Raw genomic sequence first — 57,671 nt, forward strand, 5'->3', positions numbered from 1 at the left:
ATGAATGGTTTAGAAGATATATGGAATAAAATATTAGAGAACATTGAAAGTAAAATTTCAAATGCTAGTTTTGGTGTATGGTTTTCAAATTCAAAATTAATTGAACTTTCGCAAGAAACTGCAGTTATTGAAGCTGGATCTGAATTTAACCGTAATTGGCTAGAAGAACATTATGTGGATCTTGTGTCTGAATCAATATTTAAAGTCGTCGGAGAACAGCCTACTATTCATTTTGTTGTTGCTGGAGAAACACCGGCTGAAAAGCCAAAAGAAAAAGAAACAACTATAGAAGATAAAGACAATCAAATGTTTCATATCAACAATGAAAATACATTTGAAACATTCGTTATCGGAAATGGAAACCGCTTCGCACATGCTGCATCTCTCGCAGTCGCTGAAGCTCCTGCTAAGGCATATAACCCTTTATTTATATACGGTGGGGTTGGATTAGGTAAGACTCATTTAATGCATGCGATTGGTAACTATATTCGAGAAACTCGTCCTGAATCTAAAGTCGCTTACCTTTCAAGTGAACGGTTTACAAACGACTTCATAAACTCAATTCGCGATAACAAACCTGAAGCATTTCGAGAAAAATATAGAAATATCGATGTCTTATTAATTGATGACATTCAGTTTTTAGCAGGAAAAGAACAAACACAAGAAGAATTTTTCCATACATTTAACGCGTTACATGATGATGATAAGCAAATTGTAATTACAAGTGACCGTACACCTAAAGAAATTCCAACTTTAGAAGATAGATTACGTTCACGTTTTGGATGGGGGCTAACGACTGATATTACACCACCAGATTTAGAAACAAGAATCGCGATTTTAAAGAAAAAATGCGAAGAAGAAAATGTTGTCATTCCAAAAGAATCGATGATGTACATTGCAAACCATATCGATACAAATATCCGTGAACTTGAAGGTGCATTAACACGCGTTGCAGCGTATGCAAATCTTACAAATCAAACGATGTCACCAGAAGTTGTTGCCGAAGCGTTAAAAGATATTGTTAAAGAACCAAAACAAAAGAAAATAACAATCGAAGATATCCAGCAAGTAGTCGCTGAATATTATGGTATAAAGATTGAAGATTTCGCGTCCAAAAAACGTACACGGTCAATTGCTTTTCCTAGACATGTTGCTATGTATTTATCAAGAGAACTTACAGATAACTCTCTGCCGAAAATTGGAGAAATATTTGGCGGTCGAGATCATACAACAGTTATTCATGCTCATGAAAAAATCTCAAAACTATACCAAGAAGACGATGAATTTAAAGATGACTTAAAAGAAATTGAAAATAAACTCTGATAATCTAATGTGAGTATTGTGGATAAATGGTACACTAATACCAACAGTTTATACACATGTGAATAACTTTGATAAATCAATCTGTTTTACACTTATCCACATATTCACAGTGCCTACTACGACTTTTACTATTTATATATATAATATATAGAATAAGGGAGCGATAATATGCATTTAGAAATTAAACGATCATATTTTACAGAACAACTTAATGACGTTTTAAAAGCTATTTCAAATAGAACTGCTTTACCTATTTTGTCAGGTATTAAATTAGAAGCAGACAATGACAAATTAGTACTTATTGGAAGTAATGGAGAAATATCAATAGAAATTACAATTCCAACTGAAGTAGATAACGAAGAAATTTTAACAATTACTGAGCCAGGTGAAGCGGTATTACCTGCACGTTTCTTTACTGATATTGTCAAAAAATTAGCTGGAGAATATGTTCAATTAAAATCGACAGATCAGTATTCAATTCAAGTAAGTGGTGGTAAATCTAATTTCGTCATTAGTGGATCTAACCCGGACGAATACCCATTACTTCCTGAAGTGAATAATGAAGAAAGTTTAAAAATTGCCTCATCAGCATTAAAAACAATTATTAACGAAACGAATTTCGCTGTATCAAGTTCAGAGACTAGACCAGTGTTAACTGGTGTTAACTGGCAGTTCTTTGAAAACGAGATTCACTTTACAGCAACAGACTCTCACAGACTTGCGCTAAGAAAGTTAAAAGATAAAAGTCATGCGATTGAAATTAAAAATGCAATCATTCCAGGAAAAGCGCTACACGAACTTAATAAAATTATTGAAGATAGCGACGAAGACGTTGAGATTAACTTCTCACAAAATCAAGTATTATTTAAATATGGGAATTTAAGATTTATATCTCGCTTACTTGAAGGAAATTATCCAGATACGTCAAGATTATTCCCAGAGAACTATGAAACGAATTTAGTGATTAATAATGACGAATTTTTAAAAGCGATTGACCGAGTATCACTACTCGCACTTGAAAGTGGGAATAGTGCAATTAAAATGACAATCGACAGTAACCGCGTTGTATTGTCATCAAATAGTCCAGAAATCGGAAATGTTGAAGAAGAGGTTACTTCAGTAGATTTAGAAGGTGAGCCACTTCAAATTTCATTCAACTCAAGATATATGATGGATGCACTCCGTGCAGTCCCTGAGGAAGAAGTATCCATTGAGTTCTTTGGAACGATGAAGCCATTTACACTTCAATCGAATACTTCAAACGATGTGATTCAATTAATTTTACCAATTAGAACATACTAATTATTGGCCATATACCCTTTAAAATTTAAAAATAAGGGTATATGGCTTTTTTTATTATTTTCTAGTAGGTATATAGTATTTTTATTTAAAAGCGCTGTATGTGGCTTTAAAAGCGAGTGTAGATGAAAAAAATCATCAAATAATGTATAATAATATAGTAAATATAAGGAGGATACGCTGATGGAAATTGTTCGAATTAATGATGGAATTATTACGATTGGCCAATTTTTAAAACTTCAATCAATTATTGATTCTGGTGGAGAAGCTAAATGGTTTCTTGCAGAAAACGAAGTTTACTTAAACGATGAATTAGAAAATAGACGTGGAAAAAAACTCCATCATAATGATGTCCTCAATATAGGTGAATTTGGAGTGTATAGAATAGAGTATGTAGATGAGACTATCTAGCATAAAGTTAGAGAATTTTCGTAACTATGAATCGTTATCGCTAGATTTTCACGATAAGCTGAATGTGTTTATCGGTCAAAATGCTCAAGGGAAAACGAATTTACTTGAATCGATTTATTGTCTCGCAACAACAAAAAGTCATCGGACAACAAGGGACAAAGAAATGATCCGAATGGGTCATGACGAATCACTCATCTCTGGACGTGTTCAAAATAGATTTAGTGAAATTCCGATTTCGTTACTACTTTCAAAGCAAGGGAAACGAGCAAAAATCAATCATGTTGAAATGGCGAAACTTTCTCAATATGTTGGCGCGCTAAACTGTGTCTTATTCGCACCAGAAGATTTAGAAATTGTAAAAGGCGCACCAGAAATTCGACGTAATTTCATCGATGTCGAATGTGGACAAATTTCTAAAGTGTATTTACAAAGCTTATCCGACTATAAGCGTGTGTTAAAACAAAAAAATCAGTATTTAAAAGAACCTACTGTCGACAAAATGATGGTAGAAATTTTTAATGAGCAGCTCGTTGAAACTGCACTTGAAATTATTAATAAACGAGAAGCTTTTGTCGATGCTTTAAATAATTATGCAAATAAAATACATCGAGATATATCGAACAATAAAGAAGAATTAAAAGTCGAATATCGTCCAAATATTAAATGTTTGGAATTAGACAAAGAAAATAGACAAGCATATTTAAAAAAAGAATATGCTTCAGTTATCGATAACGAGATTGAAAGAAGACAATGTATGATCGGCCCACATCGTGATGATTTAAAGTTTTATATTAACGATATGGACGTTCAAACATATGGTTCTCAAGGACAACAGCGCTCAACAGCACTATCTTTAAAACTTGCAGAACTAGATGTCATATCAAACGAAATCGGCGAATATCCGATTTTACTTTTAGATGATGTTTTAAGTGAACTTGACGAACATAGACAAGCACATTTACTTACATCAATTCGTAATCGTGTACAGACATTTGTAACGACAACTTCAATTAGCGATATCAACCATCAAATTATGGATGAAATGAATCTTTATACGATTGAAGACGGTACAGTTAAAAATTAGTGGAAGGTGACAAAATGGCAGAACAAAGACAAGAATATGATGCGACCCAAATACAAGTGTTAGAAGGCCTTGAAGCAGTTAGGAAACGTCCAGGTATGTATATTGGTTCGACATCTTCACGAGGGCTACATCACCTAGTATGGGAAATCGTTGATAACTCAATTGACGAAGCACTCGCAGGATACGCATCAACAGTAGATATTATTTTAGAAAAAGATGGATGGGTTAAAGTCATCGATGATGGTCGTGGAATTCCAGTAGATATTCAAGAATCAATGGGTCGTCCAGCAGTAGAAGTTATTTTAACCGTTCTTCATGCAGGTGGTAAATTTGGCGGTGGCGGTTATAAAGTATCTGGTGGACTTCACGGGGTTGGATCTTCAGTTGTTAACGCACTGTCAGAGTCGTTAGAAGTCTATGTTCATAGAGATAACAAAGTTCACTTCCAAAGTTACACAAGAGGTATTCCAGACGCTGATTTAGAAGTGATTGATGACACAGACAAAACAGGAACGATTATTCGTTTTAAAGCAGACCCTGAAATATTTACAGAAACTCAAGAGTATGAAATTGAGATTTTAGAAAAACGTGTTAAAGAGCTTGCATTCTTAAATAAAGGTCTTACACTACGCTTAAAAGATGAGCGTACAGAAGATGGAGAGACTTATGAATATCATTATGACGGTGGTTTAAAATCATACGTTGAAGAATTAAATAAAAGTAAAGAAGTACTCACTGAAGAAGTGATTTATTTAGACAGTTCACGTGAAGACGTCGAAGTAGAAATCGCGATGCAGTATCATAAAGGTTTTTCATCGAACGTATTAACATATGCAAATAACATCCATACGTACGAAGGTGGAACGCATGAAGAAGGATTTCGCCGTGCGTTAACAAGAGTAATTAATAACTATGGATTTAACCAAAATATATTAAAAGAAAACGATGAACGTCTTTCAGGTGAAGATGTAAGAGAAGGTCTTACAACAATCGTTTCTATTAAACATACAGATCCACAGTTTGAGGGACAAACGAAAACTAAACTTGGTAACTCTGAAGTGCGTTCAATTACTGATCAATTATTCTCTGAAGGATTTGAACGCTACTTAATGGAGAATCCTCAAGAAGCGAGAATGATCGTAGAAAAAGGGATTACTGCACAGCACGCACGACTTGCTGCGCGTAAAGCACGTGAAATGACGCGTCGTAAATCTGCATTAGAAGTATCGAGTTTACCAGGAAAACTTGCGGATTGTTCTTCTAAAGACCCAAGCATTTCTGAGTTATTCATCGTTGAGGGAGACTCAGCAGGTGGTTCAGCAAAATCAGGACGTAACTCGACAACGCAAGCGATTTTACCATTAAGAGGTAAAATTTTAAACGTTGAGAAAGCACGTTTAGACCGTATTTTAGAAAATAATGAAATTCGCACGATTATTACTGCTTTAGGTACAGGTATTGGTGAAGAATTTGATTTAGAAAAAGCACGTTACCATAAAGTTGTTATTATGACAGACGCAGACGTTGACGGTGCCCACATTCGTACATTATTGCTTACGTTCTTTTATCGTTTTATGCGTCCGTTGATTGAAGCGGGATATATTTACATCGCCCAGCCACCACTATATAAAGTGGAACAAGGTAGAAAAAAACATTATGTCTATGACGATGAGGCTTTAGATGAACTACGTCGTACGTTGCCAGAAACTCCAAAAGTCTCAATATCAAGATATAAAGGTCTCGGTGAAATGAACGCAGACCAATTATGGGAAACAACGATGGATCAAGAAAACCGAACACTACTTCAAGTTCAACTTACAGATGCAATTGAAGCGGATCAAATATTTGAAATGTTAATGGGTGACATCGTAGAGTCACGCCGTGAATTCATTGAAGAAAATGCAAAATACGTAGAAAACTTAGATGTTTAAGGAGGAAAATTAATTGGCTGAGCGTAATAATATTGAACAAGTTAATATTAGTAAAACGATGAAGAGTTCCTTCTTGAGCTATGCAATGAGTGTTATCGTATCACGTGCGTTACCAGATGTTCGAGATGGATTGAAACCCGTACACCGTAGAATTTTATACGGAATGTATGATAACGGAATGACTAACGATAAACCATTTAAAAAGTCAGCACGTATCGTCGGAGATGTAATGGGTAAATATCACCCACACGGTGACTCTTCAATTTATGAAGCGATGGTTCGACTCGCTCAAGAATTCTCAACGCGCTACCCACTCGTACACGGACAAGGAAACTTTGGTTCAATGGATGGTGACGGTGCAGCTGCACAGCGTTATACAGAAGCAAAAATGTCGAAAATTTCGATGGAATTATTAAGAGATATTAATAAAAATACGATTGATTTTGTTCCAAACTATGATGAAACAGAACGTGAGCCAGTCGTATTACCCGCACACTTCCCTAACTTACTCGTAAACGGAGCTTCAGGAATCGCGGTTGGTATGGCAACAAATATACCACCACATAACTTAACTGAATCCATCGATGGTGTCCTTGCTTTATCAGAAAATCCTGAAATTACGACTTTAGAGTTAATGGACATCATTAAAGGACCAGACTTCCCAACTGCTGGGCTTATTATGGGTCGCGCGGGAATTAAAAAAGCATATGAGACTGGTCGTGGATCAGTAATTATGCGTGCAAGATGTACAATAGAAGAAATGAAAAACGGTAAAGAACGTATCGTCGTTTCTGAAATACCGTATCAAGTTAATAAAGCACGTTTAGTTGAAAAAATTGCTGAACTCGTGCGCGATAAAAAAATCGAAGGTATCACAGATCTACGTGACGAAACGTCACTCCAAGAAGGCGTTAAAATAATTATTGAAATTCGTCGTGATCAAAATGCAAACGTTATATTAAACAACCTATATAAGCAAACACCATTACAATTATCGTTTGGTGTAAATATGCTTGCACTAGTGAATGGTGAACCAGAAACACTGACATTAAAAGAAATGTTACATCATTATCTTGAACACCAAAAAGAAGTTGTAACAAGACGTACAAAATTTGACCTTGAACGCGCAAAAGCACGTGCACATATTTTAGAAGGTCTTATGATTGCACTTGACCATATTGACGAAATTATCGCGTTAATTCGTGCATCAGAAACTGATGAAGAAGCAAAACAGGGCTTAATGGAGAAGTTTAGCCTGTCAGATAAACAAGCCCAAGCTATTTTAGATATGCGTTTACGTCGTTTAACAGGTCTTGAACGCGATAAAATTCAGTCTGAATACAACGACTTAATGAAGACGATTGAAGAACTTCAAGCAATTTTAAATTCTGAAGAAAAATTACTTGAACTCATTCGTAAAGAACTCATCGAAATTCGCGACAAATACGGCGACGAGCGTCGTACGGAAATTACTGCGGGCGCAATTGATATTGAAGATGAGGATTTAATTCCTGAAGAACAAATTGTAGTGACACTTTCACACGAGAACTATATTAAGCGATTACCTGCAGACACATACCGTGCACAAAAACGCGGTGGTCGTGGTATTCAAGGAATGAATACAATCGAAGATGACTTCGTTGAACAAATTGTTGCGATGTCAACACACGACTACTTATTATTCTTTACAAATAAAGGACGCGTGTATCGTCTAAAAGGATACGAAGTCGCAGAATTATCACGTCAATCTAAAGGAATACCAATTGTTAATATGATCGAAGTCGACAAAGATGAAAAAATTACGACGATGTTATCTGTAAAAGATAAAGACGGCGCTACAGATGGTTATTACCTACTCTTTGTAACGCGTAATGGTATTGTGAAGCGTACAAAACTTTCAGAGTTTAACCGTATTAATAGAAACGGTAAAATTGCGATCACGTTTAAAGAAGACGATGAACTACTCGCAGTTAGATTTACTGACGGCAACTCTGAAGTTATTATCGGTTCAAGACAAGGTCAACTCATTCGTTTTGACGAAAATGATATTCGTTCAATGGGACGTACAGCAGCTGGAGTCATCGGAATGCGTCTACGTGACGGTGATGAAGTTGTAGGATTAGACGTGTTAAAAGAAAATCAGCACGTCTTAGCAGTGACAAATAAAGGTTACGGAAAACAAACTATTGAAAGCGAGTATCGTCAAGCAAGACGCGGCGGTCTTGGTGTTAAAACAATTAATCTAAACGACAGAATCGGTGAACTTGAATCAATTGCTGCTGTTGATGGTGACGAAGATATTATGGTTGTCACAGATGGTGGCATAATCATTCGATTCTCAATTAATGACGTATCCGTCACTGGACGTAGTACACAAGGTGTACGTCTTATGCGCTTAGACGAATCACATGACGTTGCAACAGTTGCGGTTGTTAAAGACGTTGAAAAAGATATTGAAGATGAAGAACAAATCGAAGAAAATGAGTAATATAAAGTTGGAGATTTCTCCAACTTTTTTTGATTTTATAAAATGTAAGCGCTATACTAAAAATAAATATAGTATAAAGGGGGATATTTAGTGACTATTTTAAAATTAAATGGAAGCGATTTATCTATTGATTTAATTAAGCGCTTTTTAGAAGAAAAAGACTCCACTGTTGAAATTACAGAAGATGCTTATGCTCGTGTTAAATCATCAAGGCAGATTGTAGAAAACATTATTAACGATGGACAAACAATCTACGGAATCACAACTGGATTTGGATTATTCAGTGACGTTTTAATATCAAAAGAAAAAACAGCACAACTTCAAACGAATTTAATTCGTTCGCATGCAGTGGGGGTTGGAAATCATTTAAATGAAACGACTGCTCTACTTATGATGATTTTACGTCTAAATACAATGTTAAAAGGTCATTCGGGGGTTCGTGTCGAACTTGTCGAACAGTTAAAAACATTTATTAATAAACGTATTATTCCAGTAATTCCTGAACAAGGGTCATTAGGTGCTTCAGGAGACCTTGCCCCTCTTTCACATATGGCATTACCGCTCATAGGTGAAGGAGAAGTGTTTAAAGATGGTAATATTGTTAAAACAAGACAAGTTTTAAAAGAATTATCAATCGAACCGATTGAGCTTGCTGCAAAAGAAGGCCTCGCTTTAATCAATGGCACACAAGCAATGACAGCAATAGGAACTATTACATATATCGAATCAGAGAAGTTGATGGAGGACAGTTTATGGATTTCATCATTAACTCTTCAAAGCTTACGCGGTATTATTGACGCATTTGATGAAAAAATCCACCGAGCACGTGGCTATGATGAGCAAATTTACGTAGCAAAAAAGATGAAAGAGTACTTAGAAAACTCACAGCTTACGACACATCAAGGTGAATTACGTGTTCAAGATGCATATTCACTTCGTTGTATACCTCAAGTACATGGTGCGAGTTTTCAAACACTAAAGTATGTTAAAGAAAAATTAGAAATAGAAATGAACGCAGCAAATGATAATCCGTTAATTTTTAATGAGCGAGAAGTATACTCTGGTGGGAACTTTCATGGTCAGCCAATTGCGATTTCAATGGACTTATTAAAAATCGGTGTTGCTGAAATTGCAAATATCTCAGAAAGACGTATCGAACGTTTAGTTAATCCGGATTTAAATGATGGCTTACCTGCATTTTTAAGCCCTGAAGAAGGTCTTCAATCTGGTGCAATGATTTTACAATATATGGCAGCGAGCTTAGTTTCAGAAAACAAAACACTCGCCCACCCAGCGTCTGTCGACTCAATTCCATCAAGCGGAAACCAAGAGGATCACGTATCAATGGGAACAATTGGCGCAAGACATGCACGAGATATTGTGAAAAATGTACGATATGTACTTGCAACAGAGTTATTTATCGCGTTAAGTGCAGTAGAAATCCGCGGATCAGACAAACTATCACCAAAGACGAAAGAAAAATTCGACGAATATCATCAAATTGTGGACTTTATTAATCAAGATCGCAAATTTTCAGATGATATTAAACATCTAGCAGATGCCCTAGCTTTTGTGTAATTAAAATTTTAAAAATGAAAGCGCTTAAAAGGAGGGGTTTTATGCCGAAAAACTTTTCAGAAGTAAAAATCTCTAAAGAAACAATGGATCAACAAGAATCAAAAAAGATTTGGCGTTTTTTTGTCTATAGTTTAATCGGTATATTCATTTTTTTCATACCAATTACGATTGGGGAAAAGAATTCTATTATACTCGATCACTTAGTATCTTTCATTCGTATGACATTCGCGGATATTGAAATGTACTATACATGGGTAGTAATTATAGTCGGGGCGATATTGCCTTTTATATTAAAACAGACAAAAACGATTTCAGATAAGATTTTTACTGGTATCAAACTGTTTGGACTCGTTATTGGAACTATGGTGGTATTTAATTTTGGACCGAGTGTTGTACTTCAAGATAATATCGGAAAGTTTCTATATAACTCGCTCGCAATTAACTTAAGCATTTTAATACCAATTGGTGGCGCGCTACTCGCGTTAGTAGTTGATTATGGATTACTTATTTTTATGGGTGTTTTACTTGAACCAATTATGCGACCGATTTTTAGAACACCTGGTAGGTCAGCAATTGATGCTGTTGCTTCATTTGTTGGAAGCTATTCTATCGGACTATTAATCACAAGTCGTGTCTATAAAGAAGGACTCTACTCTAAACGTGAATCACTCATTATCGCGACAGGGTTTTCAACAGTTTCTGTAACTTTTATGATTGTTATCGCAAATACGTTAGATATGATGGACCACTGGCTACTCTACTTCTGGTGGACATTAATTATTACGTTTTTAGTGACGGCAATTTCTGTGAGGATTCCTCCAATTTCTACAGAAAAAGATGAATTTTATGGTGGTGTCAATAAAAACGTTGTTGAACGCTTTGATACAAATCGATTTCAATATGCTTGGTATAAAACTAAACAAGCCTCATTTGAATTTGAAACACTCGGAAAATCGATTTGGAAAAATTTTTTCGATGCATTACGTATGATGACATCAATTGTACCGTCGATACTAGCGATTGGTTTTATCGGACTTGTATTAGCAGAATATACACCAATTATTCACTGGTTATCATTTATTTTTTACCCAGTATTATTTTTCTGGCCGATTGACAATATTGCTTTAATTGCAGATGCTGCGACAATCTCACTTATTGAAATGTTCTTACCAGTACTACTTGTTACTGAAGCGGCACTTCAAACGAAATTTATTGTGGCAGTTGTATCGGTATCTGCAATTATTTTCTTATCTGGTTTAGTACCAGCGATTTTAAGTACAGATTTAAAAATTTCATTTTGGAAACTTATGGTTATTTGGTTCATTCGTGTGGCACTTACATTAATCATTACAATACCAATATCCATATTACTATTTTAAATTTAAGGAGTGTTTATAGATGTCAAGAAATATTCGAGCTAAAAAAGGTTTAGAAATTGAGTGTAAAGGATGGGAACAAGAAGCGGCTTTACGCATGTTATACAATAACTTAGATCCTGAAGTTGCGGAGCATCCAGAAGATTTAGTTGTTTACGGTGGAATTGGTAAGGCAGCACGTAACTGGGAAGCGTTTGATGCAATTGTTGATACGTTAAGAGAATTAGAAGACGATGAAACAATGCTTGTTCAGTCAGGTAAACCAGTTGCGGTATTTAAAACACACGATGAAGCACCACGTGTACTTATTTCAAACTCAGTCATCGTACCTAAATGGGCAAATTGGAATCACTTTAACGAACTTGATAAAAAAGGATTAATAATGTACGGTCAAATGACTGCAGGATCTTGGATTTATATCGGATCTCAGGGGATTGTTCAAGGTACGTATGAATCATTTGCAGAACTCGCAAATCAGCATTACGGGGGTACCTTAAAGGGTACGATTACTTTAACTGCTGGTCTCGGAGGTATGGGTGGTGCACAGCCACTAGCTGTATCGTTTTGTGAAGGTGTATCAATTAACGTAGAAGTTGATAAATCGAGAATTGAAAAACGTATCGAGACTGGTTACTGTGACGTCATGATTGAGGACTTAGACGAGGCATTAAAAGTCGCTGAAGAAGCGAGAGATGAAGGACGTAATTTATCTATTGGATTATTAGGTAATGCAGCGGAAATTTTACCTAAAATTTTAAATAGTGATACGAGAATAGATGTCGTCACAGACCAAACAAGTGCACATGATCCGTTAAACGGCTATGTACCTAAGGACTATTCACTAGAAGAAGCAAGAAAACTACGTAAAGAAAACCCTGAAAAGTATGTAGAGTTATCTACAGCATCAATCGCTACACATGTTGAAGCGATGCTTGGATTTAAGGAGAAAGGTGCGATTGTCTTTGATTACGGAAATAACATTCGTCAGGTTGCGTATGATTATGGTGTGAAAAATGCATTTGACTTTGGAGGGTTCGTGCCACTATTCATTCGACCGTTATTCTGTGAAGGTAAAGGACCATTTAGATTTGCTGCTTTATCAGGAGACCCTAAAGATATTGAAGCAGCAGATAAAAAAATGCGTGAATTATTCCCAGATAATGAAAAGTTAATTCGATGGTTAGATATGGCTGAAGAACGTATTCACTTCCAAGGGTTACCGTCACGTATCGCTTGGTTAGGGTACGGTGAACGTGCGAAAATGGGATTGGCTTTAAATGAAATGGTTCGTTCAGGTGAAATTAGTGCACCAATTGTTATTGGTCGAGATCATTTAGATTCTGGATCAGTTGCGAGTCCAAACCGTGAAACTGAGTCTATGAAAGATGGTAGTGATACAGTTGGTGACTGGGCGATATTAAATGCTTTAATTAACACAGCAGCTGGTGGATCATGGATTTCATTCCACCACGGTGGTGGTGTTGGTATGGGATACTCATTACATGCAGGAATGGTCGTCGTTGCAGACGGAACTGATAAAGCAGCAAAACGGTTAGAAAGAGTATTAACTACAGATCCGGGTATGGGAGTAGTAAGACATGTTGACGCAGGCTATGATATTGCAATTGAAACAGCGAAAAAGAATAACATGAATATTCCAATGTTAAAGGAGAATAGATAATGTCGACAACAATTATTAAAAATATTGGTGAATTAGTATTACCGAAAAAAACGTCACACGCATTAAAAGGTAAAGAGATGGACGAATTATTAATCGTAAAAGATGCAATAGTCGTCATTGAAGACGGAAAAATCGTCTACAGTGGTGAAAAAACAGATGAATATGTGGCTGATAAAGAAATCGATGCGGAAGGTAAACTCGTTACACCAGCACTCGTTGATCCGCATACCCATGTTGTTCATGGTGGATCACGTGAGCACGAACTATCTTTAAAAATTCAAGGCGTTGATTATTTAGAGATTTTAGAGCAAGGTGGCGGTATTTTAAACACTGTTGAAGCGACCCAGAAAGCTTCGTTTGATGAGTTACTAGATAAAGCATCTAAAAATATTATAAGAATGATTCAACATGGTGTACTAACAGTTGAATCTAAAAGTGGATATGGACTCGACCAAGAAAATGAGTTAAAACAGTTAAAAGTATCACATGCACTTGAAGAAAAATTCCCAATTGAAATGAAACACACTTATCTAGGGCCACATGCTGTACCTAAAGGTAGAGAAAACGAAGAATTCTTACAAGAAATGACAGATTTACTGAAAGATGAAGAAATTAAAAAGCTTTCTGATTTTGCGGATATATTTACTGAAACAGGTGTATTCAGTGTTGATGAGTCTAGACGTTATATGGAATTAGCAAAAGAAGCGGGTTATGATTTAAAAATTCACGCCGATGAAATCGATCCACTCGGTGGTTTAGGCCTTGCCATCGAACAAGGTGCAGTAACTGCGGATCACTTAGTTGCCGCTTCAGATAAAGATAAGAAAGCATTAAAAGATAGCAATACAATTGCTGTACTACTTCCTGGAACAACGTTTTACTTAGGCAAAGATGAATACGCAGACGCTCGTGGTATGATTGATAATGGAGGGGCTGTAGCACTTGCGACGGACTTTAACCCGGGAAGCTGTGTGACAGATAACCTACAAATGATTATGACAATCGGTGCAATTAAATTAAGAATGACACCAAAAGAAGTATGGAATGCAGTCACAGTAAACGCAGCACACGCGATTAAAAGTAACCGTGGAACGTTAGACGCTGGTGATGACGCAAATCTTGTGATTTGGAACGCACCAAATCATGAATATGTACCGTATCACTATGGAGTGAACCATGCATCCAAAGTATTTGCAAATGGTAAACTCGTATTCGAACAACGAGGACTCAATTTATAGTCGTTCTTGAAACTATTTTAAAAAGTTATTATAATTAAGATAATCAAATAATATTTACTTGTGAGATGCAGTAGCATCACCCCTACTTTTAGAGAGACTATGGTTGGTGAAAATAGTTAGTAGATGATGTGAATTTCTATCTCTAAATATGCAAGTAAACGAAGTTTACTTCGTTTTTAAATGAGATGCATACGTTAATCGTATGTAATTAGGGTGGCAACGCGTATATAACCACGTCCCTTTTGTATATTGGGACGTGGTTTTTTGTATCTTCAGGTAAATTAGGAGGAATAAAATGCTAGATATTAAATTTATTCGTAACAATCCAGACGTTGTAAAAGAAAAGACGAAAAAGCGTGAAATGGATCCAGTCGTTATCGACGAACTTCTTGAGTACGATGAAAAGCGTCGTGCATTATTAAAAGAAACAGAAGAATTAAAAGCTGAACGTAACAAAGTGTCTCAAAATATTGCAGAGAAAAAACGTAACAAAGAAGATGCTGACGAAGATATTAAAGCAATGCAAGAAGTTGGTAAGCGTATTTCTGATATTGACGGTGAGTTAAAAGACGTCGAGTATGAGTTAAACTATCGTTTAGATCGTCTGCCAAACTTAATTAATGATGAAGTTCCAGTGGGTAAAGATGACTCAGAAAACGTTGAAATCCGCCGCACTGGCGAGCAAACAAAATTCGATTTCGAACCAAAACCACACTGGGAATTACTGGATGAACTAAAAATGGCAGATTTTGAACGTGCGTCAAAAGTATCTGGCTCACGCTTTGTATATTTAACTGGTGACGGTGCACGTTTAGAACGCGCATTAATGAATTTCATGCTAGATGTGCATAGAGAAAACGGTTATAAAGAAATGATGACACCGCAAATTGTTCGTGGTGATGCGATGTATGGTACAGGTCAATTACCAAAATTTGAAGAAGACTTATTCAAAATTCAAGATGAGTCAATGTACACTATTCCAACTTCAGAAGTGACATTAACAAACTATTTTGCAAATGAAATTTTACCAATTGAAGACGTACCGACAAAATTTGCAGCGTCAACTGCTTGTTTCCGTAGTGAAGCGGGTTCTGCTGGACGTGACACGCGAGGACTTATTCGCCTTCACCAATTTAACAAAGTTGAAATGATGCGCTTTGAAAAACCAGAAGATTCATTTGAAGTTTTAGAAGAAATGACTGGTCATGCTGAAAATATTTTAAACTTATTAGAAATCCCGCATCGTACAGTGATTTTATGTACAGGTGATATTGGATTTGGATCAGCAAAAACATACGACGTTGAAGTTTGGTTACCTCAATATGGGGATTACAGAGAAATTAGTTCAATTTCAAATATGACAGATTTCCAAGCACGTCGTGCGAACATCCGCTTCAAACGAGATAAAGATGCAAAACCAGAGTATGTGCACACGTTAAACGGTAGTGGTTTAGCAGTTGGACGTACGATGGCAGCAATTATTGAAAACTACCAAAATGAAGATGGCTCTGTAACGATTCCAGAAGTACTTCGCCCTTACATGGGTGGTCAATCTATCATCGAAAAGGTATAATAAAAGTATTGAATGCTCCTATTCTATAGGAGCATATTTTTTATAAGTTTAGGGTGTGTAATTTTTGAAAGAAGATATACCTTATTTAAAAATTATTACAGCACTTGTAGTCAGTCTTATACATTTTATTCTTACAGACTATACAATTGTGCTAGGATTTTTAATTATTCCTTTTGTCATATACTTATTGTTAGATATTAAATTACAATCTGACCGTTTGTTTTTTATGACGGTGTTTATTATATGGGTACCTACATTATTTGTATTTTCAATACTATCGTTTATTACGTTTATCGTGATAATATGTTCGGTCATGTTAATTGAAGCGACATTAAAGCAAAAATTTACTCAAGAAGTTACACTCACGTACTTAACATTTTTAATGGGGATTTTATCGTTAGCGAGTGTATTAATACTACAAGCATTTAATGTCATTCCGTCATTTGACAAAGTGAGAATGTTAGTGACATCTTGGTATGAAGGTCAAATCGACGAGGTATCAAGTATTACTGGCCAAGAAGTCGATGTTGAAACGATCGTTTCAGCAATTCAGGATTTCTTTATATTAATACCTTCACAATTTTTTGTGATTGCATTTGTTATTGCGTTATATACGATATTAATGATTCGAGTACTCTCAAAAGATAAAGAAGAGTTATGGACATACTTACCATTTAGTAAGTGGCAATTCCCTAGAAACATTGCATATGTATACTTTGGTGTGATGATTTTAACACTATTTCAAGATTCGTTAAGTGATCCAATTTATTCAGTCGTTGTAAACTCAATGGTTATACTTGAATGGGTCATTTATATTCACGGGTTAGCGTTTATTTTATTCTTCTTAAAAAGTAAAGAATTAAAAACACCGTGGATTGTAGTTGTTATGGTATTTTCAATATTACTTAAACCAATTACGTTATTTGTTGGTTTTATCGATATGTTATTTAAATTTAGACAACGCATAGAGTCAGGAGGGAGATAGCACATGTTCAAAGTACTCGATAAGAAGTTGATATTAATACCGTTTGGTATTATCTTGTTGCATATTTTAATTTTGAGTACGTTTATATTTGTGAATCACTTTAGTTTCGGTGTCATTAGCTTTTTAGTGAGTGCGATTCTCTTAGCGCTTGTCTATATATATGCAAATAAGTGGCTGAGTTTATCTGAAGAAAATTTAAGAGTGTTAGCAGATGATATCGCGAAAGGTAAAGAATACACAGTTGATCATATGCCAATTGGTATGGTCATGTTAAACGATGACGACGAAATTATATGGATGAACGAATACATGCAAGAGCACATGCCTGAAGAATTTTATAATGAACCGATTAATACGACTTTTCCAAATCTATTAACGATGATTAAAACAAATAATCTGAATCAAACTGAAACTCAGTATGGTGATAAGTCGTATAAAGTGTACTATGAAGAAGACTTATCAATACTTCACTTTATCGATATTACAAATGAAAAAGAACTTAAAGAAAAGTTAGAAGAAGAACGACCTGTCATAGGAATTCTATTTTTAGATAACTATGATGACGTCACACAAAATATGACAGAAAACTTAAAAAGTGAACTAAATAATCTCATTACGTCGACAATTAATGAATGGGCAGAAGAGCATCATGTATATATTCGTAGATTTTCTAATGACCGCTTCATGATTGCAATGAAAAATGTGAGTTTAGAAGAAGTCGAAGATTCTCGTTTCCAACTTCTCGATAAAGTACGTGAATCGACAGAAGAGATTGGAGCACAAATTACACTTTCAATCGGACTTGGTGAGGGTTCGACAGATTATATTGAAGTCGGCCAACTTGCCCAATCTGCTTTAGACCTTGCACTTGGACGTGGTGGTGACCAAGTTGCGATTAAATCAGTGAACGGCTCTGCTCGATTTTACGGTGGTAAAACAGATCCAATGGAAAAACGTACGCGTGTTAAAGCACGTGTTATGGCACACGCACTTCGAGATTTACTCCTCGAAGGTGAAAATGTCCTAATTATGGGACATAAAAACCCTGACGTTGACTCAATTGGAGCGAGTATTGGTGTTGCGAAAATCGCAAAATCAAACGGAATCGACGCACACATTGTTTTAAATGAAACAGATTTAGATGATACACTTACACGTATGATGAATGAAGTAAGAGATCACGAACATATTTATGATACGTTTATTTCATCAGAAGATGCATTTGACTTGATGACGCCTGGTACGACAGTTGTCGTCGTTGATACGCATAGACCTTCTATGGTACTCGACACAGATATTTTAAACAAAGCGACACGTAAAGTTGTGATTGACCACCATAGACGTGCCGATGAAATGATCTCTAACCCACTTCTTGTGTATATGGAACCATATGCTTCAAGTGCGTGTGAACTTGTTGCAGAGTTACTTGAGTATCAATATCAAGAAAATAAAATGTCACGCTTAGAAGCGACAATTATGTTAACAGGTATTATTGTCGATACGAGAAACTATACGCTAAGAACAGGAAGTCGTACGTTTGACGCTGCAAGTTATTTACGTTCAAACGGTGCTGACCCAGTTCTTGCACAAACATTCTTAAAAGATGATATCGATACATTTATCGCACGTAGTGATTTAATTAAATCTGCTGAAATTGATTCAGATGGTATCGCAATCGTTAAAGCAGACCAAACGATGACATATCACCCAGTGACAGTCGCACAAGCTGCAGACTCATTACTGCAAATTGAAGGAGTGCGTGCATCATTTGTAATCGCAACGCGTGAAGATGATTCAATCGGGATTTCTGCACGTTCTTTAGGTGATATTAACGTTCAAATTATTATGGAAGAACTCGGCGGTGGTGGTCATTTAACAAACGCCGCAACAAGACGTACCGACGTCACGATGGACGAGTTATACGATGAACTTAAAGGTGTAATCGATCAACTGAAAGATATTAGGAGTGAAGATTAATGAAAGTTATTTTATTAAAAGATGTAAAAAACATTGGTAAAGCTGGAGAAGTAAAAGACGTTGCAGCAGGATATGCACAAAACTTCTTATTCAAAAAAGGATTTGCTGAAGAGGCAACTCCAAGTAACTTACAAAAGTTAGAAGAACAAAAAGAAGCAAAAAAACAAGAAGCACGTGAAGAATTAGAAGAAGCAAAAGAGTTAAAAGAAAAATTAGAAGACATCGAAGTCACAATTAAAATGAAGTCTGGAGAAGACGGACGTTTATTTGGTTCGGTCAGTACAAAACAAGTTGTTGAAGCATACAAAAAAGAGCATGACATTAAACTCGACCGCAGAAAATTAGACATGCCAGAACCATTAAAAGCATTAGGATACCACAAAGTAGATATTAAACTACATCATGAAGTTACGGCAGTACTTAAAATTCACGTTGTTGAACAGTAAGAGGTGTAGTCATGGAAAATAACAGTAATTTTCCGCGTCAAATGCCGCATAGTACCGACGCAGAGCAAGCTCTGCTCGGTGCTATTTTAATTGACCCAGAAATATTTTTAGATGTTGAAACGACTGTTGATGTTGAAGACTTTTACGAGCGCTCACACCAAATGATTTTTACGAGTATGCAAGATTTAACAAAAGAAAGTAAAAAGATTAGTCCGCTTCATTTAATGGAAGATTTTAAATCAAAAAATATCGTTAATGATATTGGAGGATTATCATACCTTACAAAATTATTTGATATGTCCCCGACTTCTTCAAATTGGGAAGAGTATGCTGAAATCATTCAGAGAAACTCACTCAGACGCACGATTATTAAAAAAGCAGAGCGTTTATCTACAGATAGTTTTAACGCTGAAACAGATATCGAAGACTTAATTGCAGAAGCGGAAACATCAATGCTTGATATCGAGCAAAATAAAAGACGTGACAGCTTTAAAACGATGAAAGATGTCGTAGTACAAATCTTTACAGAACTCGATGAACAGTCTGGTAAAGACAATACAGGTGTTACAGGAATTCCAACTGGTTACCGTCAGCTCGATAAAATGACGAGTGGCTTACAACCAAACGATTTAATTATTATCGCTGCCCGTCCATCGATGGGTAAAACTGCATTTGCATTAAATATCGCTGAAAACGTCGGAATGTCGAGTGCGAATGATTATACTGTTGCGATATTTTCTCTCGAGATGGGGGCTGAACAGCTTGCAACACGTATGATTTCTAGTGTTGGACATATTGATTCAGCTAGTTTACGTAACAGACAGTTAAATCAAGAAGAATGGGATAATTTAGCACACGTTACAGGTAAGTTATCTGATACGAATATTTTTATTGACGATACTCCAGGAATTCGAGTCAATGAAATTCGATCAAAGTGTATTAAGCTAAAAGCACAACACGGTCTAGATCTAATCATCATCGACTATTTACAACTCATCCAAGGCACAGGGCGAAATCGCGGGGAAAACCGTCAACAAGAAGTATCTGAAATTTCACGTATGTTAAAAGCACTTGCACGTGAAATGGAGTGCCCAGTTATTGCGTTATCACAACTCTCACGTAGTGTAGAATCACGTCAAGATAAGCGTCCAATGATGAGTGACTTACGTGAATCTGGTTCGATTGAGCAAGATGCGGATATCGTATCATTTTTATACCGTGATGATTATTATAACCGCGGTGAAGGTGAAGATGATGAAGGTACACAAAGTACACAAGATGAAATAGAAATCATTCTAGCTAAACATCGTAACGGACCAACAGGTACAGTAAAACTGATGTTCAATAAGCAACATAGTAACTTTATAGATCTCGCAGTTGAAAATTATGAAGAGGGTTATATCCCTCCAGAGATACCTTAGTGAAGCACTTCTCAATTCAACTGAGAAGTGCTTACTTATATTGATTTTAAGGATATTTAATGGTACAGTATAAGACGGTTAAAATAGACTTAATGGAGGCTTTTTTTATGTCTGGAACAGTAGTAGTCGGAACACAATGGGGAGACGAAGGGAAAGGTAAGATTACAGACTTTTTAGCTGAAGAAGCGAAAGTCATCGCACGTTTCTCAGGCGGTAACAACGCAGGTCATACGATTCAATTTGGTGGTGAAACTTATAAATTACACCTAGTACCATCAGGAATTTTCGCTGATGATAAAATCGCGTTAATCGGTAACGGTGTCGTCATCGACCCACTATCACTTATTAAAGAACTCGATGGTTTAGAAGCACGTGGTATTAATATTGATAACTTAAGAATTTCAAACCGTGCAAATGTTGTATTACCATATCACTTAGCACAAGATGAATTAGAAGAAGAAGCACGTGGTGACAACAAAATCGGTACGACAAAACGAGGTATTGGTCCTTGTTACGCTGATAAAATTCAACGTATCGGTATCCGTATGGCAGATTTAGTGAACGATGAAGTGTTTAAAAAACGCCTCAAAGAAAATATTGAATATAAAAATGCGTACTTAAAATCGATGTTTAATCATGATGGTTTTGATTATGAAGAAATTTACAATACATACAAAGAAGCTGCAGATCGTCTGCGCCTATATGTATGTGACACAGCAAAGATTTTAGATGACGCATTTCAAGCGAATGAACGTGTACTATTTGAAGGTGCACAAGGAGTAATGCTAGACATTGATCATGGAACATATCCATTCGTTACTTCATCTAACCCAGTGGCAGGAAATGTTACAGTTGGATGCGGTGTAGGCCCAACGTTCATTGAACATATCGTAGGTGTATGTAAATCATATACATCAAGAGTTGGAGATGGCCCGTTCCCAACTGAATTATTTGATGAAGATGGTCATCATATTCGTGAAGTTGGTCGTGAATATGGTACAACAACAGGACGTCCAAGACGTGTCGGTTGGTTTGACTCAGTCGTTGTGCGTCACTCACGTCGCGTAAGTGGAATTACAGATCTTTCACTAAACTCAATCGACGTATTAAGTGGATTAGACACAGTAAAAATTTGTGTTGCTTACGAAATTGATGGAAAAGAAATTACAGAATATCCTGCAACATTAGACGAACTAGAAAGAGCAAAACCAATTTATAAAGAATACCCAGGTTGGAAAGAAGATATTACAGGTGTACGTAAGTTAGAAGACTTACCAGAAAACGCACTTAATTATCTAAAAGAAATCGAACGCTTATGTGGTGTTAAAGTATCAATATTCTCAGTCGGACCAGACAGAGAACAAACAAACTTACTCGCTGACCTTTGGGGATAATTAAGAAGCTATCTCTTGATTGAGATAGCTTTTTTATTAAAAAAATAATAAAAAACATGTATTTTACATTAAATTTAGAACATATTTAAAAAACTTTTAAAAAAGCCTTGCTTTAATTTAAGTAGATGCTATAATAAGTTTTGTGTTCAGATATCTGGCCCCTTGGTCAAGCGGTTAAGACACCGCCCTTTCACGGCGGTAACACGGGTTCGAGTCCCGTAGGGGTCACTTTTTTATTTTTAAAATTAAATTCATATCTGAAGGTCCCGTGGTGTAGCGGTTAACATGCCTGCCTGTCACGCAGGAGATCGCGGGTTCGATTCCCGTCGGGACCGTATTTAACCTCTAGTGAAGTATCGCTAGAGGTTTTTTAGTATATTTTTTTATTTTTAAAATAATCAGAATATTTTATTTTTCTCTATTGACATAAAATTAAGAATATGATTAAAATATAGTTATGAAAACGTTTTATAAAACGGTTTTTAAAAAGGAGGATTTACTTTGAGAAATTTTAAAGCTTTAGTTTTGTTACTTGGCTTAACGCTTGTGTTAGCAGCGTGTGATTTCGGTGGAGATTCTTCTTCTAGTACAGGAGAAGACGGTGAAGCATTAAAAGAATTAAATGTTTCTATTAATGAAGATCCACCAGCATTCCACCCTGCTTTAGCAACAGACACAACTTCTGGGGTTATTTTAGCGAGTGTATTTGAAGGTTTAACTCGTTTAGATTCAGATGGTAACCCTGTTGAGGGTATGGCTGAAAATATTGACGTATCTGCAGATGGAAAAACTTATACATACACATTACGTGATGCAAAGTGGTCAAACGGTGACCCAGTAACTGCAGAAGATTTTGAATATGCATGGAAATGGGCATTGAATCCTGAAAATGCTGCAGACTATGCATATCAACTGTATTACATTCAAGGGGCAGAAGAATATAACTTAGGGGAAGGTTCAGAAGAAGACGTTAAAGTTACAGCAGTTGACGACAAAACGTTAGAAGTTGAATTAACTAATCCAACACCTTTCTTCGATGAGTTAACAGCGTTCTATACATATTACCCTGTGAACTCAAAAGTTTCAGAAGAAAATCCGGATGCATACAAAAATCCTAACGATGACAACTATATCGGTAACGGACCATTTACATTAGATGAGTTTGCTTCATCAGATCACATTACTCTAAATAAAAACGATGAGTATTGGGACAAAGACAACGTAGATGTAGATAAAGTAAACGTTCGTATGATTGAAAGTGAAGCAACAGCACTTAAAGAGTTTGATGCTGGTAACTTAGACTACCTAGGCGCACCGTTTAACTCAGTGGATTTACACGCATTAGACCGCTTCAAAGAAGCAGATGAGTTACACGTTTCAGACATGGCTGGAACATACATGATTACATTTAACACTGGAGATGATGTTCTTCAAAACAAACACATCCGTGAAGCATTAACAATCGCAATTGACAGAGAAGGTTTAATTGATAATGTTACTAAAGGTGAACAAGCACCAGCTTCGGGATTAGTTCCATTAACAATGGAAGGATTTGAAGAACAAAGAGACTACTTCGAGTCAAATGACGAAGAAGCAGCAAAAGAAGCACTACAAAAAGGTTTAGATGAATTAGGCTTAAACAGCGCATCTGACGTAAAAATTAAATTATCATACAACACGAGTGAAGCACACGCTGCAATTATGCAGTACGTCCAACAAAACTGGGTAGACAAACTTGGAGTTGATGTTACGTTAGACAACTCTGAGTGGCAAGTTTACTTAGAAGAGCTTAAGAGCTTAAATTATCAAGCTGGTCGTTACGGCTGGGTTGGAGACTTTAACGATCCGTACAACTTCTTAGAATTATACAAACGTAAAGGCGGAAATAATACAACTGATTGGGAAAATGAAGAGTACAAAGACCTACTCGACAAAGCAACAGTTGAAACAGATGAGGCAACACGTACAGAGTTACTACAAGATGCGGAAGAAGTATTCATGAACGATTATCCAATCGCTCCAATCTACTTCTATACAAACATTGCAGTAAAATCTGACCGCGTGGAAAACATGGAACCAGATCCACTCAGTAACTTACAACTTAAGTACGTGAAGATTAAAGAATAAAAATAATTAATAAAGGTGAGTCTAACCCGCTCACCTTTAATTTTTTAAGGGGGCTACATCGTGTTAGCATACATAGGTAAAAGACTCTTATATATATTTATTGCATTGTGGTTAATTGTGACTGCAACATTCTTCTTAATGAGAATTGCACCAGGTAACCCATTTGCATCAGAGCGTGCATTACCTCCAGAAATTGAAGCAAATTTAAACGCACAATACGGTTTAGATAACCCGTGGTACATTCAATATAAAGATTATTTATTTGATACTGCTAAGGGTGACTTTGGTACATCAATGAAGTATAAATATCGTGAAACTAACGATATTATTAAAGAAAGTTTCCCGGTATCAATGACACTCGGTTTAGAAGCAATGTTTATTGCGGTTGCATTTGGTGTGTTAATCGGAGTTATCGGAGCGTTGTTCCATAATAGATGGCCCGATTATCTTACAACGATAATCGCTGTACTCGGTATATCCATACCATCATTTGTAATGGCGACTTTACTTCAGTACTATTTAGCACTGAAATTAAATATATTCCCAATCGCAGGATGGAAAGGTTTTATTTATTCGATATTACCTGCGATCGCTTTAGCAGCAACACCAATGGCATTTATTGCGAAATTGACGAGATCTTCAATGCTTGAAGAAACAAATTCTGAATATGTAAAAATGGCAAAAGCTAAAGGAATTAAAAAAGTTGTGATTACTTATAAACACGCACTAAGAAACGCGTTATTACCAGTAGTTACTTATTTAGCACCATTAACTGCTGGTGTTGTTACAGGTAGTTTCGTAATTGAGGAAATCTTCTCAATTCCAGGACTCGGTAAACACTTCGTAAATAGTATTTCAAACCGTGATTACACGGTAATTATGGGTACGACAGTGTTCTACTCTATTATTTTATTACTCGCAGTACTCATTGTAGATATTCTCTATGGATTTATAGATCCACGTATTAAAGTCGGAGGAGGCAAATCGAAATGAAAGAAATAGAATACGAAAAACTTTCTCCTGAAGACTTTGAGATTGTTGGAGTTGAAACTGATAAAGCAGAAAAATTATCAAAAAAATCAATATCCTTTTGGCAAGAAGTGTTGATGCGTTTTCTAAAAAACAAATTAGCATTAATCGGACTTATTACGCTCGTTTTAATCATTATAGGCGCGATTTTTGTACCGATGTTTTCAAATTTTACGTATCGTCAGCAAACTGGTGACTATAATATTGCACCTAACGGTACATACTTCTTCGGTACAGATGATCTAGGACGAGATATATTTACACGTGTCTTTGTCGGTGCGAGAATTTCAATATTCATCGGATTTGCTGCAGCGATTATTGACCTGATTATTGGTGTAACTTGGGGAGCGATTGCAGGGCTTAAAGGTGGCCGTGTTGACGAGTTTATGATGAGAATTGCAGACATTTTAACAGCAGTTCCATACTTATTAGTTGTTATTATTTTACTTGTTGTAATGCAACCGGGGTTACTCCCAATGATCATTGCCCTATCTATTACAGGTTGGGTAAATATGGCGCGTATTACACGCTCTGAAATTTTAAAACTTAAAAACCAAGAATATGTGCTTGCAGCGCGTACACTTGGTGCTTCTACAGGGCATCTAATTATGAAGCACTTAATACCAAACGCATTAGGTGCAATCTTAGTAACAATGACTCTTACGATTCCATCAGCAATATTCACAGAAGCATTTCTAAGTTACCTAGGACTTGGTGTACCTGCTCCGCTTGCAAGTTGGGGTACGATGGCTAACGACGGTTATCCAGCACTTCAAAATGCACCGTGGAGACTGTTTTTCCCAGCGGCATTTATTAGTTTAACTATTTTTGCGTTTAATACTGTTGGAGATGGACTACGTGACGCACTAGATCCAAAGTTAAGGAAGTGATTGTATGAAAAAAACAATATTAGAAGTGAATGGCTTAAAAGTAAATTTTAAAACATATGCTGGTAAAGTTCAGGCAGTTCGTAATGTAACTTTTGACGTTAAAGAAGGGGAAACACTTGCGATTGTTGGTGAATCAGGATCAGGTAAAAGTGTAACGTCACAAGCGATTATGCAATTACTTCCTATTCCACCAGCGATTTATGAAGACGGAGAAATTTTATTTAATGATACAAATCTTTTATCATTATCTGATAAAGAAATGGAAAAAGTACGTGGTAACGATATTAGTATGATTTTCCAAGATCCAATGACAAGTTTAAACCCGACGATGAAAATTGGTAAACAGATTACAGAGGTAATGTTAAAACACCAAAAGGTTTCTAAGTCTGAAGCGAATCGTCGTGCGGTTGAGTTATTAGAACTTGTTGGTATTACAGAGCCTGAAAAGCGTGTAAAACAGTATCCACACGAATTTTCAGGGGGAATGAGACAGCGCGTAGTCATTGCGATTGCACTCGCTGCTAATCCGAAGTTACTCATCGCAGACGAACCAACAACAGCACTAGACGTGACAATTCAAGCACAAATTTTAGAAGTAATGAAACGCGTGCAAAAGAAATTTAACACATCAATTATTTTCATCACACATGACTTAGGGGTAGTTGCAAACGTTGCAGATAGAGTTGCTGTAATGTATGCAGGTGAAATTGTAGAGATTGGAACGGTTGAAGATATTTTTTATAATCCACAACATCCCTATACGTGGGGCTTACTCGGTTCGATGCCAGATTTAGGATCTAGTCGAGAAGAAAAACTACGCACGATTCCTGGTACACCACCAGATTTAACGGATCCACCAAAAGGTGATGCATTCGCAGCGAGAAATCCATATGCGATGCGTATTGATTATGAGAAGAACCCACCGATGTTTAAAGTTAGTGACACACATATGGCGAAAACTTGGAGACTCCATCCTAACGCACCAAAAACAGAAATCCCTGAAATAATTAAAGCGCGTTATAGTAAGTACAATCTAAAGGATGGTGAAAGTGTTGAGTAAACCATTACTTGAAGTGAACCACTTAAAAAAATACTTTAATTCTAAGAGTAACGAAGTTCGAGCAGTCGACGACGTATCGTTTACAATTAAACCTGGAGAGACTCTCGGTTTAGTTGGAGAATCTGGATGTGGTAAATCAACTACTGGTCGTACGATTATCAACTTATACGAACCGACTGGTGGCGAAGTTATCTTTGACGGTAAAGATGTAACAAAGCTAAATAAAAAAGAGATGAAGCAATTTTATCAGAACATGCAGATGATCTTCCAAGATCCTTATGCGTCATTAAACCCGCGTATGACAGTTAAAGAAATTTTAAGTGAAGGTTACGATATTCATGGACTGTATAAAAATAAAAAAGAACGCAATGAACAAATCAACTACCTACTTGAATCTGTTGGTTTGAACAAAGAACACGCGTCGAGATATCCACACGAATTCTCAGGCGGACAACGTCAACGTATTGGTATCGCACGTGCGTTATCATTTGACCCGAAACTTATCATCGCAGACGAGCCGATTTCAGCACTCGACGTGTCGATTCAAGCACAAGTCGTTAATATGATGAAAGAAATCCAAAAAGAGCGTGGATTATCCTACTTATTCATAGCGCATGACTTATCAATGGTTAAATATATTTCAGATAGAATCGCTGTAATGTATAAAGGTAAATTATTAGAGATTGGTGAAGCGGATGACTTATATAACAATCCTATTCACCCTTACACAAAATCCCTACTCTCTGCGGTTCCACAGCCAGACCCTGAGAGTGAGAAAACTCGTCAACGTATTTCTTATAAACATATTGAATATAGTGCAGAAGAAGAAAAAGATTTAAAACTTAGAGATTTTGGTGACGAACATCTCGTGTACTGCACGTCAAAAGAATATGAAAAATGGTCCACACTTAAACCTACAGTATAATTACTGTAGGTTTTTTCATGATATAATTAGTAGAAATAGTATAATAATTGTATTAAGCTACGTAAATATAAAATAGAGATTTATTTATTTTCTCTAGAATGGAGGAAAATATGCCAACTAAAATAGTCGTTGTTGATGATGAAAAGCCAATCGCGGAAATATTAGAATTTAACTTACAAAAAGAAGGTTACGAAGTTTTAATTGCGCACGAAGGAAATGAGGCGCTAGATCTTATCTTAGAAGAAGTGCCAGATTTAGTTTTACTTGATATTATGCTACCAGGTAAAGATGGTATGGAAATTTGTAGAGAAGTAAGAAAAAAGTACGACATGCCAATCATTATGTTGACTGCTAAAGATGATGAAATAGACAAAGTACTCGGTTTAGAACTCGGTGCAGATGATTATGTGACAAAACCATTTTCAGCACGTGAGTTAATTGCGCGTGTAAAAGCAAATCTAAGACGCAAGACACCTTCAACTGAAGAAGATAAAACAGATGAGAATATTATGAAAATACGTGAAATTTCAATTGACTTAGATGCATACCTTGTTAAAAAGAACGATGAAGAAGTCGAACTCACACAACGTGAATTCGAGTTATTAAAGTATTTAGCACAGTATCCAGGTCAAGTGATGACAAGAGAACATTTACTTGAGACTGTGTGGGGATATGATTACTTTGGCGACGTACGTACAGTTGACGTTACAGTACGTCGTTTAAGAGAAAAAATCGAAACAGATTCAAGTCATCCAGAATATATACTCACGCGTCGTGGTGTTGGTTACTTTATAAAAGGTGACGACTAAATGTTTAAAGAATGGAGTCGAAATGTTAAATCTCTCCAAGTTAAACTTGTCGTCATATATGTCTTACTCATCATTATTGGTATGCAAATTATCGGTCTCTACTTTACAAATGTATTAGAAAGAGACTTAACAAATAATTTTAAAAGCAATATTGAATCACAAATTGATCTAATTGAAAGTCGCATCGTCGAGCTAGATAGTGAGTACGATACGAATCGTAGTAAGTTTCAGCAAGAAGTTCAAAAAGTTATCGATGACTATGGAAATAGACTCGATATTAATGAAATTCGATATGTAAATAACGATCAAATACTACTTGCAACGAGTAAAATCACAAACGAAGGAACAGTAAATGCTCGGGTAAATATAAAAGATTTAAACGACGCATTAGAAACTGGTGTTCAAAACGATGAAATCTTCGTAAATCGAGCGGATGATAATAAGCGTGTTTGGCTTGTGAACTCTCCAGTCGTTTCACACGATAAGATTATCGGTGCAATTTACGTCGAATCAAATATCGAAACAGTCTATTCACAACTTGAAAAGATTAACAATACATTTATTATCGCGACTGCGATTTCTTTAATTATTACGACAGTACTCGGTATATTTGTTGCACGTACAATTACTAAACCAATCATTAGTATGAGAAACCAAGCGCTACTGATGTCTGAAGGAAACTATACATCTAGAGTACAAATTTATAGTGATGATGAGATCGGTCAACTCGCGGAGTCATTTAATATACTTTCTAAACGTGTTCAAGAGGCACAAGCTAATACTGAAAGTGAAAAAAACCGTCTCGACTCAGTAATTACACATATGTCAGACGGAATTATTTCATCAGATAGACGTGGAGGTATTAGACTCGCAAACGACACAGCGTTATACATGTTAGACGTAGATTACGAAGATATATTAAACAAAAATATGATTACAACACTCGGCTTAGAAGACGAATTAGAACTCTCTGACATCTTAAGTGATAGAGACACATCTCATTTAATTTTCTTAGAATCTAAAGAAGGGAACCGTATCATTAGAGTGAATTTTAGCGCTATAGTAAAAGATACGGGATTCGTTAGTGGATTCATTGCGGTAATGCATGACGTTACAGAGCAAGAAGAATTTGAAAGAGAACGTAGAGAATTCGTTGCGAACGTTTCACATGAGCTTCGCACCCCACTTACATCAATGCATAGTTATATCGAAGCATTAGAAGACGGTGCGTGGCAAGATGAAGAAATTGCACCTAGATTTTTAAAAGTAACACGTGAAGAAACTGAGCGTATGTCTAGACTTGTTGAAGACTTACTTCAATTATCACGTATGGATAGTGAAGTTGAAGAAATCAATAAAGAAGTTGTGAACTTCAATATGTTCTTAGAAAATATTATTGAAAGATTTACAATTACGTTTAAAGACGAAGTTATATTTACGAAAAATATTCCAAATAAACCAATATATGCTGAAATTGCGATTGATAAGATGATGCAAGTACTAGATAACGTTATAACTAACGCTATTAAATATCAGACAAGAACACCGAAAAAGGTTGAATTTCATTTACAAGAAAATACATTATATAACCGAATGACTTTACGTATTAAAGACCACGGATTAGGAATTCCAGGTAAAAATGTGAACCAAATATTTGATAGATTCTATAGAATCGACAAATCACGTACACGACAAATGGGTGGTACAGGACTCGGACTTGCGATATCTAAAGAAATTGTAGAAGCACATGACGGTAAAATATGGGCAAATAGTATCGAAGGAGAAGGTACGACAATATTCATAAACTTACCTTATTTAGATATTGAAGAGGATGAGTGGGATGCTTAAGGAACATATTAAAACAATATTTCTCACAGTTCTCATAATTTTAAGTTGTTTTCTGACGTATAAAACTTGGATTTACACACCAGAATTTGAGTCCATTGACACGACTTTATCTCTCCCGCCAATGTCTTCTCAAGGTGAAGTCGTATCGTTTAAAGATACGACTCGTGCGTATCAAGCAGTTCATATTAAAGATAATGAAGAAATTGGTACGATGAGTAAAGAGTTTTTAGACGAGTTTAGAGATCTCTTTCAAGGTAAAGAAGTAACCGAAGTTCAACAAGAACAGCCAATTAATCAATTAAAATCTGAAGCATTAATCGAAAGTAACGAGATACTCATTATCGATTATTATTCAGAAATGCCTGCACGTACATTTTTAACGATGTTTGAAATGGATACAGATAAAGACCATATAGATTTTAATTTCGACCGTATCATTTTAGAAATGCGTGACGATGATACAATTTTAAATTTAGTCACCGAAGATCGTACGAGTTTTACTTCTTATAAAATAGATATTCCTAAAAGTGAGATTGAAACAGTTATTAATAATCATAGTGACTTATTTATAGACTATTCGATGGTTATTTCAAATGCTGAAACATCCAATCGATTAACTGCGATATATGGACCAAAATCACCAGGAAAACAAAAGGTTCACCAGTTTATACCATCAACGCTAAGCGTATCGACGATGAACGAAACATTATTCTCATCGTCAGATGTTGAACAAAAACAATCTAAAGATATTACAGTCTATGAATCAGATACCGAAATTGCGACGTATAGTGCAAATAACTATCAGTATTCATTTATGAATTTAAAAGAAGCAGATAGTAATACACTCTCACCCTATCGGACAATCGAAAAATCATTTATCTTTTTAAATGGACATATGGGATTAACTGCTAAGGACATATTATTTGATTATGATGATGAAGAAAGTACAGTAATATACAAGCCAATGTTAAATGATTATGTCGTATTTAGTGATGAGATTATGAGTGAAATACTAGTCACAGTTAGAAAAGGAACAATCGCTGAATATAGTCGACCAATGATTCAAGTGAACGCAAATATTCCTTCTGATCTAAGTACGACGCTTGATGACCTAGAAAAAGTTCGTTATAAAATTGTAATTGATGAAAATTATGACTTCTCAAAAGTGAGTAAAATTATACTTGCGTATGAATTAAAACACAATGAAGATCAAAGTGAATTAAACGTCGTTGACTATATACCATCTTGGTATATTCTTTACGACGGTGAATGGGTGAAATACGATATTGAGGATGAAAGTTAATGGATTGGAAATTAAGTAAGTCGATATATATTTTTGTGTTTTTAATCATTAATATCGTATTAATCATTGTGCTTTATAATCAGAATAAGACTTCTGATTCGATGGAAATTAAAACAAATAAAACAGTTCAAAAAAGTGATGACTACAAAACAAACGTTAATACGACAGAAGAAATTAAATTGACAGTATTAAATGGTACACGAAAAGAATTTCAATCAGCAACATCTTCAGAAGAATCAACAAATCAAGGTATGCTAAAAAGTATTAGGAAAGTTCAAAGCTTAGACTTTGAACCGTCACATGTTCAAGAGTATGTCAATCAAGAAATGTATAAAGGTAGTGAATATACGTATAATTCGGACACAAGTAACAAAGAAATATTATATTTCAACCAAATGCACAACTCACTACCAATTTTTAATAATAGTGCAGCACGTATTAAAGCAGTAAATAAAGATGAGGGTATACAATTAGAACAAGGTTATATAGAGAATATCTCTGCCAATGAATACTCTAAAAAAGAACCAGTTAACGATCCGTTGGAAGCTGTAGAAGAACTTATGAAAGAAAAAGAAATTTCAAAAGAGGCAATCATTCTTTCTTCAACACTTGGATATTACTTAGTACTTCTACATGATAATAGTAATCAAGTATTACTTCGACCAAAATGGAAGCTAATTATTGAAGAAAAAGATATAACTCGTGTAATATATGTGGATGCAATCAATGCATCAGAAGAAATAATTGAAGGTGAGTGAAATCCACAATGAAAATGAGTGTACTTGCGAGTGGCTCAACAGGAAACTGTATATTTGTAGAGTCAGATTCGGGTAGTATTTTAATCGATGTGGGTCTTACATGTAAGAGAACTGAGATTGCGTTAAACAAAATCGAACGCTCATTAAACGATATCGACGCGATTTTAATTACGCATGAACATAGCGATCACATTAAGGGGTTAAAAGTCATCGCGAAGCGTTATAACATTCCAATATTTGCTAATAAAAAAACGTGGGAAGCAATTGAATCTAAAAACATCCACGTTAACGAAGAACAAAAATTTGAGTTTAATGCTTTAAACTATAAAGAAATAATTGGCTTAGACGTCGAGTCATTTAACGTCTCACATGACGCAGTAGACCCTCAATTTTACACACTATCTCAAAATGATAAAAAAATATCGGTAATTACAGATACAGGATACGTTTCAGATGAAATGAAAGGTATTATAAAAGACAGTGATGTTTTCGTATTTGAATCAAACCATGATGTAGATATGTTACGTGCTGGAAGATATCCATGGCCAACAAAGCAAAGAATACTGAGTGATATTGGGCACGTATCAAATGAAGACGCAGCACACGCGATGAAAGACGTTATCACTGACCGAACAAAACGCATCTATTTATCACACTTAAGTCAGGATAACAATATTAAAGAACTTGCAAGAATGAGTGTTGAACAAGTATTAAATCATCATGATATCGATACAATATCTCATGTAGCATTACAAGACACAGATAAAGACGAACCAACAAAAATATACACATTATAAAAGAAAAGTTATCCACAAGTAAGTGTGTATAACTACTGAATACTGTGGATAACTTGGGGACCAAGTGTGGAATACTTGGTCCTTTTCTGTGAATAAAATTAAAAATGAGGTGATTTAATGAAACTGACACTTATAACTGTTGGTAAATTAAAAGAAAAATATTGGCGTGAAGCGGTAAAAGAATATGAAAAGAGACTCAGTAAATACGCGAGTGTCTCACTCATTGAAATAAAAGACGAGCAAGAACCAAATAACGCAAGTGCTAAAGACATTGAGATTATTAAAAATAAAGAAGCAGAACGTATTTTATCTAAAATAAAACCAAATCAACACGTCGTGACGCTGGAGATCGGTGGAAAAGAACATTCTTCAGAAAGTTTTGCAAAACATTATAACAACTGGAAAACACAAGGCAAAAGTAATGTTGTATTTGTCATTGGTGGAAGTAATGGAATTGGAGAAGAAGTATTAAAACGATCAAACGAAGCAATTAGTTTTGGAAAAATGACCTACCCCCATCAAATGATGAAAGTTATACTACTCGAACAGTTATTTAGAGTAAATAAGATATTGAATAATGAAAGTTATCATAAGTGATACGATTTTTTAGAATTTATACATCGCTAATAGAGATCAATATTTCCTTTATTTAATTTTATATATGTGATATCAGAAAAGATATAGCATTATGGTAAATATTAAGAATTAATTGGTTACTAAATATAAAATATAATTATGTATTGATAAAGGAGAATTTAAATGAAGGCGAAGTGCTCCTCAGCCCTTCGCCTAAAATTTATTCAAGAGAACTATTTATATTTTAATTGATTTATCATTTATAGTGCAGTAATACCACCATCTATAACAAATTCTGATCCTGTAGAATAAGAAGCATCGTCAGACGCTAAGAAACATACAAGGTTAGATACTTCTTCTGACTGCGCCACTCTACGCATTGGAATTGTTTTTTCGAATTCTTTAACGGCTTCTTTAACATCTTCTTGTTCTAACATTGGTGTTTTTATAACACCTGGGTGTACTGAGTTAACTCTAATATTGTATGGAGACAATTCTTTAGCTGCAGCTTTTGTCATACCTCTGACCGCAAATTTTGTATCTGTATAGCCAATTGCACCACCAACAAGACCATTAATTGAAGAAATATTGATGATTGCCCCTTGTTTTTGACTTTTCATAATTTTAGATACAGTTTTGATGCCTAAAAATACAGATACTTGATTAATATTTACAATCTTCATATAATCTTCTAATGATATTTGGTCAATTGTTTTATTGTATGTGATTCCAGCATTATTAACCAATACATCAATTCGATTCCATTTGTTCATTACTTCTTGAATGACATGATTCCAATCTGCTTCTTTAGATACATCATGCTTGATAAATAAAACATCGTCTCCAAGAGAATTAGCTGTTTTTTGGCCTAATTCATCATTAATATCAGTTATCACGACTTTTGCGCCTTCAGCTATCGCTTTTTTGGCATGAAGTTCTCCCATACCTTGTGCGCCACCAGTAATAACGACGACTTTATCTTGTAATTTTCCCATTGTAAAACATCCTTCCTCTAAATTAATATTGTTCATAATGTTATTGTATATTTAACTCAATCCAGAAGCTAAAAAAGTCATTTATATTTATAAAGGTTTTTTTAACTTAAATATATGACTCTGTCAGTTCTAAAAATTCTTCAATGTCTTTATGAACTGAATTTAATGCGTCTTGCCAGAAGTCTGGTTTGCGTAAATCAACGTTTAAATGCTTTTCAGCTAACTCTTCTGTTGTCATGCTCGCAGTATCGCGTAGAAGCGCAATATAGTCATCTTCACTCAGGTTTCCATCTTCTAAGAAGCGGTTGTATATGCCTAAGCTGAAGAAGTATCCAAATGTATATGGGAAATTATAGAATGGTACACCAGTAATATGAAAATGTAATTTTGTTGCCCAGAACATTGGATGATATGAACGAAGTGCATCTTGATATGCTTCTTTTTGTGCTTCTTCCATTAGTTCTTTTAGTCTGTTGCTGTCTACAGTTGATTTTTGACGTTCATCATATAAGTTACGTTCAAAGATATAGCGTGCGTGGATATTCATCATAAATGCGACACTTCTTGAGAGTTTCTCGTCGATTAAATTAATTTTTTCTGCGTCTGAAGTTGCATTTTCAATCGTTGCATTTGAAACGACAAGTTCTGCGAATGTAGATGCTGTTTCTGCAACGTTCATTGCGTAGCGCTGATTGAAAATAGGTAAATCACGCATCACATAACTATGGAACGCATGACCAAGTTCGTGCGCGAGTGTTGAGACGTTACTTGTACTACCAGCAAACGTCATAAAAATACGAGACTGTTCTGATTCTGGAAGATTAGAACAATACCCACCCGGACGTTTTCCAGGGCGATCTTCTGCTTCAATCCATTGTTCTTCAAATGCACGACGCGACATCTCTGCCATTTTTGGGCTGAATGATTTAAAATTCTCGATAATAAATTCTGCTGCTTCATTGTACGTATATTTTTTGCTTGTATAATCTCCTACGTCAACACTTGCACTGACATCGAGCCAACCTAATTGATCAACACCAAGAAGTTGTGCTTTTCTTTTAAAGTATTTTTTGAGTGGTGATTTATTTTTAGCTATCGTATTCCACATTGTATCGAGTGTTTCTTCATCCATACGGTTGTAGTCTAGTGGTACTTTCATATAATCTTTATAGTTGTGAAGTTGATAGTTATTTAAACGAAATCCTGATAAATGGTTTAACGTCGTAGAAAATAAATCAGCTTTTTTCTCCCATGTATCTTCCCAAATTTTTAACAGTTCTTCACGTTTTTCAGGATTCTCTTCTGAATTCATCTTATTTTCAAATTGACCTGCTGAATAATATTTAGTTTCATTATCTTCAGTTAATGGAATTTGAATAGAAGCAACGAGTTGATTGTACATATTCCCCCACCCATGTAGACCATCGAGTGATAAATTGTTGATGATTGTTTCTTCCTCTGTGGACAATAAATCATTTTCTTTTTTTCGTATTTCTTCTAAAGGGAAACTCATTGCTTTAAAGAAGTCGTCCTCTAAAAATTTGTTAAATTGTTCCTCAGTAAGTGCACTGATTTTCTTATTTAAAATAATATTCTCTGATGAGAAATCTTTACGTAAATCCGCAACTTGATTTGAATTTTGTAATGCCTTTTGATCGTTAACATCTGCAGATACTAATCCTGTCGTAAAGCTCCCCATCTCACCAAGCGCGTTTGAAATGTTTTCGTATTGCTGTAAGATGCTCTTTAGCTGTGTAAAATCATTAGAATTTCCTTCAGGATCCCAGTCCTCTAGTTTGTTAGAAAAATCAGTAATGCTATCACTCACTTCTAATAAACGTTCTTTGAAAGTAGAAGATTCACTCCCACCTGGAAACACACTCTCCATATCCCAATTCTCTTTATACTTCATTAAATTCCATCCTTTCTGAATAAAAATATTGATACTTTTATCATACAGAAAATATATGAATATTAACATAAAACGTTTTCATAATTTGAGTATAAATTTATTAGAGATGATAGAATAATATTTGTCAGTTATTTATTGATAAATGTATGTTAAAAATTTTGAGGTGATTTCTTGAATTTAGGGCTTAAAAATAATGAAGTTAGATTAATAGAGTATTCGCCAAAGTGGAAAGATGAATTTAAAAGGTCTAAAAATTTAATATTAGATCATACTCATATTCAAGAAAATAGAATTGAGCATATTGGCAGTACATCAATAATCGGTATGTCCGCAAAGCCTATAATAGATATTGTTATAGGAGTAGATGATTTAGAAAAGGTTGATAAAACTTTGTTTAAAGAATTAGAAAACGCAGGGTTTTTTAGGTTAAAAGTGAATCGTCCTAATGAAATTGTACTTGCAAAATTTTTAGATGAGTCTTATAAAGTAAAAACGCATTTTATTCATCTTGTGGAATATGAAAAAGATTTGTGGCATAATTTAATCTTTTTTAGAGATTATTTGAATAATAACAAAGAAGCTAGAGAAAAATATCTAGATATTAAGAAGAAATATGTAAGTAAGTCTTCAACGGGAATCATCGATTATACAAATTATAAGGAAAACTTTGTGAAGGAAATTTATAAGAAACGTAAATAAATGATAGTATTATATATAATACACTGAATACAAGGAAGGTTTTATAATGACTTCAACGTTATTTCAACACGGCACCCTTGGTATGTTAATGGAAGGTTTTTTAGAAGGTACAATTTCTATTAACGAAATTCTTAAAAAAGGAAATTATGGACTTGGTACGCTTTCAGGTGCAGATGGTGAAGTTGTAATTGTAGATGGTAAAGCTTTTCATATGAATGGTGATAAGAGATTTATTGAACTAAATGGTGATGAAATGACACCATTTGGTATGGTCGCTCAGTTTTCTTCAGATAATAGTTTTAAGGTAAAAAATAAAACATCTGAGGCAGTACTAAAAGAAGTTGAATCTCATATGATAAGTAAAAACTTATTTTCAGCTGTGAAGATCACTGGTACATTTAAAATGATGCACATTCGTACGATTCACGCTCAAGAAGAACCATATCAACGTTTAATAGAATCTGCGCGTGAACAAGTGGAGATTAAAGAAGAAAATATTACAGGTACGTTAATTGGATTTTATACACCAGAGCTATTTCATGGAGTGAGTGTTGGAGGATTTCATAATCACTTTGTGGATGAAAATGAAAAATTTGGTGGACATGTATTAGATTTTGAGGTTTTAGATGGAACAGTTGAAATACAAAACTTTGAAACATTTGAGCAACAACTCCCTCTGACTAATGAATCATTCAACAAATCAGAAATGGACAATGAGAAAATAAGAAAAGAGATTAGAGAAACTGAATAAAAACTTTAAAGGAAAGGATTATATATTATGACTAAATCAGATAATCAGCATAAAGATATTGTTGTTATAGGCGCGGGTGTGATTGGCACTTCGGTAGCAACTGTACTTTCAAAAGTGAGCCCGAACTGGAATATTGATATGTATGAAAGATTAGATGAAGCTGGAATCGAGAGTTCGAATGAGAAAAATAATGCAGGTACAGGACATGCTGCATTATGTGAGTTAAACTACACAGTTCAACAAGCGGACGGAACTATTGACGCTTCTAAAGCTGAAGAGATTAATGAACAATTTGAACTATCTAAACAGTTTTGGGGCAGTTTAGTTAAAAATGGTGATATTTCTAATCCAGAGGAATTTATTCAGCCATTACCGCATATTAGTTTTGTAATGGGTCCAACTAACGTTGAATTTTTACGAAAACGTTATGAAAAACTAAAAACAATTCCTATGTTTGACAACATCGAATACACTGAAGATATTGAAACAATGAGAGAATGGATGCCATTAATGATGCGAGATCGTAAGTCTAGTCAGCTAATGGCAGCAAGTAAAATCGATGAAGGTACCGATGTGAACTATGGTACTTTAACTCGTAAATTAGCAAAATATTTAGAGCAGAAATCTAATGTTTCATTAAAATATAATCATGAAGTGATTGATTTAACTCAACGAGAAGATGGCAAATGGGAAGTTATTGTAAAAAATAGAGCGACTAAAGAAAAATTTACTAAAGTAGCTGATAAAGTATTTATCGGTGCTGGAGGTTACTCTATTCCATTACTTCAAAAAAGTGGGATATCTCAGAGAAAAAATGTCGGAGGTTTCCCGATTACTGGTCAATTCTTAGCGTGTAAAAATAAAGATATTATTAAACAACATAATGCAAAAGTTTACAGTAAAGAGCCTCTAGGTAAGCCACCAATGACTGTACCGCACCTCGATACACGTTATATCAATGGTGAAAGTACGTTACTATTTGGCCCATATGCGAATATTGACCCTAAATTCTTAAAATATGGATCGTTCTTTGACTTATTTGGCTCAGTAAAACCTTATAACATTACGACGTTATTATCATCAGCGGCTAAAAATATACCACTTATTAAATACTCAATTGACCAAATGGTTATGACTAAAAAAGGTTATATGAACTATTTAAGAACATTCATACCTGATGCAAAAGATGAAGATTGGGAATTATACACTGCTGGTAAACGTGTTCAGGTAATTAAAGACGACGACGAATATGGTAAAGGATATGTTGCGTTCGGAACAGAGGTTGTGAACTCTGATGATAATTCTGTCATTGCAGTATTAGGAGAATCACCAGGTGCTTCAATATCATTCTCTGTAGTTCTTGAAGCATTAGAGAAAAACTTTAAAGAAGATCGTGAACTCTGGGGACCTGCAGTTAAAAAATTAGTACCGTCATATGGTAAATCACTCATTAATGACGAAAAGCTTATGAGAGAAACTCGTAGAGAAACATCTGAAAACTTAAATTTAAATTATTATAATTAATTTTAAAAAGAGGTTGTATTAATGAAAAAAACAGTGATTATTTTCAGCGTTATTTCAGCGTTATTAGTAGCATTTAAATTATATCAAGATAAAGTCAACGAAATGCCTAATATAGAATATTAATTAGTAAAAGAAGTCCGTGATACTAGTTTGGTCACGGACTTCTTTTTATATAAGACTTTCTTTATTTAATTCTTCTTCAATGAGTTTAATATGTGAGTTGATAAGGTTTTTTTGATCATTTAAAAATTTTAAATGTGCTTTTAAAAATGTTTGAATTTCAATTTTATTATCGTAAAGCATGTTTGTATTTTTCTTAATTTCCTTTAGGGGCATGTTTAAATTACTTAAACATTGAATGAATTTTATCATTTCAATATCATCTTTTGAATATCATCTTTTATTATTATGATCTCGCTTAATATTTTTTAGTATTCCTTTTTTCTCATAGTAGCGCAACCTACTTTTAGAAATATCACAATAATTCGCAACATATTCTATGACTACTTGCAAGGTTGTTTACTTTCATTTTTTTGCTTCCTCAAGCTGATCGTACAATTCTAGTACCCTATCGTAACTCTGTCTTTCATCAATACATTTCATTAAATATAATCTCCTTTAATTAATTATATTCAATAAAATAGCCCTTCAAATTAAGAAGAGCGTCCAAGGTCTTCTTATCTTTCAGTACAAACTGTTGGAATTGGCACATCGCTAAAAGCTGTTGCCGGAGTTTCACAGGGCCAAATCCCTCCACTCACTCTTAATAAGAGAACTATTCTATTGATTACTAATATTATAGCATACTATTTGTGATTTCTGAAGTTGATGATAACGCATAGCGATACATCTAAATTTAATGATATAATTAGTGTTGATAAGATATTTTAACATATAAATAACGCTATGAATTACCTTTAAAGATAGGAGGATTTTATGGATAATGTAATTAAGGTACATTTAGTTGGATCAGATTATAATGCCTCTGGTGTTTATGATTTTGATAAAAAAACTATAATTATTTTTAAAGGAAGTAAAATTAAAAGTCATTTAAATGATATCATTAAAGAGGATTTTCCAGATATTATTGAACTTAGGAAACGACTTTATGATGAAAATATACTCACTAATAATGAGTTTATTGAAGATTATGAGTTCGATGATATCAATGTTACTACTAGACTTATATCTTCGAATGATTCTTCTAAAGAAGTATGGAAATTAAGTAATAACTCTTCACTTCAAAAGTACGAAAACCAACTTTCTCATCAAAAGCAGTTTATTGAATTCTATACGAGTTTTAAAGTTGACGATTTGGAAGAAAAAATAAAAGCTCAAGCAGAGGTTATTAAAAGATTTCAATCATTATATCCTCTACATAAGTTACCAAATTTGACGTTAAAAGAATTCGATCAAAGAGGTTCGAATGAGAGTTTTATGTACTTAATAGAATTTGGAACTAGAGAAATAGCGTCAGGGTTTTTAGGAAATAATAGAAATAAACTTTTCTTTCAGAATAAAGATGGAACTTATGATAGTATTAATTATTTTAAAAATAAGTATCCTAATGAAACAGTTGATGAACGACTGTCTTTATTTTTAAATCAGCTATATGAGATGATTGTAAATTTTGATAAAAATACTTATGTGAATCAACCACCTCGTAATATTAATACAATTCGTGGGAAACTCATTATGATATATCGCCCAGGCGAGCTGATTACATTTAATTCTAAAAATAAGTATGATGCGTTACATAAGCATTTAGGTTTACCTTATGAAAATCTCGATTCGGTTGAACTTAATATCGAGATGCAAAAGTTCTTAAATAAGAATGAGATAAAGGTGAATGTAACGGAAGCTGCAGAAATTTTAGAGGCGTATTATCAAGAATATATTAATTATAAAAATACTAATAAAGTAGTTGGAGATACGAACAATATGAACTCTATATCTGACGATATTTTTCTTTCTAAGGAGGAAATAAATCAAATATTACGATTACTGCAACGTAAAAAATCAATAATATTTACTGGTCCTCCTGGCGTAGGTAAAACTTTTATAGCTAAAAATTTAATTAATAAATATTTTAGTGATGTTGCTGAGTCTAGTATTGAAATGGTTCAATTTCATCAAAGTTATTCTTACGAAGAGTTTATTGAGGGATTAAAACCTCAAATGGATGGTAGTTTTTCTACGGAGAAAGGTATTTTTTATAATATATGTAAGCGAGCTGAAAATGATCCGGAAAAAGATTATTTTCTAATTATTGACGAAATTAATCGTGGTAATACATCGAATATATTTGGAGAGTTATTGTTATTATTGGACAGTGATAAACGTTCTAATTATGAAATTCGTTTAACATACTCTAAAGAAACATTTTCGATTCCTGAGAACCTATATATTATTGGGACGATGAATATGGCAGATCGATCATTATCAATAATTGATTACGCGCTACGTAGACGTTTCGCGTTTTTTAACATCGAACCTGCTTTTGATAAAAAGAAATTTGAAATGCATTTATGTAATGTTATGAATTTAACACAGAAAGATATTAATAATATTGTGTCAACAATGTCTAATATAAATTCAAAAATAGAAAAGACTATAGGAATAGATTTTGTAATAGGACATAGTTATTTTATAGAAAATGATGATATAGATGACGTAAAACAATGGTTAGAAGATATATTTGAATTTGAGGTTATGCCATTATTAAGAGAATATTATTATGATAACAACGAAAAAATTAAAGAATTTAGATATTTTATTGAGGAATTATATGAAAAATATTCCGATTAAAAATATTTATTATATGGCATTATATGCATTAGATTTATTGGATTATAAATATGAATTTGATTATAAAAATTATGAAAAAGTTGAATCTATTCATGATGTACTATTGAGTATGTATTTAAGGTCTTTAAAGAATTTAGAATCTAAGGGGCTAAGAAATGAATATATTCGAGAGGATCAAAAATCTTACTTTATAAAAGGTAAAATTAATGTTTTAGAAAGTTTACGGCAAGTTGATGGATCTTATATATCTGAAGTTGATAATTTTAGTGAAGACAACTTGTTAAATCAAATATTAAAAGCACAACTTGTTTATCTAAGTCAATTTGATTCCAAATTCAGACGTGACATTGGACATTTACTACTAAAATTTCAAAATGTTAGGCTGATTAATTTAAAAGGTATCACCTATCCTAAAAACTTTAATCGCTTGAATAATCATTATAGATTTTCATTACAAATAGGAAAATTTCTATATGAAAGTTCAATTCCCTCGGAGCAAAACAAAGACACATATTTTAAACAAATAAACGATAATGAAATTATGCACCAGTTGTTTGAGTCATTTATATTTAAATACTACTTAAAAGAACATCCGTATATAGTTAAAAAACGCAGTTACAGTTGGAATCTTAATCCACTTGCAGGTAGCGATATAGATTTAATACCGACTATGAATACGGATATAGAAATTGAAACACCAAATAAATATTATGTTATTGATGCTAAATACTATCAATCAGCATTTAGTGAACGTTATAAAAGAAGATTTAAATCGGAGAATATGTATCAAATTTATGCATACATGAATCGGGTTGAATCGAAAAATAAGATTATACAAGGTATTTTATTATATCCAAGTAATGGATATGACTTTTTTGAGCAATTTATACTGGAGGATGGTAAAATAATCTCCTTCAAAACAGTGAATCTGAGTGAAAGTTGGACTCGTGTGAAAAATGACTTAGATGAAATTTTTTGGGACACTTACAATGATTACTAATAAATAATGGTTAACGTTACTAACAATTTATTTCTAAAACGATAATATTAAACCATTTAAAAAGCTAAAAATAACGCTGTTCGTTATTTTTAGCTTTATTTTATAAACTATAGAGTTATGAATATCTTTAAAAGAAATTTCCGATTAAGCATAAAACAAAACATAGTCTAATTTTACGCCCAGTATGGACTATCCCATACTTTTAAAGCTTATCTTAAGTTTTTCTCTTTTGCTGATTTATAGAGTTCGTATCCCCATGATATGTCTTCTACTGCCTTTCTTCCTGCGAGGAAGACGATTTTTTCTTTGTCATCTTTACGTCCCTTTTTGTTACCACTGACAACGTCACCGAGATCTGTGATGTTTTTTCATCGAGTTTTTCTTCTTTTACAAGTCGAAATACTTGTCCACCGATATCGTAATATTTATTATAACGCTATGTGTTACTTAAATTAATGCACGTAATATAGATGTTTATAGAGTTTAAATAAATTAAAATAACGGGTAAATATTAAAAGTGTAAATTTATTTATTAATAAAATAAAAGCATTTACAATTAGATATATTTATTTTGTGTTACACTAAATTTGAATAAAAGATATCTTAAATTCATTAGATACTAATTTAATTTGTAGGTGAAGAAATGAAGAAGTATTTTGACCAAGGGAATTTTGAACCGTTTGTATACAAACGTCTTAATGAGGTAATTGATGAGTTTAAAGATGATCCAGATAGTTACGTAGTATTTGACTATGATAATACGAGTATTATTATGGATATTGAGGACAATTTGAACGTCTATCTAATGGAGCATCTTGAATATAAACTGACACCAGAAGAGTTCTATAAAACACTCACCAATGCTCATTATCATGAGGAATTATCTAAAGTGTTTGATCAAAAATATGAGCACGCGACTGGACTGAATCTTGCGGAAGATATTTCAAAAGAATATGAATGGTTATATGATAACTACATTACACATGAGAACCGTTCTGAGGCATTACTAAAAGAAGTAAAAGAAACAGCTCATTATCAAACATTCATCACGAAATTACGTATGTTTCATAAATTTGTAAACGGTAACTTACTAAGAGAACCATCTTATGGTTGGATGACTTATCTTTTTGCAGGTCATACTGTTGAAGAGTTTAGAGATATTTGTAAGCGTTGTATTAATGAAATGAAAGATAGGCCATTTGAAGAAATTACGTTTACAAGTGCTGAAAGTATTCCTGGAAAATCTGGAGTTGTTTCATCAACTTTTAAGTCAGGACTTAAAGTACCGGAAGAATTATTAAACTTATATGAAGCATTTAAGAAAAATAATATTACTCCATACATTGTAAGTGCGAGTCCGAGAGAATATGTAGATGTCGCAAAAGACTTATTTGGTCATGCAGTGGAATCAGAAAACATTATTGCAATGGAATTTAAAACAGATAATGGTGTCATTATTCCTGTAATGGATGACGACATGCCAATTACTAAAGGAAAAGGTAAAACTGACGCAATTAAAAAATATATTATGCCTAAACACGGTGGTAAAGAGCCAGTAGCAATGTTTGGAGATAGCATCGGAGATTATGACATGATGAAAACATTTAAAAACACACCGCTTTGTGTCATCTTTAACCGCCATTCAACAGATGATTTTAAAGAACTTATTAATTTAGCAATTAAACAATATGATTTCAGTGATGCACGTTTTGTTTTGCAAGGTAGAAATGAAAACAAAGGTATATTAATACCGAGTCAACAGTCGATTGCATTTGGAGAAACGAAAGCTCACTTATAATATAGAAGGGATTGTTTCACGTGAAACGTACATTTAACTTATCAGCAGGACCAGCAATGTTACCTACATCAGTACTAGAACGCGCACAAAAGGAACTTTTAGACTATAACGGTACGGGGATGTCCGTTATGGAGATGAGTCATAGAAGTTCTTATTATGATGAAATTATTAATGATGCAGAAAAAAATTTAAGAAAACTTGTTAATATTCCAGATAACTATCGAATTTTATTTTTACAAGGTGGCGCAAGCCAAGCATTCTTTACACTCGTTATGAACTTAAAACAGTCAGGAAAAGTTGCTTATGTCGATAGTGGGAATTTTGCGCATAAAGCGATTCAAGCTGCTGAAGAATTAGAAAAAGATTTAAACTTAGACGTTGATGTCGTTGCATCATCTAGAAATAACGGCTATAAAAATATACCGGAATTTCCAGAAACACTTAAAAACTATGATTACCTTCATATTTGTTCGAATAATACAATTGAAGGCACACAGTTTAAAGAATTCCCAAAATATGACGACATACCGCTAGTGTGTGATATGAGTTCTGACATATTATCACGTCCAATTAATATTGAAGACTTTGGTATGATCTATGCAGGTGCTCAGAAAAACTTAGGTATCGCGGGACTCACACTGGTTATTATTCGTGAAGATTTACTTGGGTTAAATGAGGTACCGACGATGTTTAATTACAAAGTATTTAGCGATAAAAACTCAATGTATAATACACCATCGACTTATTCAATTTACATTCATAAACTCGTGACAGATTGGTTATTAGAAATTGGTGGACTTGAAACTATTGAGACGAGAAACAAAGAAAAAGCAGCAATCCTTTACGATTATCTCGATCAGTCTAAATTATTTGTACCAACTGCAGATAAAGACTCTCGCTCATTAATGAACGTGACGTTCAGTACAAATGATGATGACTTAAATAAAAAATTTGTAGAATACGCTCAAGAAAATGGATTTGAAAACATTAAAGGACACCGCTCGGTCGGTGGAATGCGCGCGTCAATTTACAACGCATTCCCTAAAGACGGTGTAGAAGCACTTGTAGAATTAATGAAGAAATTTGAAGAGGAGAATTAAAATGTCTCATTTTAATATAAAAACTTTCAACAGTATCGCTATGGAGGGCCTTCAGCGCTTCTCTAAAGAGTATTATAAAATAAACGAGTCTGAAAATCCTGAAGCAATTGTACTCCGTAGTTATAACTTACATGACGAACCAATTAATGATAACTTACTTGCAGTAGGACGTGCAGGTGCCGGTTATAACAATATTCCAGTAGAAAAACTATCAGAACAAGGAATTGTCGCGTTTAACGCACCAGGTGCGAATGCAAACTCTGTAAAAGAACTTGTTTTAACATCACTTATTTCACATGCACGTAATACATTACCTGCTTCAAAATGGGCAAGTGAATTATCTGGAGACGACATTGCAACTCAAGTAGAAGACGGTAAAAAGAAATTTAAAGGACATGAAATTAAAGGAAAGACATTAGGTGTAATTGGACTTGGACAAGTGGGCTTACTCGTTGCGAATGATGCAGAAAATTTAGGTATGGATGTTATTGGTTATGATCCATATATCAGTGTAGATGCTGCATGGAACATTAACCGTTCAGTGACAAAAGCTTCTTCAATTGATGAAGTATTACAAAAAGCCGACTATATTACAATCCATGTTCCATTCTTAGATAGTACTAAAAATATGATTGACTCAACAGCAATACGCCAAATGAAAGCATCTGCAGTATTATTAAACTTCTCTAGAGCTGAAATTGTAGACGAAGATGCGCTTGTAAAAGCATTAAACCACAATAGACTCGGTCACTATATTAGTGACTTCCCAAATGAAACAGTACTTGGACAAGAAAAAGTGACATTACTTCCGCATCTCGGTGCTTCAACAGGTGAATCAGAAAAGAACTCAGCAATCATGGTAGCTAATCAGCTTATTGATTATTTAGAAACAGGTAACATTGTAAACTCTGTAAACTATCCAAGAGTTAAAATGCAATTAACTTCACCTCTACGTATTGCGGTATGTAATCAAAATATTAAAAACATTATTGCTTCACTTACAAAGCTTTTATCAGAAGAAGGATTAAATATCGATCACATTATTAACAAATCACGTGGAGATTATGCATATACTTTAGTTGATATCACTGAAGCAGATGAAGAAAAGGTAAAAGAAATTATTGAGAGAATAGAAGAAAAAGAAGGAATTTTAAAAGTACGTCTCATAAAAAACTTAGAGCATGATGCTTGGTATCAATAGTAAAAGAAGTAACGCATAGCGTTACTTCTATTTTTATTTTAAAATGATGTAAATAGTAAATAATTTTAAATATTAATATGATATTATTTAATTATATACGTAATAGAGGATGATTCTATGAAAAAGAAATTTGGATTCTTATCTTTAATAATGATACTTACACTAGTTGCATGTTCAAATGATAACGATGCAGAATTAGTATCAGAAAACGTTGTAGAAAGAAAAGCAAGTGAAGACACCGAAGAAACAGATAAAGAAAAAGAAGAAGCAGAAGAGAAAAATACTCATGAAAAAGAAAATGAAAGAGATAACGCCAAAGAAAATGACGAGACCAAAGAACGTCAGCAAAAAGCAGAAAACAAAAAGGGACAAAAGAATAAAGAGAAAGAAAGCACTATAGCTGTAAAACAATATACTGATGAAGAAAAGCAAGAAATGACTGAAATATTCTATGAATGGGCAGTTGAGCGTGCTGAAATTGGTGCGATGGCTGTAACAGATTATTATTTTGGTCATGGTGCAGGGGGTCGTGGTGACTGGGCAGCTAGAACACCACATGGCATTGTACAAGCACAAGATTTAAATAATCCTGGTTGGGAAGCATTTGAGCTACATGCGATTGGTGGTGTAGCATTCTATCAACCAATTACTGAGGACTATGGCAGAGATGAAGATCATCCAGATATTATTATTGCATCAGGGTATAGTACAATTGCGAAACCAGATACTGATATACACAAATACATGCTAGTAGATAATGGTATTGTATATGAATTAATTGGTCCATTGGGATTATCAACCGGATTTAGTGAATATACAGATGATGGTGAAATAACAGACATTATTAAATATAATATAGATGAATTTAAAGTTTCTCAAGATCAGGCTGCCCAGGAAGAATGGCGTAGAATTTTATCTTTATACGAATAGCACTTTATAAGTAATATTAAAAATGAAGTTTTGTTGTAAAGTTAAACCTCTAATGTTTTTTTAAGGAGGATATTTTATGAAACACATTGATTTTAGACATTTCTCAAGTAAACTCACACATAAACATAATATTGGACTTAAATGGTTTAGATCCATGAATAATAAAAATGGTGAGTTTTTTTATCAGCATGTTCCTAATATAGATGAAAAAGTGTCGTTATTTAGTGCAGAAGCGGGTCTTTATAAACCGAAAGATTCTGATTATATTTTATCTATTAAAGAAACTACGGGTAAAAAACGTACACATACACATGAACATATTCCATTATTAAAATTAGATGATGGTTCTTCTATATATTTATATCATCACGAACTAAATGAGGAATTAAATGCAGTGGAACGTGCAATGAAAAGAAATATTGAAGAAGAAGTACCTATAGGAATTGCGATTGAAGTAGAATCTCCAGATTCAAGATTACGCTATGATTATAAAATAGGTTTTGTTTATGGATGGTATAAAAATTATTATGTTATTCATTGTGTGAATGATGACTTAAATATAGAAGATGATTTATCTGATAAGAAATTATCTTCTATATTTGATAGAGTAAAGAAAAAATAAAGCGTCTCTACTGAGACGCTTTATAATGTTATGCGTTATTTATATTTTTAATATATTTATCCTTATAAAAGCTATAATTCATATGATTAACTAAGAAATTTTCAAGTCTTTCATTTTTGTTATTAATAGAAATAATAACGCTGCTATAACGCTTCTTTTCTGCCCACTCTTCTTCTACATAAGCGAGTAAATGCTCTCCATATCCTTTACTTCTTTCATCAATTTGTGTAATGAAATCATGAACTGTAATTATATTGATATCGTTGAGTTTATCTAAAGAAAAAGTAATTACTGATAATAATTTCCAATCATTAAACGGATCATAGAGTCCAAATATTCTATAGTTATTATCAGATAAAAAATTTTTAATTTGCTTTAGAGATGCTTCTGAAGAATTGTTGTGAAGTCCACTTAATAGTTGTGCGCAATCTTTTAAATTATCGGTTAATTTTATAGAGCGTACTTTTGTTTCCCAAATATCTCGTCCCATAATATCCCTCTTTAATACATATCTTATAGTCTATTGTACATTAATTTTTTCCCTCATAAATAACAGGTATGCCTATAGTAATTATGAAAGTTATATTAAAGAAATTATTCACTTGATGAAAAGCACTCGCAAAGTTGCGATTAAATAAAAAAGGGTTTATACTTCAGACGTCAAACTTAGTGGATTTGAAATGGTTGATGGTAAGCTAACAGTGACAAAACAGTAGTATATGGAGGATATAGAATGTTTAGTGTTGATGAATCTTTGACATTAAAAATAGTAATCACTATTTACTTTCTATTGTTATTAGTGATGACGATATTTCTAGGTCGTAAGGTTAAGACTTACGAAGATTATAATATCGCAAGTAGAAATGTATCGATGTTTCCACTTATACTGACATTTGTTGGAACAGGGGTCGGCGGTGCGACACTTCTTGGGTATACAGAAAATGGACGTGTACTCGGAATGGGACAAATGTGGATACATATAACAATGCTATTTGCGGTTATTGTACTTGCTTCATTCTTTTTAAAGAAAATCCGTTTAATCGGAGAAGAATATAATATGGTAACAATCGGAGATTTTACTGCGCTAAAATACGGTGAAGCGGCAAGAATCCCAACTGCAATTAGTTTCTTGTTTGCATATTGTTCAATGACAGGCATGCAGTTTGTTGCGATTGCATCTATTTTAAATTTAACAATTGGTTTAAATATGACTGTAGGAATTATTTTAGGGTGGCTATTCTTAAGCTTTAAAACATATGTTGGAGGATTAAAAGTCGTCGTATGGCAAGATGTTATACAAGGACTTTTACTTACAGCCGGTATTTTTATTTTACTTATAGCAGTACTGCAACAATCAGATAGTTTTAGTCAGATGATTATAAACGCAGAGTCAATGGGCGAAAAAGCAATGCTTAGCGTTACGAATATAACGCCGAAAGAAATACTTGTTTACCTATTAACACTTGCATGCTATCAATTTATTAGACAAGATGTATGGCAAAGAATATGGGCAGCAAAAAGTTTAAATACAGCGAAAAATGCGTATTGGATCTCAATGATTATTGCAATTATTTTAGGTGCAATTACGATACTGATCGGTATTTATAGTAAATACGGATTAAACATAGAAGTAGAAGAAACATCACTGACATTCTATTATGTCGTACAATCGGTATTTCCATTTGCACTTGTTATATTTATGATTGTAATATTACTTGCAGCTGTTATCTCAAGTGCAGACTCATTCTTTATTGCAGGGTCTTCCTCTATTGCGAATGATATTATTAAACCGAATGTTAAAACAAAAGATGATAAAGAGATGTTGAAATACAGTAGATTGTCAGTTGTCATTGTTTCTGTAGTATCACTCATTATGGCCTTAACGATACCAGGACTTGTCAATTTAATGGTTACAGGTACAGCAATGTCAGTGTCAGGATTACTTGTTCCTGTTACAGCAGGATTATTTATGAAACGTGTATCAAAAGTAGCAGGACTTTACTCAATGTGGGCTGGACTCATAACTGCAATCATTTGGCAGATACTTGGCCATCCATTTGAACTTCACCCAATTATGATAGGACTACCAGTATCGCTAATAGTATTTATATTAGCATCACAAATCAATAACAAAAATAACGCATACCATTACTAATTAGTAATGATATGCGTTATTAATATTTATTAAAAACATTTAAAAAATATAGTTGACATGGTCAATTAAAATAACGGTTAGCGTTATTTTAATATAGATTTTGATAGATGTGCCATCTCAATTGCTGCAACTGCACAATCCACACCCTTGTTACCAGATTTAGTTCCTGCACGTTCAATTGCTTGTTCAATTGTTTCAGTTGTTATAACACCAAATATAACGGGTGTATTACCATTAATATTTGCTTGATTGACTCCGTTTGTTACAGCGCTACATACATAATCATAATGTGTTGTTGCCCCTCTGATTACACATCCTAATGTAATAATAGCATCGTAATCTTTTTTGTTAGACAAACGATTCGCAACATATGAAATTTCAAATGCACCAGGTACATTGAAAATATCGATGTCTGTTTCTTTTGTGCCGTGTTTAATTAACGTTTGTTTAGATCCTTCTAATAGACGACTTGTAATAAAATCGTTAAACTGCGCAACAACTATTGCAATTTTTAAATTTTCTCCGTTTAGATTACCTTCATACACCATTTCTTTTCCTCCTACAGTAAATGTCCCATCTCTTTTATCTTGGTAATTAAGTAATGATTATTGTGTGGATTACTTTCAATTATTAGCGGAACTCTTTTTGATACTTCTATACCTAGATCTTTTATCTTATTAATTTTATCTGGATTATTTGTAAGCAGTTGAATAGTATCGATATTGTTATATTTTAAAATATGAGCTGCGACTTCATATGTTCTTAAGTCTGCATCAAATCCTAACGCGGTATTTGCACTAACAGTATCATAACCTTGTTTAATTAATTCATAAGCTTTTAACTTATTAACCAGCCCTATACCTCGTCCTTCTTGAAACAGGTAAAGTATCGCACCACCGTTATTTTCTATATAACGCATAGCATTATTTAACTGTTCTCCACAGTCGCAACGTGCACTATGAAATATATCTCCAGTAACACACGAAGAGTGTATTCTAACAGACATGTTATTTTCTTTTTTATTATAAATCATGAGATGTTCTGCACCATTAATATCGATGTACGCATCGAGTTTGAATTCGCCATATTGTGTTGGCATATTTACAGATGCAACTCGATTAACATTCATTTCAGTTTTTTGTCTATACGCAACTAAATCTTTAATCGTAATTAACTTTAAATCATGCTTTTCTTTGTATTGAATTAAATCATCAACTCTTGCCATAGTACCGTCATCATTCATAATTTCACAAATCACACCGATTGGTTTTGCGTCTGTAAGTTTCGCTAAGTCTACAGCAGCTTCTGTATGCCCGACACGTTCTAATACTCCATTTTCTTTAGCGATTAATGGAAATACATGGCCAGGTTGATTAAAGCTATCTACTTTTATATCATCTTCAAGTAATTTTCTTATTGTAAGAGTTCTCTCATAAGCACTTATACCAGTTGTTGTGTCTTTATGATCGATACTTATTGTAAAGGCTGTACCGTAAGGGTCTGTATTATTTTGCACCATTGGTTTTAAGCCGATACTATTAGCGATACTTTTTGAAACTGGCGTACATATTAACCCTCGTCCATGTGTTGCCATAAAATTGACGGTGTCATCATTCATCCATTCTGCAACTGCAATTAAATCTCCTTCGTTTTCTCTATCTTCATCATCGACTACAATTACCATTTTACCTGCTTTTAAATCTTGTAACGCTGCTTCTATTGAATCAAACATCAAGCATGCACCTCACGATTCTTTAAAATATGATCGACATACTTCATAATCATATCCGTTTCGATGTTAACGATATCTCCGATATTTTTATATTTTAACGTCGTGACTCTTAGTGTTTCTGGAATAATATGAATTTTGAATTCATTATCTAATACGTCGAATATTGTTAAACTAATACCATCAACTGTTATAGAACCTTGTTTCATAAGATGTGATTTATAATTATCGGGAATTTTAATTGTGAATATATGTGTATTATCATTATTTTGTAATGCTGTTATAACGCCTGTGCAATCAACGTGTCCTGTTACAAAATGTCCACCGATTTCTTTATTAGCTGTTAGGGAGCGTTCAAGATTTACTTCGTTATTCAATTTTAATTCATCTACTGTCGTTATTTTTCTCGTTTCATTCATAACGTCAACGCTAAAAGTATTAGATGTAAACGCAGTTACTGTTAAGCATGTGCCGTTTACACTAATTGAATCTCCAATAGAGATATGATCTAAGAAGTTTTCTGAATGGATAGTTAGAGTTAGAAGTTCATCAGTCTTTTTAATATTTGCTACTGTGCCTGTAGTTTCTACAATACCTGTAAACATATTTAAATCTCCTTTTTAAAAATGAGTTTGAGATTATCATCAATATGTTCTGTATGTACACAAGAAAAATTTGGAAGTGAGTGAAGTGGAAATACATCATCTGTTTTAAAAAATTGATATTTACCACTTCCACCTATTAATTTCGGGGCTAAATATAGGATGAAGTTCGTAATTACATTTGAATTTAAAAATTGACTTGAAACATTAGGTCCTGCTTCAATTAAGACGCGTCCAAAACCTAAAATGTAAAGTCTGTTTAAAATAGTCTCTACGTCGCAATTTTCAAGATGAATTAATTTAATATTAGAGTTTGGTGCGCGTAAATTATCGTTCTCAGTAAAAATAATAACCTCGCGATTTTGTTGGTTAAAAATTTTTAATGAAAAATCAATGTTTCCTTTTCTAGAAAGAATAATTGGTGTTGGATCTTTGGCATCTGGAATACGTGTAGTTAATTCTGGATTATCTTCTTGAATCGTACCATATCCAGTTATAATTGCATCGTGCGCATGTCTAAGTTTAAAAACATCTAACTTTACACTCTTATTTGTAATCCACTTACTCTCCTTAAAGTCATTCGCAACTTTACCATCTAGCGTACTAGATACTTTTACAGTTGTAATGGGTAACTGAGAGTGTTTAGATTTAAAGAATGTATCGTAAAACTCTGTGAGAGTTTCATGTGGAACATGTTCAACTTCTACACCGTGTGCTTTTAATTTGTTCACACCGGAATTTAACGTAACATCTTTTACTGCATAGACGACGCGTTTAATTTTTGCATCGATTATTTGGTCAACACAAGGCGGGGTTTTACCATGATGTGAACATGGTTCTAACGTCACATACATAGTCGCATCTTGACAGTTTTCACCAGCCATTTTAATCGCTTCAATTTCAGCATGTGCGCCACCTTGTTTTAAATGTGCACCAAATCCAACAATTCTTCCGCTTTTCAAAATAACTGCAGCAACAGGTGGATTTACACCTGTTTGTCCTTTCGTAATATGTACAAGATTCATTAAAAAATCCATATACAATTTTAAATCACCTCAATAAAAAGCCCTTGAAAATAAATTTCAAGGGCAGTATATCTAAAAAAGAATAGACTAAATAAGCAACTTAAATAAACATTAAGTTGTCGTTTTTCTTTCTCCCATCCAGACTTTAACTGTCGGCTCTAGATATTCACTAGATCAGCCGTATAATCACTTATACGGGTCGCAGGCTATTACTGCCGGTTTGGAATTTCACCAAGCCCCGAAAGAAACATATTTAACTGTATTCAATACAACATATTGAGGATGTCAGAAAATTTCTGACACTTATACAATATACAACTTTCTAAAAATATACAAGTTTACTTTTCTTTTACTTCTTCTAAAATATATCGATTTAATCGGTCGATTGTTTCTTTAATATCACTTTCTGTAGTTTCTGGATTGATTGTACACATACGGAATACTTTTTTATTGTTTAAAGTCGTTGTATATGCAACACCGTAACCTGAATCGGCAAGTTTTTTAGCTGCAAGATTATTCAAATGATCGTTTTCTTCATCAGTAAATGAGTCGTTATAATATCTAAAGCTTAAAATAGATAGACTCGGCTGTGAGATAATTTCAAAATCGTCTAATGATTCTACGTAATCTTTTGTGTATTCTGCAAGTTCCTGACCATAGTCGATACGTTTTCTAAATTCATCTTCACCAATTACTTGTAACGTTAACCATAATTTTACAGCACGTGCTGGTCGAGTTAACTCGATACCAAGCATTTCTGGATCGATTACATCGTCATCTGACGTGATATCGTCGAGGTACTCTGCTTTTTCACCGTAACTGTTAATAAGGTTGTTTTTATCTTTTACAATAATCATTGCACAACTATACGTTTGGAATAGTAGCTTATGTGCGTCCCAAGTAACGCTATCAGAGCGCTCAATTCCTTTAAATAATGATTTACCTTTTGTAGATAGTAAATGTGACGCTCCGTATGCCCCATCGACGTGTTGCCAAATATTATACGCTTCACAAATATCTGCGATTTTATTAAAGTCATCAACTGCACCTGTATTCGTTGTACCTGCTGTAGAAATAACGAGGGCCGGTATATATCCATTTTTCACATCTTTTTCGACCGTTTCTTTTAAATGTGAAACGTTCATTGTAAAGTCTTCATTATGGTCAATAATACGAATATTTTCAGATGGAAATCCTGCGACGTGTAATGCTTTACGACCTGAATGGTGTGTTTGAGATGTTAAATACACTGTCGTTTTAGTAAGTTTGTCTAGCGATACTTTTCTGTCACGTGCTGTAACGACGGCCGTTAGATTTGCCATCGATCCACCAGAAACAAACACTCCACCACTTGGTTTTACCTCGTATCCAATTTTATCTGCAAGATAGTTAATTAAATTTCTTTCGATACTAATTGGTAGTGTCGCATTTTTAAAATTTGAGGCATGGATGTTATTTGCTGTTGTTAAAATATCCCCCAGCCAAGATAGCCTTGATGCAGGACCAGGAATAAATGAAAATGCACGTTTATGGTTAGGACGATATAAATAAGTTAATACTTCGTTGTTTAACTCCGAAAGTACTTCGTAAATATCTCTACCGACCTTAGGTATAGGCATTTTTTCGTATTTTTGAGTTAATTCTTTTGGTGCTTGTTCAGTTGCATTTAAGCGACTGACATCCTGATTTAAATATTTATTGACCTCATCACGAATAATTGTTTCTAGATCAATATTTTTCTCATTAAAGTTCATAAAAGTAGCTCCCTTCTTTGATCGTTAATTAAAGTATAACTAACATTATTCTATATAATCTATGAATTCCTTACATGTAGTATGGTAAAACGTTTTATTTTTTATAAAAACTATAGGATAGTTCGTCATAAAATGCTAAGATAGATGTAAGACTGTATATATAGTAAATATGACTACTCAAATTTTAGTCTTATTTATTTTATCTAGTACTTTGTAAAGGAGTAATGAAAATGTTCGTTTTAGGTGCAGTAACAGATTGGCTGTTCATGGGATTCTTTATCGCAATTCCAGTATTCATGCTCTTTTTCCTAGCATCGCTAGTGCTTGAGGAAAATAGTTACAATAAAAAGAAAAATAGATAATCTGTCTAATGAATATTAGAAAATACTCCCCATAAAACATGCAGTTTTACTGTATTGCTTTACGGGGAGTATTTTTTACTAAATAACGGGAGAGTTATACAGATGAGAAAACTGAGATTATCCATACTGATTATCATGATTGCTGGTTGCTCAAATCAGGTAGATCAAGCAACTGAGGATAAGGAAGAAAAGATTGTCGAAGAAATTGAGGAAATCATCGAATCTAACGAGGAATTTTATAAACTAGATAATAACAAGGAAGTTATTAAAGAGATTAAAAAGAAAGATGATGAAATTAACGAAAAATTTTACGAAGATACTTATACATATGATAATCCTTTTGTAGTCGTCAATCCTTATGGAAATAGTCCTTTATC

Annotated in this window: 50 protein-coding genes, 2 tRNA genes, 1 pseudogene, 2 riboswitches and 1 other annotated feature (1 of these 56 running past the window's edge); of the genes and pseudogenes, 43 read left to right on the forward strand and 10 right to left on the reverse strand. The window is 34.0% G+C overall.

What is annotated here, in order from left to right; translation table 11 throughout:
- The 29 genes from dnaA to rlmH all read left to right on the forward strand — a co-directional run bounded on the left by dnaA (position 1) and on the right by rlmH (position 34,348).
- On the forward strand, positions 1–1,323 hold the full coding sequence (gene dnaA, locus KPF49_RS00005) for a chromosomal replication initiator protein DnaA (RefSeq protein ID WP_183672897.1): 1,323 nt from the start codon (positions 1–3) through the stop codon (positions 1,321–1,323).
- A gap of 168 nt (positions 1,324–1,491) precedes the next feature.
- On the forward strand, positions 1,492–2,625 hold the full coding sequence (gene dnaN / locus KPF49_RS00010) for a DNA polymerase III subunit beta (protein WP_183672898.1): 1,134 nt from the start codon (positions 1,492–1,494) through the stop codon (positions 2,623–2,625).
- Between the two features lie 180 nt (positions 2,626–2,805).
- Positions 2,806–3,033 carry a S4 domain-containing protein YaaA gene (gene yaaA / locus KPF49_RS00015; protein WP_183672899.1) on the forward strand — a complete coding sequence of 76 codons (228 nt, stop codon included), beginning with the start codon at positions 2,806–2,808 and terminating at the stop codon, positions 3,031–3,033.
- Entirely contained in the window at positions 3,020–4,117 is a 1,098-nt protein-coding gene (recF, locus tag KPF49_RS00020; RefSeq protein WP_183672900.1) for a DNA replication/repair protein RecF, read from the forward strand. Before yaaA ends, recF begins: the two co-directional genes overlap by 14 nt.
- Before the next feature lie 14 nt (positions 4,118–4,131).
- The gene (gyrB, locus tag KPF49_RS00025; RefSeq protein WP_183672901.1) at positions 4,132–6,048 is read left to right on the forward strand and encodes a DNA topoisomerase (ATP-hydrolyzing) subunit B; all 1,917 of its coding nucleotides are present in this window, start codon (positions 4,132–4,134) and stop codon (positions 6,046–6,048) included.
- Between the two features lie 13 nt (positions 6,049–6,061).
- Positions 6,062–8,536: a DNA gyrase subunit A gene (gyrA, locus tag KPF49_RS00030; RefSeq protein WP_183672902.1), complete on the forward strand. Its 2,475-nt coding sequence runs from the start codon at positions 6,062–6,064 to the stop codon at positions 8,534–8,536.
- A 90-nt stretch (positions 8,537–8,626) separates the two neighbouring features.
- Positions 8,627–10,114 carry a histidine ammonia-lyase gene (hutH, locus tag KPF49_RS00035; RefSeq protein WP_183672903.1) on the forward strand — a complete coding sequence of 496 codons (1,488 nt, stop codon included), beginning with the start codon at positions 8,627–8,629 and terminating at the stop codon, positions 10,112–10,114.
- Positions 10,115–10,197: 83 nt separating this feature from the next.
- Positions 10,198–11,493: a YjiH family protein gene (locus KPF49_RS00040; RefSeq protein ID WP_183673118.1), complete on the forward strand. Its 1,296-nt coding sequence runs from the start codon at positions 10,198–10,200 to the stop codon at positions 11,491–11,493.
- 19 nt (positions 11,494–11,512) lie between these two features.
- The gene (hutU, locus tag KPF49_RS00045; RefSeq protein ID WP_183672904.1) at positions 11,513–13,171 is read left to right on the forward strand and encodes a urocanate hydratase; all 1,659 of its coding nucleotides are present in this window, start codon (positions 11,513–11,515) and stop codon (positions 13,169–13,171) included.
- Positions 13,171–14,409 (forward strand): imidazolonepropionase, encoded by a 1,239-nt coding sequence (hutI, locus tag KPF49_RS00050; RefSeq protein WP_183672905.1) that lies wholly within the window; start codon positions 13,171–13,173, stop codon positions 14,407–14,409. Before hutU ends, hutI begins: the two co-directional genes overlap by 1 nt.
- Before the next feature lie 48 nt (positions 14,410–14,457).
- Positions 14,458–14,653 (forward strand) — a binding site (T-box leader).
- A gap of 51 nt (positions 14,654–14,704) precedes the next feature.
- The gene (gene serS, locus KPF49_RS00055; RefSeq protein WP_183672906.1) at positions 14,705–15,982 is read left to right on the forward strand and encodes a serine--tRNA ligase; all 1,278 of its coding nucleotides are present in this window, start codon (positions 14,705–14,707) and stop codon (positions 15,980–15,982) included.
- A 64-nt stretch (positions 15,983–16,046) separates the two neighbouring features.
- Positions 16,047–16,967: a DUF2232 domain-containing protein gene (locus KPF49_RS00060; protein ID WP_183672907.1), complete on the forward strand. Its 921-nt coding sequence runs from the start codon at positions 16,047–16,049 to the stop codon at positions 16,965–16,967.
- Between the two features lie 3 nt (positions 16,968–16,970).
- Positions 16,971–18,944 carry a DHH family phosphoesterase gene (locus KPF49_RS00065; RefSeq protein WP_183672908.1) on the forward strand — a complete coding sequence of 658 codons (1,974 nt, stop codon included), beginning with the start codon at positions 16,971–16,973 and terminating at the stop codon, positions 18,942–18,944.
- Positions 18,944–19,390 (forward strand): 50S ribosomal protein L9, encoded by a 447-nt coding sequence (rplI, locus tag KPF49_RS00070; protein ID WP_183672909.1) that lies wholly within the window; start codon positions 18,944–18,946, stop codon positions 19,388–19,390. Before KPF49_RS00065 ends, rplI begins: the two co-directional genes overlap by 1 nt.
- Before the next feature lie 11 nt (positions 19,391–19,401).
- Positions 19,402–20,811, forward strand: coding sequence for a replicative DNA helicase (gene dnaB, locus KPF49_RS00075; RefSeq protein ID WP_183672910.1), 1,410 nt, complete (start codon positions 19,402–19,404; stop codon positions 20,809–20,811).
- Between the two features lie 107 nt (positions 20,812–20,918).
- Positions 20,919–22,205, forward strand: coding sequence for an adenylosuccinate synthase (locus KPF49_RS00080; RefSeq protein WP_183672911.1), 1,287 nt, complete (start codon positions 20,919–20,921; stop codon positions 22,203–22,205).
- 156 nt (positions 22,206–22,361) lie between these two features.
- A tRNA-Glu gene (locus tag KPF49_RS00085) sits at positions 22,362–22,433 on the forward strand.
- Between the two features lie 34 nt (positions 22,434–22,467).
- Positions 22,468–22,540: transfer RNA gene (locus KPF49_RS00090), tRNA-Asp, on the forward strand.
- A 166-nt stretch (positions 22,541–22,706) separates the two neighbouring features.
- Positions 22,707–24,332, forward strand: a complete 1,626-nt coding sequence (locus KPF49_RS00095; protein ID WP_183672912.1) for a peptide ABC transporter substrate-binding protein — start codon at positions 22,707–22,709, stop codon at positions 24,330–24,332.
- A 60-nt stretch (positions 24,333–24,392) separates the two neighbouring features.
- A complete protein-coding gene (locus KPF49_RS00100) occupies positions 24,393–25,325 on the forward strand; it encodes an ABC transporter permease (protein WP_183672913.1) in 933 nt (310 codons plus the stop codon).
- A 5-nt stretch (positions 25,326–25,330) separates the two neighbouring features.
- Positions 25,331–26,251: an ABC transporter permease gene (locus KPF49_RS00105; protein ID WP_276516319.1), complete on the forward strand. Its 921-nt coding sequence runs from the start codon at positions 25,331–25,333 to the stop codon at positions 26,249–26,251.
- 4 nt (positions 26,252–26,255) lie between these two features.
- On the forward strand, positions 26,256–27,311 hold the full coding sequence (locus KPF49_RS00110) for an ABC transporter ATP-binding protein (protein ID WP_183672915.1): 1,056 nt from the start codon (positions 26,256–26,258) through the stop codon (positions 27,309–27,311).
- A complete protein-coding gene (locus KPF49_RS00115) occupies positions 27,292–28,236 on the forward strand; it encodes an ABC transporter ATP-binding protein (RefSeq protein WP_219490121.1) in 945 nt (314 codons plus the stop codon). Before KPF49_RS00110 ends, KPF49_RS00115 begins: the two co-directional genes overlap by 20 nt.
- Before the next feature lie 110 nt (positions 28,237–28,346).
- A complete protein-coding gene (gene yycF, locus KPF49_RS00120) occupies positions 28,347–29,045 on the forward strand; it encodes a response regulator YycF (protein WP_183672917.1) in 699 nt (232 codons plus the stop codon).
- A complete protein-coding gene (gene walK / locus KPF49_RS00125; RefSeq protein ID WP_183672918.1) occupies positions 29,046–30,893 on the forward strand; it encodes a cell wall metabolism sensor histidine kinase WalK in 1,848 nt (615 codons plus the stop codon). It begins immediately after the preceding gene.
- A complete protein-coding gene (locus KPF49_RS00130) occupies positions 30,886–32,196 on the forward strand; it encodes a YycH family regulatory protein (RefSeq protein WP_183672919.1) in 1,311 nt (436 codons plus the stop codon). Before walK ends, KPF49_RS00130 begins: the two co-directional genes overlap by 8 nt.
- Entirely contained in the window at positions 32,196–32,954 is a 759-nt protein-coding gene (yycI, locus tag KPF49_RS00135) for a two-component system regulatory protein YycI (protein WP_183672920.1), read from the forward strand. Before KPF49_RS00130 ends, yycI begins: the two co-directional genes overlap by 1 nt.
- Positions 32,951–33,751, forward strand: coding sequence for an MBL fold metallo-hydrolase (locus KPF49_RS00140; RefSeq protein ID WP_375781548.1), 801 nt, complete (start codon positions 32,951–32,953; stop codon positions 33,749–33,751). Before yycI ends, KPF49_RS00140 begins: the two co-directional genes overlap by 4 nt.
- A 117-nt stretch (positions 33,752–33,868) precedes the next feature.
- A complete protein-coding gene (gene rlmH / locus KPF49_RS00145) occupies positions 33,869–34,348 on the forward strand; it encodes a 23S rRNA (pseudouridine(1915)-N(3))-methyltransferase RlmH (RefSeq protein WP_183672921.1) in 480 nt (159 codons plus the stop codon).
- Between the two features lie 239 nt (positions 34,349–34,587).
- Here the strand turns inward: rlmH and KPF49_RS00150 are convergent, their stop codons facing one another.
- Both KPF49_RS00150 and KPF49_RS00155 read right to left on the reverse strand, forming a co-directional pair.
- Positions 34,588–35,322, reverse strand: a complete 735-nt coding sequence (locus KPF49_RS00150) for a glucose 1-dehydrogenase (protein ID WP_183672922.1) — start codon at positions 35,320–35,322, stop codon at positions 34,588–34,590.
- 106 nt (positions 35,323–35,428) lie between these two features.
- Positions 35,429–37,234 (reverse strand): M3 family oligoendopeptidase, encoded by a 1,806-nt coding sequence (locus KPF49_RS00155; RefSeq protein ID WP_183672923.1) that lies wholly within the window; start codon positions 37,232–37,234, stop codon positions 35,429–35,431.
- A gap of 171 nt (positions 37,235–37,405) precedes the next feature.
- Between KPF49_RS00155 and KPF49_RS00160 the strand changes: the two genes are divergently transcribed.
- Genes KPF49_RS00160 through KPF49_RS08030 form a run of 4 tightly spaced genes read left to right on the forward strand, consistent with a single transcriptional unit; the run spans position 37,406 to position 40,331 of the window.
- Entirely contained in the window at positions 37,406–37,933 is a 528-nt protein-coding gene (locus tag KPF49_RS00160; RefSeq protein WP_183672924.1) for a GrpB family protein, read from the forward strand.
- Positions 37,934–37,979: 46 nt separating this feature from the next.
- On the forward strand, positions 37,980–38,684 hold the full coding sequence (gene budA, locus KPF49_RS00165) for an acetolactate decarboxylase (RefSeq protein WP_183672925.1): 705 nt from the start codon (positions 37,980–37,982) through the stop codon (positions 38,682–38,684).
- A 27-nt stretch (positions 38,685–38,711) separates the two neighbouring features.
- Positions 38,712–40,208 (forward strand): L-lactate dehydrogenase (quinone), encoded by a 1,497-nt coding sequence (gene lqo / locus KPF49_RS00170; protein WP_183672926.1) that lies wholly within the window; start codon positions 38,712–38,714, stop codon positions 40,206–40,208.
- A gap of 21 nt (positions 40,209–40,229) precedes the next feature.
- Positions 40,230–40,331 carry an SE2200 family small protein gene (locus KPF49_RS08030; RefSeq protein WP_246562741.1) on the forward strand — a complete coding sequence of 34 codons (102 nt, stop codon included), beginning with the start codon at positions 40,230–40,232 and terminating at the stop codon, positions 40,329–40,331.
- A gap of 45 nt (positions 40,332–40,376) precedes the next feature.
- Here KPF49_RS08030 and KPF49_RS00175 read toward each other — a convergent pair.
- A pseudogene (locus KPF49_RS00175) lies at positions 40,377–40,721 on the reverse strand (MerR family transcriptional regulator).
- Positions 40,722–40,882: 161 nt separating this feature from the next.
- Positions 40,883–40,981: riboswitch (SAM riboswitch) on the reverse strand.
- A 163-nt stretch (positions 40,982–41,144) separates the two neighbouring features.
- Here KPF49_RS00175 and KPF49_RS00180 point away from each other — a divergent pair.
- Positions 41,145–43,016: an AAA family ATPase gene (locus tag KPF49_RS00180; RefSeq protein ID WP_183672927.1), complete on the forward strand. Its 1,872-nt coding sequence runs from the start codon at positions 41,145–41,147 to the stop codon at positions 43,014–43,016.
- Entirely contained in the window at positions 42,997–44,016 is a 1,020-nt protein-coding gene (locus KPF49_RS00185; RefSeq protein WP_183672928.1) for a 5-methylcytosine restriction system specificity protein McrC, read from the forward strand. Before KPF49_RS00180 ends, KPF49_RS00185 begins: the two co-directional genes overlap by 20 nt.
- A 209-nt stretch (positions 44,017–44,225) precedes the next feature.
- Here the strand turns inward: KPF49_RS00185 and KPF49_RS08175 are convergent, their stop codons facing one another.
- Complete coding sequence (locus KPF49_RS08175) at positions 44,226–44,378, reverse strand: hypothetical protein (protein WP_183673122.1); 153 nt, start codon at positions 44,376–44,378, stop codon at positions 44,226–44,228.
- A 281-nt stretch (positions 44,379–44,659) separates the two neighbouring features.
- On the opposite strand from KPF49_RS08175, the gene KPF49_RS00195 reads away from it, so the two are divergent.
- The 5 genes from KPF49_RS00195 (at position 44,660) to KPF49_RS00215 (ending at position 49,667) form a co-directional block, all read left to right on the forward strand.
- Positions 44,660–45,814: a haloacid dehalogenase-like hydrolase gene (locus KPF49_RS00195; RefSeq protein WP_183672929.1), complete on the forward strand. Its 1,155-nt coding sequence runs from the start codon at positions 44,660–44,662 to the stop codon at positions 45,812–45,814.
- 20 nt (positions 45,815–45,834) lie between these two features.
- Entirely contained in the window at positions 45,835–46,914 is a 1,080-nt protein-coding gene (gene serC / locus KPF49_RS00200; RefSeq protein WP_183672930.1) for a 3-phosphoserine/phosphohydroxythreonine transaminase, read from the forward strand.
- Between the two features lies 1 nt (position 46,915).
- The gene (locus KPF49_RS00205) at positions 46,916–48,115 is read left to right on the forward strand and encodes a 3-phosphoglycerate dehydrogenase family protein (RefSeq protein ID WP_183672931.1); all 1,200 of its coding nucleotides are present in this window, start codon (positions 46,916–46,918) and stop codon (positions 48,113–48,115) included.
- A gap of 117 nt (positions 48,116–48,232) precedes the next feature.
- A complete protein-coding gene (locus tag KPF49_RS00210; RefSeq protein WP_183672932.1) occupies positions 48,233–49,045 on the forward strand; it encodes a hypothetical protein in 813 nt (270 codons plus the stop codon).
- Between the two features lie 76 nt (positions 49,046–49,121).
- Positions 49,122–49,667 (forward strand): hypothetical protein, encoded by a 546-nt coding sequence (locus KPF49_RS00215; protein WP_183672933.1) that lies wholly within the window; start codon positions 49,122–49,124, stop codon positions 49,665–49,667.
- Positions 49,668–49,695: 28 nt separating this feature from the next.
- On the opposite strand, the gene KPF49_RS00220 is transcribed toward KPF49_RS00215, so the two are convergent.
- Positions 49,696–50,157: a hypothetical protein gene (locus tag KPF49_RS00220; protein ID WP_183672934.1), complete on the reverse strand. Its 462-nt coding sequence runs from the start codon at positions 50,155–50,157 to the stop codon at positions 49,696–49,698.
- Between the two features lie 243 nt (positions 50,158–50,400).
- Between KPF49_RS00220 and KPF49_RS00225 the strand changes: the two genes are divergently transcribed.
- The gene (locus tag KPF49_RS00225; RefSeq protein WP_183672935.1) at positions 50,401–51,822 is read left to right on the forward strand and encodes a sodium:solute symporter family protein; all 1,422 of its coding nucleotides are present in this window, start codon (positions 50,401–50,403) and stop codon (positions 51,820–51,822) included.
- Positions 51,823–51,905: 83 nt separating this feature from the next.
- Here the strand turns inward: KPF49_RS00225 and ribH are convergent, their stop codons facing one another.
- The 5 genes from ribH to KPF49_RS00250 form a co-directional block, all read right to left on the reverse strand.
- Positions 51,906–52,370, reverse strand: a complete 465-nt coding sequence (ribH, locus tag KPF49_RS00230; protein ID WP_183672936.1) for a 6,7-dimethyl-8-ribityllumazine synthase — start codon at positions 52,368–52,370, stop codon at positions 51,906–51,908.
- Between the two features lie 11 nt (positions 52,371–52,381).
- A complete protein-coding gene (gene ribB / locus KPF49_RS00235) occupies positions 52,382–53,557 on the reverse strand; it encodes a 3,4-dihydroxy-2-butanone-4-phosphate synthase (RefSeq protein WP_246562743.1) in 1,176 nt (391 codons plus the stop codon).
- Positions 53,554–54,156: a riboflavin synthase gene (locus KPF49_RS00240; RefSeq protein ID WP_183672938.1), complete on the reverse strand. Its 603-nt coding sequence runs from the start codon at positions 54,154–54,156 to the stop codon at positions 53,554–53,556. The genes ribB and KPF49_RS00240 overlap by 4 nt, the downstream gene beginning before the upstream one ends.
- 2 nt (positions 54,157–54,158) lie before the next feature.
- On the reverse strand, positions 54,159–55,190 hold the full coding sequence (ribD, locus tag KPF49_RS00245; protein ID WP_183673124.1) for a bifunctional diaminohydroxyphosphoribosylaminopyrimidine deaminase/5-amino-6-(5-phosphoribosylamino)uracil reductase RibD: 1,032 nt from the start codon (positions 55,188–55,190) through the stop codon (positions 54,159–54,161).
- 110 nt (positions 55,191–55,300) lie between these two features.
- Positions 55,301–55,428: riboswitch (FMN riboswitch) on the reverse strand.
- A gap of 88 nt (positions 55,429–55,516) precedes the next feature.
- Positions 55,517–56,932 (reverse strand): pyridoxal phosphate-dependent decarboxylase family protein, encoded by a 1,416-nt coding sequence (locus tag KPF49_RS00250; protein ID WP_183672939.1) that lies wholly within the window; start codon positions 56,930–56,932, stop codon positions 55,517–55,519.
- A gap of 230 nt (positions 56,933–57,162) precedes the next feature.
- On the opposite strand from KPF49_RS00250, the gene KPF49_RS08115 reads away from it, so the two are divergent.
- Both KPF49_RS08115 and KPF49_RS00255 read left to right on the forward strand, forming a co-directional pair.
- Positions 57,163–57,294 carry a hypothetical protein gene (locus KPF49_RS08115; protein ID WP_260173203.1) on the forward strand — a complete coding sequence of 44 codons (132 nt, stop codon included), beginning with the start codon at positions 57,163–57,165 and terminating at the stop codon, positions 57,292–57,294.
- 102 nt (positions 57,295–57,396) lie between these two features.
- Positions 57,397–57,671, forward strand: the 5' end (the start) of a protein-coding gene (locus KPF49_RS00255; protein WP_183672940.1) for an aryl-sulfate sulfotransferase. It continues 1,351 nt past the right edge of the window; the window shows 275 of its 1,626 coding nt (coding positions 1–275); the start codon lies at positions 57,397–57,399; the stop codon falls past the right edge of the window.

The sequence above is a fragment of the Nosocomiicoccus ampullae genome, assembly GCF_019357495.1.
In the GTDB taxonomy this organism is placed as follows: Bacteria; Bacillota; Bacilli; order Staphylococcales; family Salinicoccaceae; genus Nosocomiicoccus; species Nosocomiicoccus ampullae.

Bases quoted from the DNA above. Each gene is read 5' to 3' on its own strand.
- dnaA (WP_183672897.1), top strand. From the start codon at position 1: ATGAATGGTTTAGAAGATATATGGAATAAAATATTAGAGAACATTGAA.
- dnaN (WP_183672898.1), top strand. From the start codon at position 1,492: ATGCATTTAGAAATTAAACGATCATATTTTACAGAACAACTTAATGAC.
- yaaA (WP_183672899.1), top strand. From the start codon at position 2,806: ATGGAAATTGTTCGAATTAATGATGGAATTATTACGATTGGCCAATTT.
- recF (WP_183672900.1), top strand. From the start codon at position 3,020: ATGAGACTATCTAGCATAAAGTTAGAGAATTTTCGTAACTATGAATCG.
- gyrB (WP_183672901.1), top strand. From the start codon at position 4,132: ATGGCAGAACAAAGACAAGAATATGATGCGACCCAAATACAAGTGTTA.
- KPF49_RS00040 (WP_183673118.1), top strand. From the start codon at position 10,198: ATGGATCAACAAGAATCAAAAAAGATTTGGCGTTTTTTTGTCTATAGT.
- hutU (WP_183672904.1), top strand. From the start codon at position 11,513: ATGTCAAGAAATATTCGAGCTAAAAAAGGTTTAGAAATTGAGTGTAAA.
- hutI (WP_183672905.1), top strand. From the start codon at position 13,171: ATGTCGACAACAATTATTAAAAATATTGGTGAATTAGTATTACCGAAA.
- serS (WP_183672906.1), top strand. From the start codon at position 14,705: ATGCTAGATATTAAATTTATTCGTAACAATCCAGACGTTGTAAAAGAA.
- KPF49_RS00065 (WP_183672908.1), top strand. From the start codon at position 16,971: ATGTTCAAAGTACTCGATAAGAAGTTGATATTAATACCGTTTGGTATT.
- rplI (WP_183672909.1), top strand. From the start codon at position 18,944: ATGAAAGTTATTTTATTAAAAGATGTAAAAAACATTGGTAAAGCTGGA.
- dnaB (WP_183672910.1), top strand. From the start codon at position 19,402: ATGGAAAATAACAGTAATTTTCCGCGTCAAATGCCGCATAGTACCGAC.
- KPF49_RS00080 (WP_183672911.1), top strand. From the start codon at position 20,919: ATGTCTGGAACAGTAGTAGTCGGAACACAATGGGGAGACGAAGGGAAA.
- KPF49_RS00110 (WP_183672915.1), top strand. From the start codon at position 26,256: ATGAAAAAAACAATATTAGAAGTGAATGGCTTAAAAGTAAATTTTAAA.
- KPF49_RS00115 (WP_219490121.1), top strand. From the start codon at position 27,292: ATGGTGAAAGTGTTGAGTAAACCATTACTTGAAGTGAACCACTTAAAA.
- yycF (WP_183672917.1), top strand. From the start codon at position 28,347: ATGCCAACTAAAATAGTCGTTGTTGATGATGAAAAGCCAATCGCGGAA.
- walK (WP_183672918.1), top strand. From the start codon at position 29,046: ATGTTTAAAGAATGGAGTCGAAATGTTAAATCTCTCCAAGTTAAACTT.
- KPF49_RS00130 (WP_183672919.1), top strand. From the start codon at position 30,886: ATGCTTAAGGAACATATTAAAACAATATTTCTCACAGTTCTCATAATT.
- yycI (WP_183672920.1), top strand. From the start codon at position 32,196: ATGGATTGGAAATTAAGTAAGTCGATATATATTTTTGTGTTTTTAATC.
- rlmH (WP_183672921.1), top strand. From the start codon at position 33,869: ATGAAACTGACACTTATAACTGTTGGTAAATTAAAAGAAAAATATTGG.
- KPF49_RS00150 (WP_183672922.1), bottom strand. From the start codon at position 35,322: ATGGGAAAATTACAAGATAAAGTCGTCGTTATTACTGGTGGCGCACAA.
- KPF49_RS00155 (WP_183672923.1), bottom strand. From the start codon at position 37,234: ATGAAGTATAAAGAGAATTGGGATATGGAGAGTGTGTTTCCAGGTGGG.
- budA (WP_183672925.1), top strand. From the start codon at position 37,980: ATGACTTCAACGTTATTTCAACACGGCACCCTTGGTATGTTAATGGAA.
- lqo (WP_183672926.1), top strand. From the start codon at position 38,712: ATGACTAAATCAGATAATCAGCATAAAGATATTGTTGTTATAGGCGCG.
- KPF49_RS08030 (WP_246562741.1), top strand. From the start codon at position 40,230: ATGAAAAAAACAGTGATTATTTTCAGCGTTATTTCAGCGTTATTAGTA.
- KPF49_RS00180 (WP_183672927.1), top strand. From the start codon at position 41,145: ATGGATAATGTAATTAAGGTACATTTAGTTGGATCAGATTATAATGCC.
- KPF49_RS00185 (WP_183672928.1), top strand. From the start codon at position 42,997: ATGAAAAATATTCCGATTAAAAATATTTATTATATGGCATTATATGCA.
- KPF49_RS00195 (WP_183672929.1), top strand. From the start codon at position 44,660: ATGAAGAAGTATTTTGACCAAGGGAATTTTGAACCGTTTGTATACAAA.
- KPF49_RS00205 (WP_183672931.1), top strand. From the start codon at position 46,916: ATGTCTCATTTTAATATAAAAACTTTCAACAGTATCGCTATGGAGGGC.
- KPF49_RS00210 (WP_183672932.1), top strand. From the start codon at position 48,233: ATGAAAAAGAAATTTGGATTCTTATCTTTAATAATGATACTTACACTA.
- KPF49_RS00215 (WP_183672933.1), top strand. From the start codon at position 49,122: ATGAAACACATTGATTTTAGACATTTCTCAAGTAAACTCACACATAAA.
- KPF49_RS00220 (WP_183672934.1), bottom strand. From the start codon at position 50,157: ATGGGACGAGATATTTGGGAAACAAAAGTACGCTCTATAAAATTAACC.
- KPF49_RS00225 (WP_183672935.1), top strand. From the start codon at position 50,401: ATGTTTAGTGTTGATGAATCTTTGACATTAAAAATAGTAATCACTATT.
- ribH (WP_183672936.1), bottom strand. From the start codon at position 52,370: ATGGTGTATGAAGGTAATCTAAACGGAGAAAATTTAAAAATTGCAATA.
- KPF49_RS00240 (WP_183672938.1), bottom strand. From the start codon at position 54,156: ATGTTTACAGGTATTGTAGAAACTACAGGCACAGTAGCAAATATTAAA.
- ribD (WP_183673124.1), bottom strand. From the start codon at position 55,190: ATGGATTTTTTAATGAATCTTGTACATATTACGAAAGGACAAACAGGT.
- KPF49_RS00250 (WP_183672939.1), bottom strand. From the start codon at position 56,932: ATGAACTTTAATGAGAAAAATATTGATCTAGAAACAATTATTCGTGAT.
- KPF49_RS08115 (WP_260173203.1), top strand. From the start codon at position 57,163: ATGTTCGTTTTAGGTGCAGTAACAGATTGGCTGTTCATGGGATTCTTT.